Origin of the sequence: Spartinivicinus marinus, from assembly GCF_026309355.1 — a bacterium.
GTDB lineage: Bacteria > Pseudomonadota > Gammaproteobacteria > Pseudomonadales > Zooshikellaceae > Spartinivicinus > Spartinivicinus marinus.
Genome location: NZ_JAPJZK010000001.1, coordinates 6,317,210 through 6,374,880, shown reverse-complemented (window position 1 = coordinate 6,374,880; position 57,671 = coordinate 6,317,210). Strand labels below are relative to the sequence as shown.

47 protein-coding genes and 1 pseudogene (1 of these 48 cut by a window edge) are annotated in these 57,671 nt (G+C 41.2%); 24 read left to right on the top strand and 24 right to left on the bottom strand.

What is annotated here, in order from left to right:
* The first annotated feature begins 669 nt into the window (after window positions 1-669).
* From OQE68_RS27990 to OQE68_RS27970, 6 genes are all read left to right on the top strand, one after another.
* Window positions 670-885 (top strand): hypothetical protein, encoded by a 216-nt coding sequence (locus OQE68_RS27990; RefSeq protein WP_266195854.1) that lies wholly within the window; start codon window positions 670-672, stop codon window positions 883-885.
* 46 nt (window positions 886-931) lie between these two features.
* Complete coding sequence (locus tag OQE68_RS27985) at window positions 932-2,329, top strand: glycosyltransferase family 4 protein (RefSeq protein WP_180566751.1); 1,398 nt, start codon at window positions 932-934, stop codon at window positions 2,327-2,329.
* A 212-nt stretch (window positions 2,330-2,541) separates the two neighbouring features.
* Complete coding sequence (locus OQE68_RS31055; protein WP_219339903.1) at window positions 2,542-2,943, top strand: GtrA family protein; 402 nt, start codon at window positions 2,542-2,544, stop codon at window positions 2,941-2,943.
* Between the two features lie 35 nt (window positions 2,944-2,978).
* On the top strand, window positions 2,979-3,932 hold the full coding sequence (locus OQE68_RS27980; protein WP_180566753.1) for a glycosyltransferase family 2 protein: 954 nt from the start codon (window positions 2,979-2,981) through the stop codon (window positions 3,930-3,932).
* Window position 3,933: 1 nt separating this feature from the next.
* The gene (locus tag OQE68_RS27975) at window positions 3,934-5,364 is read left to right on the top strand and encodes an ArnT family glycosyltransferase (RefSeq protein ID WP_266195853.1); all 1,431 of its coding nucleotides are present in this window, start codon (window positions 3,934-3,936) and stop codon (window positions 5,362-5,364) included.
* 186 nt (window positions 5,365-5,550) lie between these two features.
* Window positions 5,551-6,639, top strand: coding sequence for a hypothetical protein (locus OQE68_RS27970; protein WP_180566755.1), 1,089 nt, complete (start codon window positions 5,551-5,553; stop codon window positions 6,637-6,639).
* A 250-nt stretch (window positions 6,640-6,889) separates the two neighbouring features.
* Here OQE68_RS27970 and OQE68_RS27965 read toward each other — a convergent pair whose 3' ends face one another.
* The 6 genes from OQE68_RS27965 to OQE68_RS27940 form a co-directional block, all read right to left on the bottom strand.
* Window positions 6,890-7,999 (bottom strand): acyltransferase family protein, encoded by a 1,110-nt coding sequence (locus OQE68_RS27965; protein ID WP_180566756.1) that lies wholly within the window; start codon window positions 7,997-7,999, stop codon window positions 6,890-6,892.
* Between the two features lie 4 nt (window positions 8,000-8,003).
* Window positions 8,004-9,143: a carboxylate--amine ligase gene (locus tag OQE68_RS27960; protein WP_180566757.1), complete on the bottom strand. Its 1,140-nt coding sequence runs from the start codon at window positions 9,141-9,143 to the stop codon at window positions 8,004-8,006.
* Window positions 9,144-9,352: 209 nt separating this feature from the next.
* Complete coding sequence (locus OQE68_RS27955; RefSeq protein WP_180566758.1) at window positions 9,353-10,795, bottom strand: lipopolysaccharide biosynthesis protein; 1,443 nt, start codon at window positions 10,793-10,795, stop codon at window positions 9,353-9,355.
* A gap of 756 nt (window positions 10,796-11,551) precedes the next feature.
* Window positions 11,552-15,280: a Kelch repeat-containing protein gene (locus tag OQE68_RS27950; protein WP_180566759.1), complete on the bottom strand. Its 3,729-nt coding sequence runs from the start codon at window positions 15,278-15,280 to the stop codon at window positions 11,552-11,554.
* A 539-nt stretch (window positions 15,281-15,819) separates the two neighbouring features.
* On the bottom strand, window positions 15,820-16,308 hold the full coding sequence (locus tag OQE68_RS27945; protein WP_180566760.1) for a SprT family zinc-dependent metalloprotease: 489 nt from the start codon (window positions 16,306-16,308) through the stop codon (window positions 15,820-15,822).
* Between the two features lie 62 nt (window positions 16,309-16,370).
* Entirely contained in the window at window positions 16,371-16,976 is a 606-nt protein-coding gene (locus OQE68_RS27940) for a Yip1 family protein (protein WP_266195851.1), read from the bottom strand.
* Between the two features lie 473 nt (window positions 16,977-17,449).
* Here OQE68_RS27940 and OQE68_RS27935 point away from each other — a divergent pair, with 473 nt between their 5' ends.
* On the top strand, window positions 17,450-18,274 hold the full coding sequence (locus OQE68_RS27935; RefSeq protein WP_180566761.1) for a DUF547 domain-containing protein: 825 nt from the start codon (window positions 17,450-17,452) through the stop codon (window positions 18,272-18,274).
* A 70-nt stretch (window positions 18,275-18,344) separates the two neighbouring features.
* On the opposite strand, the gene ttcA is transcribed toward OQE68_RS27935, so the two are convergent.
* On the bottom strand, window positions 18,345-19,265 hold the full coding sequence (ttcA, locus tag OQE68_RS27930; RefSeq protein ID WP_180566762.1) for a tRNA 2-thiocytidine(32) synthetase TtcA: 921 nt from the start codon (window positions 19,263-19,265) through the stop codon (window positions 18,345-18,347).
* Window positions 19,266-19,479: 214 nt separating this feature from the next.
* Here ttcA and OQE68_RS27925 point away from each other — a divergent pair, with 214 nt between their 5' ends.
* Window positions 19,480-19,809 (top strand): TraR/DksA family transcriptional regulator, encoded by a 330-nt coding sequence (locus OQE68_RS27925; RefSeq protein WP_180566763.1) that lies wholly within the window; start codon window positions 19,480-19,482, stop codon window positions 19,807-19,809.
* 134 nt (window positions 19,810-19,943) lie between these two features.
* Here the strand turns inward: OQE68_RS27925 and OQE68_RS27920 are convergent, their stop codons facing one another.
* From OQE68_RS27920 to ccoN, 13 genes are all read right to left on the bottom strand, one after another.
* A complete protein-coding gene (locus tag OQE68_RS27920; RefSeq protein WP_180566764.1) occupies window positions 19,944-20,441 on the bottom strand; it encodes a hypothetical protein in 498 nt (165 codons plus the stop codon).
* Between the two features lie 418 nt (window positions 20,442-20,859).
* Complete coding sequence (locus tag OQE68_RS27915; protein WP_180566765.1) at window positions 20,860-21,402, bottom strand: adenine phosphoribosyltransferase; 543 nt, start codon at window positions 21,400-21,402, stop codon at window positions 20,860-20,862.
* A 52-nt stretch (window positions 21,403-21,454) separates the two neighbouring features.
* A complete protein-coding gene (gene fnr / locus OQE68_RS27910) occupies window positions 21,455-22,207 on the bottom strand; it encodes a fumarate/nitrate reduction transcriptional regulator Fnr (protein WP_180566766.1) in 753 nt (250 codons plus the stop codon).
* A gap of 106 nt (window positions 22,208-22,313) precedes the next feature.
* A complete protein-coding gene (gene hemN, locus OQE68_RS27905) occupies window positions 22,314-23,702 on the bottom strand; it encodes an oxygen-independent coproporphyrinogen III oxidase (RefSeq protein WP_180566767.1) in 1,389 nt (462 codons plus the stop codon).
* Window positions 23,703-23,772: 70 nt separating this feature from the next.
* Window positions 23,773-24,477 (bottom strand): sulfite exporter TauE/SafE family protein, encoded by a 705-nt coding sequence (locus OQE68_RS27900; protein WP_180566768.1) that lies wholly within the window; start codon window positions 24,475-24,477, stop codon window positions 23,773-23,775.
* Window positions 24,474-24,707, bottom strand: a complete 234-nt coding sequence (gene ccoS, locus OQE68_RS27895) for a cbb3-type cytochrome oxidase assembly protein CcoS (protein ID WP_434801415.1) — start codon at window positions 24,705-24,707, stop codon at window positions 24,474-24,476. Before ccoS ends, OQE68_RS27900 begins: the two co-directional genes overlap by 4 nt.
* Window positions 24,707-27,172: a heavy metal translocating P-type ATPase gene (locus OQE68_RS27890; protein WP_266195849.1), complete on the bottom strand. Its 2,466-nt coding sequence runs from the start codon at window positions 27,170-27,172 to the stop codon at window positions 24,707-24,709. Before OQE68_RS27890 ends, ccoS begins: the two co-directional genes overlap by 1 nt.
* A 17-nt stretch (window positions 27,173-27,189) precedes the next feature.
* The gene (locus tag OQE68_RS27885) at window positions 27,190-27,762 is read right to left on the bottom strand and encodes a FixH family protein (protein WP_180566769.1); all 573 of its coding nucleotides are present in this window, start codon (window positions 27,760-27,762) and stop codon (window positions 27,190-27,192) included.
* Window positions 27,763-27,767: 5 nt separating this feature from the next.
* Window positions 27,768-29,195 carry a cytochrome c oxidase accessory protein CcoG gene (ccoG, locus tag OQE68_RS27880; RefSeq protein WP_180566770.1) on the bottom strand — a complete coding sequence of 476 codons (1,428 nt, stop codon included), beginning with the start codon at window positions 29,193-29,195 and terminating at the stop codon, window positions 27,768-27,770.
* Between the two features lie 191 nt (window positions 29,196-29,386).
* Entirely contained in the window at window positions 29,387-30,361 is a 975-nt protein-coding gene (gene ccoP / locus OQE68_RS27875; RefSeq protein WP_353618515.1) for a cytochrome-c oxidase, cbb3-type subunit III, read from the bottom strand.
* Window positions 30,348-30,533 carry a cbb3-type cytochrome oxidase subunit 3 gene (locus OQE68_RS27870; RefSeq protein WP_180566771.1) on the bottom strand — a complete coding sequence of 62 codons (186 nt, stop codon included), beginning with the start codon at window positions 30,531-30,533 and terminating at the stop codon, window positions 30,348-30,350. The genes ccoP and OQE68_RS27870 overlap by 14 nt, the downstream gene beginning before the upstream one ends.
* Before the next feature lie 2 nt (window positions 30,534-30,535).
* A complete protein-coding gene (gene ccoO / locus OQE68_RS27865; RefSeq protein WP_180566772.1) occupies window positions 30,536-31,216 on the bottom strand; it encodes a cytochrome-c oxidase, cbb3-type subunit II in 681 nt (226 codons plus the stop codon).
* Window positions 31,217-31,235: 19 nt separating this feature from the next.
* The gene (gene ccoN / locus OQE68_RS27860) at window positions 31,236-32,666 is read right to left on the bottom strand and encodes a cytochrome-c oxidase, cbb3-type subunit I (protein WP_180566773.1); all 1,431 of its coding nucleotides are present in this window, start codon (window positions 32,664-32,666) and stop codon (window positions 31,236-31,238) included.
* 394 nt (window positions 32,667-33,060) lie between these two features.
* Between ccoN and OQE68_RS27855 the strand changes: the two genes are divergently transcribed.
* Complete coding sequence (locus OQE68_RS27855; protein WP_180566774.1) at window positions 33,061-33,741, top strand: alpha/beta family hydrolase; 681 nt, start codon at window positions 33,061-33,063, stop codon at window positions 33,739-33,741.
* 80 nt (window positions 33,742-33,821) lie between these two features.
* On the top strand, window positions 33,822-34,898 hold the full coding sequence (rlmM, locus tag OQE68_RS27850) for a 23S rRNA (cytidine(2498)-2'-O)-methyltransferase RlmM (protein ID WP_255490747.1): 1,077 nt from the start codon (window positions 33,822-33,824) through the stop codon (window positions 34,896-34,898).
* A 24-nt stretch (window positions 34,899-34,922) separates the two neighbouring features.
* Here rlmM and OQE68_RS27845 read toward each other — a convergent pair whose 3' ends face one another.
* Window positions 34,923-35,204, bottom strand: coding sequence for an antibiotic biosynthesis monooxygenase family protein (locus OQE68_RS27845; RefSeq protein ID WP_180566775.1), 282 nt, complete (start codon window positions 35,202-35,204; stop codon window positions 34,923-34,925).
* Between the two features lie 226 nt (window positions 35,205-35,430).
* On the opposite strand from OQE68_RS27845, the gene OQE68_RS27840 reads away from it, so the two are divergent.
* Window positions 35,431-36,372 (top strand): hotdog family protein, encoded by a 942-nt coding sequence (locus OQE68_RS27840; RefSeq protein ID WP_180566776.1) that lies wholly within the window; start codon window positions 35,431-35,433, stop codon window positions 36,370-36,372.
* 83 nt (window positions 36,373-36,455) lie between these two features.
* The gene (tusA, locus tag OQE68_RS27835; protein WP_180566777.1) at window positions 36,456-36,689 is read left to right on the top strand and encodes a sulfurtransferase TusA; all 234 of its coding nucleotides are present in this window, start codon (window positions 36,456-36,458) and stop codon (window positions 36,687-36,689) included.
* 72 nt (window positions 36,690-36,761) lie between these two features.
* Here tusA and OQE68_RS27830 read toward each other — a convergent pair whose 3' ends face one another.
* The 3 genes from OQE68_RS27830 to OQE68_RS27820 form a co-directional block, all read right to left on the bottom strand.
* Entirely contained in the window at window positions 36,762-37,457 is a 696-nt protein-coding gene (locus OQE68_RS27830; RefSeq protein WP_180566778.1) for a hypothetical protein, read from the bottom strand.
* 256 nt (window positions 37,458-37,713) lie between these two features.
* A complete protein-coding gene (locus OQE68_RS27825) occupies window positions 37,714-38,772 on the bottom strand; it encodes a DUF3080 family protein (protein WP_180566779.1) in 1,059 nt (352 codons plus the stop codon).
* Window positions 38,773-38,888: 116 nt separating this feature from the next.
* Window positions 38,889-39,476, bottom strand: coding sequence for an elongation factor P hydroxylase (locus OQE68_RS27820; RefSeq protein WP_180566780.1), 588 nt, complete (start codon window positions 39,474-39,476; stop codon window positions 38,889-38,891).
* Window positions 39,477-39,672: 196 nt separating this feature from the next.
* On the opposite strand from OQE68_RS27820, the gene OQE68_RS27815 reads away from it, so the two are divergent.
* From OQE68_RS27815 to gspE, 12 genes and pseudogenes are all read left to right on the top strand, one after another.
* The gene (locus OQE68_RS27815) at window positions 39,673-39,846 is read left to right on the top strand and encodes a hypothetical protein (protein WP_180566781.1); all 174 of its coding nucleotides are present in this window, start codon (window positions 39,673-39,675) and stop codon (window positions 39,844-39,846) included.
* 231 nt (window positions 39,847-40,077) lie between these two features.
* Entirely contained in the window at window positions 40,078-40,365 is a 288-nt protein-coding gene (locus OQE68_RS27810) for a type 2 periplasmic-binding domain-containing protein (RefSeq protein WP_219339906.1), read from the top strand.
* Between the two features lie 194 nt (window positions 40,366-40,559).
* On the top strand, window positions 40,560-41,303 hold the full coding sequence (locus OQE68_RS27805) for a hypothetical protein (RefSeq protein ID WP_180566783.1): 744 nt from the start codon (window positions 40,560-40,562) through the stop codon (window positions 41,301-41,303).
* 107 nt (window positions 41,304-41,410) lie between these two features.
* On the top strand, window positions 41,411-49,819 hold the full coding sequence (locus tag OQE68_RS27800; RefSeq protein WP_180566784.1) for a putative Ig domain-containing protein: 8,409 nt from the start codon (window positions 41,411-41,413) through the stop codon (window positions 49,817-49,819).
* Window positions 49,820-49,852: 33 nt separating this feature from the next.
* Window positions 49,853-50,293 carry an ankyrin repeat domain-containing protein gene (locus OQE68_RS27795; RefSeq protein WP_180566785.1) on the top strand — a complete coding sequence of 147 codons (441 nt, stop codon included), beginning with the start codon at window positions 49,853-49,855 and terminating at the stop codon, window positions 50,291-50,293.
* A gap of 169 nt (window positions 50,294-50,462) precedes the next feature.
* Window positions 50,463-51,185, top strand: a complete 723-nt coding sequence (locus OQE68_RS27790) for a hypothetical protein (protein ID WP_180566786.1) — start codon at window positions 50,463-50,465, stop codon at window positions 51,183-51,185.
* Between the two features lie 68 nt (window positions 51,186-51,253).
* Window positions 51,254-51,925, top strand: coding sequence for a hypothetical protein (locus OQE68_RS27785; RefSeq protein ID WP_180566787.1), 672 nt, complete (start codon window positions 51,254-51,256; stop codon window positions 51,923-51,925).
* 25 nt (window positions 51,926-51,950) lie between these two features.
* A pseudogene (locus tag OQE68_RS31050) lies at window positions 51,951-52,720 on the top strand (hypothetical protein).
* A 470-nt stretch (window positions 52,721-53,190) separates the two neighbouring features.
* Complete coding sequence (locus tag OQE68_RS27770; RefSeq protein ID WP_180566790.1) at window positions 53,191-54,315, top strand: beta-ketoacyl-ACP synthase III; 1,125 nt, start codon at window positions 53,191-53,193, stop codon at window positions 54,313-54,315.
* Between the two features lie 299 nt (window positions 54,316-54,614).
* Window positions 54,615-55,238 (top strand): type II secretion system protein N, encoded by a 624-nt coding sequence (locus OQE68_RS27765; protein ID WP_180566791.1) that lies wholly within the window; start codon window positions 54,615-54,617, stop codon window positions 55,236-55,238.
* Between the two features lie 6 nt (window positions 55,239-55,244).
* On the top strand, window positions 55,245-57,149 hold the full coding sequence (gene gspD, locus OQE68_RS27760) for a type II secretion system secretin GspD (protein ID WP_180566792.1): 1,905 nt from the start codon (window positions 55,245-55,247) through the stop codon (window positions 57,147-57,149).
* Between the two features lie 59 nt (window positions 57,150-57,208).
* Window positions 57,209-57,671: the beginning of a type II secretion system ATPase GspE gene (gene gspE, locus OQE68_RS27755; protein WP_180566793.1), read on the top strand. 1,022 nt of this gene lie beyond the right edge of the window; the window shows 463 of its 1,485 coding nt (coding positions 1-463); its start codon is at window positions 57,209-57,211; its stop codon lies off the right edge, out of view.

Genomic DNA, 57,671 nt, shown 5'->3' with positions numbered 1-57,671 from the left:
AAGTAAACAGGTATCAAGACTGATGCATCTGATATATGGCAACTCATTAATCATATTTATCAAGTATGGTAATTGCGATCGCATTAAACAGCTGTATTAAAAATACTAAATAAAATAGGTTTAATAGCGAAAAAGCATGCTATAGGGTTAAAAACGACCCGTCAACGCCAAAGTGTAGTTTTAGGGATATTGGTTAACAAAATATTTAATTAAAGATTTGAATAAGAGAAGTTTTACCGATTTGTTTTAGTGATTGCCATGCTTACTCGTTACTTTTGAGAACAAAATAATCCGACTTTATAGAACTAATGAAGATGTGATTTATGTCTCGAATTAGTAAATAGAATAAGTGTAGGAAGTGATAATTGAGCATGGTCACATTATTAGAACCTAGCCTAAAGAAATGTAGTCTGTCTTATTCAAACACACTATAATCTTGCACCATTAATTATTTGTATCTAGTAGGAAAATATAAGCATTGTTAATGTAGCTTAACTGATCAGTAAATAAGTCTGTGAACTAGGCTGAAAATAAAGAGGTCAGCTATCCAGTTAACAACTAAAATCAACTTATCCAGGAAAACTTGCTTAACATTCCCACAAAATGCCAGTCATAGGTAGATCTGCATTAACTGTCTTGCGAGAAAAGCCGAGACGTGAGTAACCATTGGTGGTAGATATGATAAATAATAGCCTGAAGATTCATACCAACATAAATGATAGTGAGTTGTTTGTTGAATTTTCGAAGAGAAATGTCACCGATGAAGCCAATAAATACTGTATAAATATTCAATTGCCTGTTGTTGGATATGGAACAATTAATCAGTCGATACCTTTAGCAGATGATGATGTTAATAAACTATTTGAGTTTTTATCACCAAGATGAGCCTTAAGCAACAGAGGTACCAAGCTGTCGAGCAGAGAATAAACGCGTGAAAATATTAATTACTGCAGGTTATTTTCCTCCTTATTGTCCAGCGTCGGCAAGCCGGGTTAATAAGCTTGCGAAATATTTAGTAGATCAAGGTCATGATGTCAGGGTTTTATCGCCTAAAGATTCTCGCTTTCCAGAAACGTTAAAGGCAGAGATTCCCCAGGATCAAATATTTTATACTCACTATACAGATATCAATGACATTCCTGTTCGTTTTAAAAAAGCTTTTCGGTCAATAGTTTCCCAAAAAAATAAGTCGACAAATAAAGAGGTAAAACAAGAGCAGCCAGCAACCCCTTTAAAAACCACATCACAACCAGCAGTAATCAAAAAAGAATCTTTTATTAGCTGGCTTTATCGTGCCCTGACGAATATTCCGGATAACTCTGTAGGGTGGTATTACCATGCCATTAAAGCTGGGAGAACGCTTTTTAAACAATGGCGTCCAGATATTATTTTTGCAACAGCTCCACCATTTACTTCCTTATTAGTTGGATCTCGTCTTGCGCGTATAGCTGGCATACCCTGGGTGGCAGACTATCGTGACCTGTGGTCAGATCATGGTTATTATGATAGCGGCTATTTGCGTAGAATGGTCGACATACTACTCGAGAAGTATATGTTAAGTAACTGTAAAGGCCTGGTTACAGTTACAGAGAGTTGGACTGATCTTTTAAGGAAGAAAAGAAATAAACCTGTTATTTGTGTGATGAATGGATTTGATCCAGAAGACTTTTATTTGAATGATGAAAAGTCTGATGGAAATGAAAACTTATTAGTAGAAGAAAAAATTACAATTCTATATGCAGGCCATTTATATGGTCAAAAACGAGATCCTTCTTTGTTGTTTGAAGCGATAGGGGGCTTAGCAGACAAGGCAAAAAATTTTAAGATTATCTTTTATACTGAAAATGGTTTGGATGATTTTAACGCAAGTCAGAAGAAACTTGTTGCAAAATACCAACTTGAAAATGTAATAGAATTTAACACCTATATTCCTCAAAAAGAGTTGCATAAAGTTCAGCAACAGGTCGATATTTTACTGTTGCTACGCTGGAATGACCCTCGAGAAGATAGTGTAATTGCAGGTAAGCTGTTTGAATATATAGGTGCAAATAAGCCAATTCTATCGGTGGGGAGTATCACAGGTGAAGCAGCAGATATTATTAGAGATAATGACTTTGGTTGTGTATCTTGTGATCCTGATGAAATAGGACACTTTTTGTTACAAAAATTTCAGGAAAAGCAGAGTAAAATCCCTCTAAAGCTAAATGATAACAGTCGTAATAATTTTAAAAGAGTTGAACAGTTTTCTAAACTGGAAAAGTTTTTGAGTGATATTTCACAAAATAAGAACATGCCTTTTAAAAGTAGTGTGAATATTAGTAGCCAGTAACGTTTCTATTATTTACTCCTCATCAGGAATTGAATCACAAAAAATAAAGTTCATTCTGTTGATGCTTGAAGTAAACGCTATAATTGGGAGTTTCTTGAGAAAGGAAGCCAGAGTCATATCTTCTTGATATTAATTGTTCTGGGAGTTTAGTCACTAAGATATACTAGTATGTCTCTTCTGATTGTTAATTTCCTTTCCGATAGATACACACCATGAATGGATATGCTATGACAGATAGTGCAGTCCTAATTAAGACTTTTTCAAAATTTATTGGCATTGGGGTAATCGCGACCTTAATCCAATATATTGGAATGATTTTTTTTATAGAGTTTGGGGAGTTTAGTCAAACTCTTTCATCAGCATTATCTTTTGCTATCAGTGCTATATTCAATTACTTACTAAGCTATAGTTTTACATTTAGAGCTAGCTCCCGACACTCAACTTCACTCATTAAGTTTTCAATCGTAGCACTATCAGGTTTGGTGTTAAATACGGCGATATTTTACTTGGTGAAAAATAATATTGCTATCCACTACATTTTTTCGCAGTGTATAGCTACTGCTGCTGTGTTATTATGGAATTTCTATTTTAATCTGAAGTGGACCTTTAAATAAGTGCTCAATCTCAATAAAGCAATGTAAAAATTATTATGGACTTGATAAATAATTCTGCACCAACTCTTGCTGTGGTTGTACCCTGCTATAATGAAGAGGAAGTGCTATGTGAAACTAGCAAACGATTATCAACTATTCTCTTATCATTGATAAATGATAAATTGATTGACAGCAATAGCAAAATATATTTTGTTGATGATGGGAGTAGAGATAATACTTGGAAGCTGATTGAGAAAGAAAGTCAGAATTCTAGCATTCGAGGTATTAAACTCTCGCGCAACCACGGCCATCAAAAAGCGCTGTTAGCCGGTCTCATGACTGTCACTGAAGACATTATTATTAGTATCGACGCTGATCTTCAAGATGATACTAATGCTATTCGAGAGATGATTATAAAATATCAGGAAGGCTGTGAAGTTGTCTATGGTGTGCGTGACAAAAGAGAAACGGATACTGCCTTCAAAAAATTGACAGCTCAAGGCTATTACAAACTACTAGAAAAAATGGGCGTAGATCTTATATATAATCATGCTGATTATCGACTACTAAGCCGAAAAGCTTTAGATACTCTTAAAGAATTTAATGAAATAAATGTCTTTCTAAGAGGAATTGTTCCACTCATTGGCTATCAGTCTGGGATTGTTCATTATGAAAGAAAAGAGCGATTCGCAGGAGAATCAAAATATCCCCTTAAAAAAATGTTAGCCTTTGCCGCTGAAGGTATTACTTCATTTTCAAATGTTCCTCTCAGAATTATTACTATATTTGGTTTATGTGTTTCAGTGGTTTCTTTTTTCATGATCTTTTGGGTTTTTGCCGTGAGAGTATTCACCGAGGAAGCTGTACCAGGGTGGGCTTCTACCATGATACCAATGTTTTTTCTGAGTGGTGTACAGCTATTATCATTGGGTATTGTTGGAGAATATATATCAAAAATATATATGGAAACGAAGCGCAGGCCTAAATATATAATTGAGAAAATAATTTAAAATGTTAATAAAATTATTTGACAACATTAATACCAAGATTTGGTATATACTGCCATTGCTAGTAGTATACTCTTTCTTTTCAATGATTTTTATTCAGTCTGGAACTGAGTCGGATTATACCTATTTTTATTCCTTTCTATTAAGTCTTTTGAGCTTGCTACTTTTTTATAAAGCGAGTGAATATATAAAATTCAGTTTTCAAAATCAAACTACATTTGTGGTGATACCATTATATTATCTATTTTGGGTAGGACTACTTTTAAGGTTAGCTATTGTTTACTTTTTGCCTATTGAGCAAGCTTCAGATTCAGCTACTTATGTATCACTAGCACAGAATTTGATAGAGAATAATGTATATGGGGGGGAGGGGACTGGTCATGCATACTGGCCGCCAGGCTACCCGCTTGTATTGTATGCTTTGCACTTAGGGATATTTGATATTACACCATTTAGTATTTCGCTATTAAATATTATTATCTATATTTTTAGCTTCTACTTAATATATAAAACTACCAAGCGAATTGGTGGTGAAAAATCAGCATTTTTAGCTTGCTTGATTTTCATATTTTGGCCTCAGCAGATAATGATTACAAATGTTGCAGGAAAAGAAAATGTAGTTTTTTTGTTGCTTCTCTTATCTTTTTATATGTCGCTGGCAATTGAGTCAAAATATAAATTTGTTATTGTAGGAGCCTTGCTAGGCTTCTGTACTTTAATACAGCCAGGAACAATTTTTTTCTTTACGACAATATTGGTTTGGAAAATACATAAAAGAGAGAAGGTTAGGAATATTGTATCAACAGGTCTTTTCGTCGTCTTAGGCGGAGCACTTATTATTTCACCATGGACATATAGAAATTATAATATATTCAACGAATTTGTGTTGGTTAGCACTAATGGTGGGTCAAACTTCTATCGAGCAAATAATGAGCTCGCAACAGGTGGTTATACAGATCAAGGAAAGATTGTAATCACTAATCTATCAGAGGTAGAGGAAGGTAAGGCATACAAGCAATTGGCTATCGACTGGATAACCTCAAATCCAGCAGACTTTTTGTTGCTGATGGGTAGGAAGCTTATTTTGAACTTGGGTGATGATAGTGGTGGAGTTTACGCAACATTTAAATTATCAGAAAGTAGTCCTATGAAGTCTGATAGTGTTTATTATGCTCTAAAATTAATGTCAACTTTGTTTTGGGTGCTTTTGTGGTTGATTTTATGGGTTGGGCGGCGACATCTCATAAGGCAGCTAACAGAAAATCATAGTTATGTTTTTATTAGCCTTTGCTTCCTCTATTTTATAGTTGTGCATATGGTGTTTGAAAGTAACTCAAAATACCACTACCCGGGAGGGTGGGCACTTATTATATTAGTTGGGCTTGTAAGTTTAAAATTATTAAATCCGGAAAAGTTGGCTAAAGTGGAAAAATAATTTTAAAGCTGTTGCGAGTGATGCATAAGGAAGTATTTTTGTGGGATTTTATGTGCTACTAAAACAATAGCAAAGTTATTGAAGTTGCTTAGAGTAATGACTTGTCACCTCATAGGTCTAAAAATTGAAATTAAATTTTATATACAAATAGTATTAGTGAAATAAGTCTGTCGAGGAACAAGAGTTATGAAAATTATTATTCGTCCTATCAGAAAAAGAATGATGGTGCATCATTCAACAGAAGAATATTGTTTATGTAGTCAAGACCACTTTGTATATAAATATTATTATAAAGCTAAAAAATTTGAAGAGTTGTGTCGTATTCCACCACGAGATCAGACAATAAAAGGACGTTTGAAAGATACATTGGCTAGAAGTTGGATAATGCAGCAGCTGTCATCCTCTATCGGCATTGGTCATATAACTGAACTTCCTGATGGTACTTTGTTGATTTTATATGATCGAGTTTATCTATACCGACCAGGGGAAGGGAAAAAATATGCCATGCCAACGGATGAGTTGATGCAGAATAACATTTACCCTCCTTTGAGAAATGGAGTAGCTGTGCATGCTGTATCGGGACATGCTTATTTTGGGGAGTACAAAAACTCTGCTCCATCTGAAATTAGAATTATTAAAGTTGATGGTGCTACTGGTCAATTATCAGTCTGCTATACATTTTCTACCAATCAAGTAAAGCATGTACATAGTATTGTTTATGATCATTTTCGAAATCGACTGTGGGTAACCTCTGGTGATAGTGATGAACAATGTGGGATATTCTATAGCGATGATGAATTTAGTAGTCTTAAAAAACTAGGTGGTGGTGATCAAAGTTGGCGAGCTGTAAACCTGTTTCCTTTAGAGCGAACTATTTACTGGGGCATGGATGCAGGGAGAGATGCTCCAGCAGAAGCGATCAATAAATTATATCGTTATGATGTCACATCAAAAGATAAACAAGAAATTGCAGTCATAGGTAATCCAGCCTATCACGGCACGTTAACTACCAATCAACAAATGTTTTTAGGTGTTAACTATGAACCAGGTAGAAAGCAGAATACACAGGAAGAAGCATCACTCTGGTTCTCTGATGATGGGGACGAGTGGGATTCCATAGTAAATTTTCCATATCACTATTCTGGTAGAAAAAGTGGAAGTAGCTACGGTTACCTCTATTTACCCACAGGTATTTCACCTGAAAACAAGATTGTACTGACTGCTTCCAATACCCAAAAATATGACTTTACATTACTACAAATTGATATTATATAAAAAAGCCATTCGCTTTGGCTATATACTCTTCGCAAATGGTTTTTTATGCTTTGTTACCGTAGCTCTTAACCCCAGTTATTTAGCTTATCTAAACTTTTGATATTTCATCGCTCGGTAACCTCGCGTAAATAACCCTTCGCTATGAGTATAGTATATACCACTTTTTACACCTGGAAATGATTTATGATGGCTATAATAAATCCGTAAATTTACTTGCTAGAAATATAACGCTATTTTTTTGAGGTTTTTATTAATGATTCTGTTTAGGTGAAAAAAGTATAGTAACATTTGTAAGGGTATTAACTGCTTTTGCAAATAATGGTTTTAAACGATGTCTTTGATGTTCAGTAATGAATCCAATAAAAAAAGTTATAACTCCTATTAAAAGTAAAATGCCAAGTAAATTTAACCAGCTGTTTTTATTGTAGTTAATATGATACTCCACAGTTTTAATAATGGGAGCATGTACCAAGTAGAGCGTAAAAGTATAAGCAGCTAACTTAGTGATGACTTGGGAAAGGTAATGCTTAAATGGCAATTTATAAAATTGAGCTGCATATAAGTGAATTAATGTCAGAATGCCTACAAAATAGTCTGACAAGTATTTAGCTGCACTACCAAGGGGGAAGTTCTCATTGAAGGGCCAAATTTCGTTACCTATTTTGACTAATACATTGTCTAGTTCAAGAGCCTTAAATATAAAATAAGTTAATACTGGTAGCCAGAAGAGCAGTTTGCTTTGGACATTCGATAGCAGCCAACGGGACCGGTTTTTGTACAACAAAACACCAGCGAGCCAAAGTGGAAATAAAAGCCATAATTTGTAGCCCACGAATACAAGTAATAATATTAAAGTAAAGATTCTTTTTCTTCCTCTCAAGAAGAATATGGGAATGTATAAGATATAATACCAAACTTCGTATCCTAACGACCAGTAAGGTGGTATCGTAAATGGTTGTTCAGATAAGGTCCATATTTCGCCAAGAAATAATAAATGAAAAGGGATGTATAGGTGCAGTTTTTCATATTGGTAGAGCCCAGAGTAGGCTTCTTTATTATGTTGGATACCAATCAAGTCGATAGTGACTACTAGTAATAAGATGGGAAGAGCACAAGAATATATTCGAGTTGCACGGTCGGTTAAATATTCACTGATCGTAGGTTGTTTTCGATCTGTCGTATAAGCAATTACAAAACCTGATAAAACAAAAAAAATAATTACGGCATCACGACCTGCAGAAGGTAAATATTGGGATATTTCAGGGCTCAAAAATTGATATTGCTTTATATGCGATAGTACAACGGCTAATGCTGCAAGAAAGCGACATAAATCAAGATATATTGAGTATTCTCTTTTCAAGGCATTATCCCTTAAGTCCTAATTTGTTCTTGATTCTGGTGAATAATTGATGAATATACGGCATAGGGTCATTCCATCGCTTTATTGCTTGGTAAACTTTAGCATTCTCTGGGAAACCGGTTTTTCCAGATGTTTTCATAGAAAGAGAATCAGAGATAAACTCTTGCCATACGATGGGAGATGATGAATTTTTTGATTGGGGTATTGGATGTTTTATAAAATGATATAGCATCGACTTCAATATATTGACGCCTGATAAAGTAGCGATTTCATGTTGAAAGTCGGTGCGTCCAACAGTTGGCTCGACCATGATAAATTCACCTGAGATTTTATCTTTTTTAAATTCCATTCCAACCAAGCCTTTATAATGAATAGCCTTAAAAAACTTGTGGCAGATAGGCTCAAGAACATGAGCTGTCTCTGGAGCATTGATGCAACTAGCTGTTCCTCCAACATTAACTGGCCAGGAGCGTAATTTACGACCAGTAAATGAGGATACTGGGTTAGAATTCTGGTCATAATAAATGATAGAGAAATAAATATCACTATCATCACCTTCTATCCATTGCTGTAAGATCATGTCATTTAGAATAGGTTTTATTCTTTTGTATAATTGTTTTACTTCTTCAACAGACTGAACTTTGTACGCTTTCTTAAAATTTCTTCCGTATTCTGCATTTTGTTCTAAAGGTTTAAAAACACAAGGAAAATGCATCTTGTATGCTTTAAGAATATCGTCTTCACAACTAATCGTCATTGTAACTGGTACTGGTGCTTTATGTTTACATGAAATCTGATAAAAATCTGCTTTGTTTTGTAAATGGCAGACTAGCTCAATGCTTGGTAAATTAATAAGATAGTGTTTTGCTAATATTTTCTGTGCTTTAGCAATTTGATAGACAGCTTTTTCTTCAGTAATAATCAGTAATGGTTGTTGTTTGAATGATCTAGCTAATACTAATAAATCATCAACTAGTGAGGGAAGAGAAGTAGAGGCAACTGGGTGTGGCTTTACATATCTTGAATGTGATGCAGGTGAATTTTTACCGCTGAATACAAGTGTACAAAGAGCATATGGACCAAGTGAACGAGCAACACCCAGGGCATTTATTCCACCTCCAACAATAACGACAGGATATTTCATATGGCTTATACTCATTTTAATTGAAGATTGTATATAGTGATCATTATACTAAACGCTTTTCTAGATATTATAGGAAGCTGGTTGTCAGTTATAACATACTATACCCGTAGCAAATAATTTTATGGTTTCCACTCTAACTGCTAGTTTTGGCCTTGGTATACTTTTAGTAAGGTATTCAATGGGGGTATGCAATTGGATCTTTTATAGAGCTAACTTGTTCTTATAAAGGATGTTAACTCTTTTAATGTTTCTTTAAAAAATAGTGATAACAGAGTCAGATATGTTATAGCGCCGATGATGATGGCAGCCATAAATATCTGAAAATCTGATAACCATCCATATGTTTTAAAGTAAAATAATAAGACTAAAATGGCCATGATTGTGCTAGCCAAAAAGCCAGGTAATAAGTTTTGTAGAAACTCTTTAAAACTGATATTTAGGGCTTTACATGATATATTGGTGCAAAAGATAAATTGTATGGGCGTGACTACTAGCCAAGCTAACACTAAACCTAAAATGCCATAGTCTATAAATACTATTACTCCTATTGATAAACTAGTTATCATAATTATTGTATTAAGCAGATTAACTTTGGGTTTGCCAATGCCTTTAGTTGCGGGAGAGAAGAGGTTCATTGAGAATCTGAGTGGCACTACAAGGCAAAGTAATGTGAAGGGCAGAGCAGTATCTGACCATTTGTCACCAAGAATTAAAGGTAATGTATAATAACCGGTAGCAGCCATTCCGAAAAAAATAGGGAATGAAATAATCCCTCCTAAACGTTGACTCTTAAGAAAATAGTATTTAATTTCATGTTGATTTTGTTGTTTTTTTGAGTAAAGCGGGAAAGCAACTTGTCCAATAATAGGGATTAGTTTGGTCATAGGCAACATTGCCAGGCTAGCGGCAACAGCAAAGATTCCAATCTGTTCTGTTGTGAGGAACCGGCCAGCAATTAGCAGGTCAACTTTAGTGTAAAGTGACCAGATGATTGATGTAAGTGTAATAATGCTACCAAAAGCAATAAAATGTTTTATGTTAGTGAATTGGAAGCTAGGGACCACGATAAATTTTGCGATTACACAATAGCTGACAGCTTGATAAACAAACATAAATATCATAGACGTTACTAAGGCCCAATGTTGGAAGTTATTGATGGCCATAGTCAACGCAATGGCTGCTGATAGTATAGAGGCTATCAGATCAGCAATGGACTTCTTTTTAAAGTCCATTTCCCTTGAAAGCAGGGCTGAAGGTAAAGCAATCCAGGGTATTAATAGAAATGTAAAGGATAAAGCTATTAGCACCTCAAACAGTGCAGGTTCTGAAAAATATTCGGTCAATGGTCGTGCAATTGATATGTGAACCATAAAAAGAATTGCACATATAAGGATATAAAATCCCAATAAATTACGTATTTGATTTTTTGATAATTCTTTGGCTTGGATAAGGCTTTCAGCTAAGCCGTTACTGCTAATGAGTACGAATAATGAAAATGAAATTTCAGCTAAACTAATAATGCCATAAGCAGTTGAATTGATATAGCGAATAACTAAAAATGTTGATGCCCAAGAGAATAGTTGCGCTCCAAACCTTGCGGTTGCAGTCCAGAATAACGCAGTCTTGGCTTTCTGTGTAAACGTTTTATCCATAAGTTGAGTGCAAACAAAAAGCTTATATTAGATTTTTATTTGACTTCCAAAAGTCTATAGTAAAAAGTAGATGATCATATTTATGTAAAGATTGCGCTGTATTATGACTTAGTTAACCACTATTTTAACATTGCTAGTTTTAAAACCCTTCGCATTGGGTATATAACGTGCTCATAAATAAAATAACAGAAAACTTAAGTTCATATGAAACCAACGGTTACACTGGGGGCTTACTCTACTAAGTTTAGCTTTACAAATCAATATATTATAAGTGCTCTTCTGTTCTAGTCGATATTTTAAGTTCACACCAATACTACTCGTTAAACTTTGTGGGCTTTAATGCAGGGTGTACTCATCATCAGTCATTATTAGGTGTAAAAATAATAGAGGTATACACTTACAGTGTAGGATTATTTAGGGCAAGTTTTACAGTAGCAACTTGCTCTAGGGGCTTATATGGGCTAAACAGATGGAGTGATGACAGCTTATTGCTCCTGTATTTTCTTAATGAAATAGGGCTAATTACCCCATTTCATGGATTTATTTTTATGTGGGTTTATAGTAATTCACAGTATATTCTTTGCTAGCTTGACAAAACAAACCTCCTGTTTTTTATGCATCCTTTACTTTTCTAAGTAAAATCTAAAATAACAGGAGGCTGTGTTTTAGATTCAGGAACTTATCTTGTAAGCTATAGATATTATCTCACTTGTAAGGTTGTAGTATCAGATAACCGATAAGCTAAGACATATAACACTACTTCTGTATTGCTGCAGTGTTATATGTCTGGTAAGGCAGTTGGTATAGCCACAGACCTTGGTTTTGATCATTATAGCCAATAAAGCTGCTCCACTCAGGCACATATCTCCATCGACCAAAAATGCCTCGATCTTTTCGCTTTCCCCGGTGATTATATTGGCTGGGGATATTTCCTGTTAGTGCTGGTTGATGCTCTGTGAGTGTCCAAGTTTCAGGGTCCAAGGTGATGGTATTACTGCTACCATTCCATAATACAAATACTCTGTTAACGGTATCGTAATCAATCCCATAGTGGCGAAGTGAGGTAGGTTCCTCTCTCAGTTGGCCTTGTCCTAACTGAAAGCGCTCTCGTTTACCATTTTGGATGATATACAAGGGTGCGGCTTTAACTTTTGGTAGTTTACTACTTGAGTTATTCCAGTTCATGTTAGACAGGTCATAATAACTGACTTGTGAATCAAGTAGTTGAATAAATAATCGACGGTCTGTTGCAAAGCCTGATGGTGAAGCACCACCAAAGTCAGGGCCTGTAGGGGACTTGTGCTTTATCTGGTTGGTGACAGGGTCATAAGCAATCATTTTTTTACCGTTAGCTACTAATATATACCCTGTTTGTTTATCGTAAGCTGAGCTTAGTTTACCAGGTAAAGGGATGGTTTGTTGTTGAGCCCATTGTCTGGATTGAGGGTCAAAAAAATATGACTGCTGCTGTGATGTGGCTTTGCCCCGGCCATATAATGTTCCGGGTCCCATCCAGAACTTCCCCAGGTTAGGCAGATATTGAACAGCATCATAGGAGTGAGCAGAAGTAGGGGCTTGGTCCATGGTCAGGCAGTTGTCAACTGGCTGATTGTTAGGGTTAACACAATTACCTTGTGTGTCACGATAGTAAAGACTTGGTTCTGTTAGTTGGTGCCACTGTAAGGTTGTTAAATCTAGGCTGTATACTTCATTGCCTCCGTAGCTGTATCGACCTCCACCCCATAGTAGCAGCTGGCCATTACCAATTGCTCCACCAGACCAAGCTGATAACACGGCAGTTGGGCCTGTGTTTCCCCAGCTGTCGTGGGTTTTTTTAGGAAATACGTCAGCTAAGGTGTTATGGGTATTGACATAATACCATTGGCCAGGCTTCATATTGTTAACAATTTCGGTAATAGCTGTAACCTTGTTAGTGAGTTTGTCACTACTTACAGTTTTTGGCTCACTTTTATCTTTTGAGAAATTGGTGGTCTGGGCTGTGTTTAGACCAGGATTATGAAAGGCTGCTTCAACTTGGTCGTCGGGGTCTTCAATGATAATAACGTCGTCACCATTGTTGTTGTCATCATCATTTGTATCATCTTTGGATGGCGGTAAATTAACAGGATTGACCACTAGGGTTTGACTGGGGGTTTCAGGATGGTAACTTGACCCTTGTGTGTCGATGACATCATCAGTTTGAGTGTATTGGCTGCGAGGAACCAATGCTAGCTGAGGCCTTATATTGTAATTAGGCTTCATTGTACGATTAACAAAAGTTTCCCAGGCTTGCATTGCATTGGGGTAGTTTGAATCGGCAACAACAGCTAATGCAATCTGAAGATGAGAAGGGAAGCCCTCTGTTGATGTAGCATAACCAACCATTTCCCCAAGTTTTAATGTTTTTTGATTTTTTTGATTATAGTAATCAAACATTCCTTTGGAATTGCAAGGTAATTTTGCTAAATCAATACTGGTTGTTTTTGAAAATGCTTCAGCAAATGAACGATAGGTTTTGAATTGCTTGTTACCTAAATTGTCCCTGACTTTAAGGCTATAGTTGCTAGCAAAAATCCAGCAAAATCCGGGGTTAAGCATTCTTTCGACACTGAATTTAGCCCGAATGTCTAGAATGTTTTTGGCTTTAGTAAAGCCCAGTTCGTTTAAAAAGCCAAGCGACCAGGTATGAAGATCATCCATCCAAGGGGCGAGGCCTGTTTGGTTATCATAAGCTAACGGGTTGGTACCAGTGCGGACAGCAAAGTTGTCAATTAACGCTTCATTATCTTTACGGTCGCTATCTGTTTTATTGATATACATATCTTCTAAATAAGATAAGTTACTATCAAGCACTTGCTTGAAGTATGACTTAAGCGAACGTTGGTGGTCTGGAGTAATGTATGCTGCTTGCCCTAAGGTACGTAATGACCAAGCTTCTCCACGAATCTGTAGGTTTCTAAAAATACCTTTTCCTTTACGTCGATACCAAGGATTAGTATTGAGTAAGTTGTAAGTTACCCAAAACTGGAGTTCTTCTAAATAATAATAGTCACCTGTTAAAGTATAAGGTAGATAGGCTAAGGATGGCTGATGAGCACTGTCAGGTTTGTAAGGGATCTTACACGACGAACAGTTTGGAAATGCTTCAGACTTACCTGTTTCGGGGTTTTTAAAGTCATGCGGGGTTCCTTTTAAACCTGCATAAGGTTTTTTATCAATCCTAACGACTTGACCAGTTTGCTTATTTCGATAGTGGATAGACCAGGAGCCAGCTTGGCTGGCATTGCCCAAGGTGACATTTTTGAGTCGTTTATCCTGGCTAATTAAATAACTGGCAGTCCAGCCTGGGAGTGGCCCAATATCCGCACGTCCTCCCGTAGTAGGCATGTATGCTGTTACAGTGCCTATATTCATTAGTTGACTGTTTTTTTGGTAGTTCTGGTAGTAGTTATTAGCGGTGGATTCATCCACTTGAATAGATGGGTCATATAAAGGAAATGCTTTGGTATTTATTAAATAGTTTTTGTTAAAGACAATATGAAGAGGGTCATTGCCTTTTAAAATGACATCCCGTTTCCAGCGGGCATGATGATAGTGCTCAACGGCATTTTGCTGTAAAAGGGTTTTACCTTGGCTAGTCAGTGTAACATTATAGGTATAGTTGCGTGGGTTGGGTTGGTAAGCATAGGTATTCTCAACAACCACTGAAACTTTGGCTTTTTCATTATTACTGCCATACGTTCTTAGGTAGAAGCGAGCATGTAAGTGAGGGTGAGGTTGGCCCTGACTATTTTTAATTGGACTACTAAAAATAAACTCATTAGCAATACCACCCGCAAGCCACTGTTTTTCTAAGGTGCCATTTGTAATCACATCTGCCAGTTTGAGCTGATAAGCGGTGCCTTCAACATCAAGTAATAGGGTTAAGTCAAAGTTATATTGTTGTAACTGAGTGCGGGTAATGGGTGAGCCAGGGTTGGCACCAGTTCCTTTAAATAGCGAGAAGGTTTCTTGTGAGCTGTGAAGGTTGACTTTAGCGCTGATGATGGCGTGCCTCAATGAACCATCAGAGTGAGTCGCTTTTTTATCAACTTGAGTACGAATTAAATTGCCCTTAGCATTTTTTAACAGCACAGTTTCGTTGGCGCTGATTTCACCAGGTTTAAATACATGACCAAAGGTGATGTAGTCTGCCAGTGGTTTGTCTTCTGCATGGGTAATAATGATTTCAGTAATTTTTTTCCCAGCCTTCACAGGTGTATCAGGTGCTGGTTGGCTTGGTGCCGGAGGGTCGTTATTAACAACAGGGTCATCAGGCTCAGTGTCATTATTATCATTATCTCCAGCAGGTGATGATGGAGGAGGAGCATCAGGTTTTGTTGTAGTTGTATCTGGTGTTGGCTTGGAGCTACTTGAATCTGGACAGCCAGTCAGGCAGAGAGACAAAATGCTGGCTAGAGCAATATATATCGCTGGCGATTTCATTAGCACTTATCCTTTAATTTAACAATATAGGTTGTTGGCGCCAATGTGTTTAAGGCATGACTTATTGTTCAGAATATAGCTTAGGTATATAAGCCAAGAGCGAATAAAAAACCAACAACTCAGTTAATAAACTTAATGAGTCAATTAATAAAACCTGTGCGAACTTACCAATTAGATTCCCTGTTCAGTACTTGATCAACTCTCAGAGCTAAATCAACCGCTACATTCCTGGCGCTATTGTTCCCTGTGTAGGCCAATAATGACACCCTTAGTTCAATGAAATGGCATTATTTGAGAATAAATACATAGGTTTTTTTATAAAGGATGAGCCGATTAAAAAATTAGTTGTTAAATAGAAAGAATATTCAAATAGATTTTTCAGCGATAAAAAAATAGACATTAAAAAATAATGTGCAGTGTATTGGTTGTTTGTTGAGATATGCTTTTTACTTCTTGGGATTACCTATTTAATTAGTAATGCCTTATTGAAGTGTAGTTATCACTTGTCTTAAAGAGAGGAGTGTAATTGAATGTTGCGGTCACACTGCTGCTGTTAGCGGCTGTCGACATTGTTTGCAAATATAGCGTATCCCTTGCTGAGCCCGTTTATGTTGAATTGGCCCTAGCCAAATAGGTTGAGCACAATGACAGTGATAACGGCGCTGGTTATTGAGGGTAGCTAAGTCATATTGATGACAGCGCTCAGCTGGACAGTGAAATACTTGTTCCATCACAAATTGCCACTCTTTACCATGAGGCTTAATGCGACTGCCGTAGATGAGAGGGGCAACTAGATGTGCCACTTCATGGGCAACGGTATGCGTGATAAAGTGTTGTTGATGGTGAGATAGAAATAAGGTATTGAAACGCACTTCATTGTTGACCCAGTCAGCAGTACCTGCGCAAGTACCTGTTAGATCAAAACGAATGCTGGGCATTTGAAACATTCTACCAAAGCGGGTTTCAGCTAGACAGATTAATACTCTTACTCGCTTAACCACTGCATCTTCAAGCATTTTAACTAACACATCAATTGCCGAATAGATTATTCGGCAATTGTAGGCTGTTGACTTGTGACTGCCAAGAGAAATCAGAATACTACTTGTGAGGGGCCAATACCAATGCCCCAAAATAATACGGTGATAGTCATCATGGAAACTAGAACGACGAGCCCAACACAAAGCACACTGCTAGCAAATAGAAAGCCGACTTCTTTAGGGATTTTCATCATGACAGGAATACCGGTATAGAGAAGGTAAGTTGCATAGCTGGCTCCGGCAATGACAAGAAATAGATTTAGCCATACATTGGGTAATAAGGCCCCCAGACCAGTTAGAAATAAAGGAGTGGCAGTATAAGCAGCAAAGACAATGGTCTGACTTAAGGTTGTGTTGGCATGATAGGTTTTTGCCATCCACTGAATAAAACAGCCCATTACAAAAATACCTGCTAACATCGCCATATAGCCCAGTAGAGCCATCCCTGCAGCATTGGCTTCAGTGAGTTTGACCAGCTTGTCGGTGCCGACTGACCAACCCACTTGAGTGAAGCCAATATACCCGCAAATAGCAGGGATCGCTGCAAGTAATAGAACATGAGTTAAATAAATTTTACTAACGGAATTGGATTCATTACGGATGAGTTGCCATTCTTGTTGAGGGGTGGTAAATAGACCCCAAATGTGATTTAACAGCACTGTGTTACCTCCTTGGCTTTTTTAGTATCAATCAAAGTAGGCATTAGTCAGTTAGAAGATGTCCTACTTGTTGACTCTCGAAAGCAGCTTACGGAAAACAAAAAATTTGTTTCGCCGCATTTAGATTACTCTGAAAACTTAAGGGAGTAGTGTAAATGGCTGCTTTGCGTACCTGTTATTGTTAGTTTATGGCTTGTTTTTTATGAGTTTTTATTTCTTTAATTAGTTTGTGTTAAATCCAGTTAACAGGCTCAGTATAAATAAATCAGCTTATTGGGTCACTTGGTTTGTTATAGTTTTCAGTGCTTACAAAGCGTTTTTTAAACATTATTAACCTTTTTCCTTATTTATATGACTAATAGTTATGAATAAAACATATCTTTAGTGTGAAAATGAAAGAGTTATCACTTCGTACCTTTCTTTTACTAATGTAAAGAAGGCTGAATTTATTGGGAGGTTGATAAGTGATTGCAATGAAACGTAAATTATGGTGTTTGTTATGGGGCTGGGCTGTATTGATCGCTTATCTGCCTACTCTTTCTGTTGCTGCACCAAAAGCCAATTTATGGCATTTTTGGCAAGCCAGTAATGAACAGAGCAGCCACCAGATTAACCACCAACCATGGCAGCAGTTGTTAAAGCAGTATTTGGTGGTTAAGCCAGAGGGCCATTTGTTTAATTACAAGAAAGTGAGTGCTACCGATACACAGAAGCTGGCTCGCTATATCGAGCAGTTGAGCCATATTGATCCGCGCCAATATAAAAAACAAGAGCAGTTTGCTTATTGGGTTAATTTATATAATGCGTTAACTGTACAATTGGTGTTGAATAGCTATCCTGTCAGTTCCATTAAAAAACTGGGTAAAGGTTTCTTTAGTTTTGGCCCTTGGGATGATGAAATTATTCGTATTGCTGGTCAGGCAATTACTTTGAATGATATTGAACACCGTATTCTCAGGCCTATTTGGCAAGATCAACGGATTCACTATGTGGTTAATTGTGCCAGTTTGGGATGTCCTGATTTAGCTACTCAAGCGTTAACAGCCGCTAATCAAGAGCAAATATTAGAAGCTGCCGCCAAACGGTTTATTAATCAGGCTAAAGGCGTTTCGCTCTCGAAACAAGGACTTGCGTTATCAAAAATATACGACTGGTATCAAGTTGATTTTGGTGATAACGAACCAGCTTTAATAAAGCACTTACAACAATATGCTCAGCCAGTTTTGCGTAAACAATTAGCGCAGTTTCAAGGAAATATCAGCTATCAATATGATTGGAATTTAAATGAAGTGAAGTAAAAAGAGGTGACATGGTCGGCTGGTTAAGCATTTTGCTACCAGCCTGGACAATTGGTTGCTCGCAAGTCAGCTACAGGGAAATAAGTTTCACCATTGATGGCTGTTCTTCTGTATCGGTGTTTTCATCAGTAGCTGCTTGGTAGTCTAAGCTGGGTGGATCAAAGGCCTGATCTCCATCAGGAAATGGTTGGTCTTGTGTCGTTAGTGATTGAAAGTCAAATAGGCTTGTGTCTACCATATGCGATGGGACGATATTTTGCGTCGCGCGAAACATACTTTCAATACGCCCAGGGAATTGACGATCCCATTGGTTTAGCAGGGCTTTCATCTGTTTTCGTTGCAGGTTTTCCTGAGAGCCACACAGGTTGCAAGGAATAATAGGAAAATTCTTCAAGCCTGCGTATTTTATAATATCTTTTTCACGGCTATAGGCCAGTGGGCGAATAACCATATGTTGACCATCGTCAGAAACCAGCTTGGCTGGCATAGCTTTCATTTTGCCGCCATAAAACATATTTAATAACAGGGTTTCGATGATATCGTCACGATGATGGCCCAAGGCAATTTTAGTGGCGCCCAGCTTTTTTGCGGTGCTGTATAAGATACCCCGTCTCAGTCTTGAGCATAAAGCACAAGTCGTTTTTCCTTCGGGTATTTTGTCTTTGACAATACTGTAAGTGTCTTCTTCAACAATTAAGTAGTCAATATTTAATGAGTTTAAATAGTTAGGTAGTACTTCCTCAGGAAAGCCTGGCTGCTTCTGGTCAAGGTTTACCGCCACAATAGAAAAGCTGATTGGGGCATGTTGCTGTAGATTTAGCAAGATATCCAGCAGGGTATAACTGTCTTTACCACCTGACAAGCAACACATGATTTTGTCACCATCTTCGATCATATTGAAGTCGGCGATAGCTCGGCCTACTTCGCGACGTAAGCGCTTTTGTAGCTTGTTAAGGGTGAGTTTGTCAGATTTTGGCTTTTGCATAGACATCGTTACTGCTAAGTAAAGGCAACCAGATAATGGGGGGCTGATTATACCTGAGCCTGCTGTTAATGAGAACAAAGTATGTGAGTAAGGGGAGGGCAAGCAAACTTTTTGTCTGTATTGCTTGCCCAAACAATAGGAACGTTAGAAAACGCTATAGTTAGATAGAGTAAATCAATAACAATTGTTAATAACGAATGTGAAAGTGGTGAGGCACTGCATGACATTATATGAAGACATAAAACGTCAACTACAGGCTAAACAGATGGAGTTGGAACAGCGATTGTCTCGATTGAAGCGTGATGCAGTAAAGCCCACCAGCCGAGACTGGTCAGAGCAGGCACAAGAGCGTGAAAATGATGAGGTGGTTGATGCACTAGGTAATGAGACTTTGTCAGAACTGATCAAGGTCCAGCGTGCATTGACACGTATTGATAATGAAGAGTATTTGTTTTGTAGTCATTGTGGGCAGGAGATTGCACCTGCTCGATTAAAGGTGATGCCTTATACGGACTTATGTATTCAATGTGCGGAGCAGTTGTCAGGTTAAGCAAAGCGGTAATATAACAACATCTACTTTTGCTTAGAGAGTTAAGTAGTAAGCAAATACATATAAATCAAAACAACAGACTCTATTGTTAGCCTGTTGCAATATTTAACATAAGCAAGTGCTATATTGAACTATCAGGCGGCTTGAGGTCTACCCAGAATATATTGATGGTAATTATGGATAAAGTCGTCTAGTGAGGCCTGGGGTTTACCATGGTAATAACGGCGCCAGCATTTTCCCAATAGCCCTAAATTGGCAGGATCACCTTTAGTCGGAAAATTCGGGACACGCTGGTAAACCATCCAAGCAATAGCTGTTGCATAACTGAGATTAGTAGCTAATTCTTGGTGGGGATTTTCCAAAAATTCATGTTGGCTAGCTAATCCCCTGACCTGACTTGCCAGTTCTGGTAGTTGAACCAAATATTTATCCCATATATTTCTATGCATCAGGGGAGTAATGCAATAAATGCCATAGGAGTGGTGTTTTTTAGGGCGTAGGTAGAAGCCAAGCCCACTTTCCTGAGCAGCTGTCCCCATTAGCAAGTTTTCTGCTAAGCAATGCTTGATTTGCAATTGCTTTAAAGTGGGTTGAACGACATAATGTCTTAGCTCTTCTGCACAAATGCCCATTATTCAACTCTCATTTTCCCTACGTTTATTGTTTTTAATGCATTTTTTTGACCAGTATGGGCCTTTACTGCTATTGGCATTCCTTTTATTCGTTGCAAAAAAATGACTTATCTTGAATACAATCCTATTTTATGGTTAGTGTAGACTGAAATACGCAACTTAACGGCTTGCTTTACTTGGAAAAAGTTAAAAAGTATTTAGTAAGGAAAATGCTGTGAAGTATGGAGTTAGCAGTAGTGGAAAAAGCACTTTTGCTTGTTAACCTGTCCGATGTTTGTTGAGTAAGATGAAAAAGATAGTTGGGAAGTGATCAAATAGCTGACAGTGTTGTCATTTAAATGACGGTGAAACTAGCGGGTTTATTCTTAGATGACTGGCGCACCCTTTGAGGGGTGCGATCAGAAGTAGTTAACACTGACTAATCTTTAGCAAAGGCACAAAGTGTATAAACGGGAATATCTGAGTCTTGAAGCTTTTGGCTACCACCTAAATCTGGCAAGTCAATAATAGCCGCTGCTTCATAAATACTACCCCCTAACTGTCGGGTTAAAGTTGCTGCAGCAAGTAAAGTGCCTCCTGTGGCAATCAAGTCATCCACGAGTAGGATGCTTGCACCACTTTCAAAGGCATCATGTTGTATTTCTAGTACTGCTTTTCCGTATTCGATGTCATATTCTTCTGCAATGGTTTTCGCCGGTAGTTTGCCTTGTTTTCGAAATAACACTAGTGGTTTATTCAACTCATAGGAAATGACTGAGCCAAGTAAAAAACCTCGGGCTTCCATGGCGCCAATATGGGTAAAGTCGGCATCTACATAACGTTGAATGAAGCTATCAACTACCATGCGTTGGGCTTTTGGTGATTTAAATAAGGGCGTAATATCACGAAACATTACACCAGGGCTGGGCCAGTCAGGAACATTACGAATTAATGACTTTATATAATATTCGTCAAATATCATTATTAGTTTTCCAAATAATGGTTTATCGATGCTCTCCCCAGCTAGGGAAGGGCTAGCCTGTTAATGAGTCGTTGGCTTGGTTAACAGGTTTGCCTCCAGCTAAAGAGCAAATAGTCATGGAATCTTTGATCAGGACTTCCTTGCCATTCGCGTCGATTAAGCCATTTTTTTGGAAGCGCGTGAAGACACGGCTAACCGTTTCTACCGCAAGTCCCAAATAATTACCCATCTCATTGCGAGACATGGGGAGTCTGAAAGCCTGAGAAGAAAAGCCACGGCGACGGAAGCGGGCAGCTAAATTTAAGAGAAAGGTTGCAATACGTTCATCGGCATTTTTCTTACTGAGCAACAACATCATTTGCTGATCTTCGCGAATTTCTTTGCTCATGATTTGCATTAATTTACGACGGAGCTCGGGCAGGGTACTGGCAAGTTCATCCAGTCGTTCGAAGGGGATTTCACAAACCATAGTGGTTTCTACCGCTTGGGCTGATACGGGGTAATGCTCGTCATCAATACCACTTAACCCAACTAATTCACTTGGCAGTTGGAAGCCAGTAATTTGTTCAACACCATCATCAGTGGTGGTGTAGGTTTTTAAGGCACCCGAACGAACGGCATAGATAGAGCTGAATGTGTCACCTTGGAAAAATAGGTGCTCGCCTTTGCGTAATGGTTTGCCTCGTTTAATGATGCTGTCTAGCGTATCAATATCTTCTACTTTTAAGGCAATAGGCAGACAAAGGGTGCTTAGAATGCAATCTTTGCAAGCGACTTGGTTGATAGGTTTTACTTTGGCAATCATTGTTACGCTGAGGCCTCGAACGCAAAAATTGTTAATTTAGGCTAACGGGTACATTGTGATTATTGTAGGGGGTGACCCAGTTAGCAACAAGCGAAAGTTTTTAGTATTAAATAACTTTAGAAAATAAATTCTCTGATGATTGTTTGCTTGCTAGATATCGATCAAACACCATACAGATATTTCTGGCTAACAGCCTTCCATTATTGGTGATGATTAACTTGCTATCAGTTAGGGTGATGAGCTTATCTTCAACCATTGGCATGAGTTGCATAATTTCTTTCTGGAAATAAACGTGCCAGTTTATACCGAAAGGTTGGCAATACTTGGCTAAATCTACCTGAAAGTGACAGATTAGCTGTTGAATAATACCTCGTCTAAGTAAATCATCCTGATTTAATTGAATACCACGTTTAATGGGTAGCTGATTATTTTCGATTGACTGAATATAGTCATCAAGTGCAGTGTGGTTTTGGCAATAAATATCATTAATCTGGCTAATTGAAGAGACGCCAAACCCAATTAAGTCACAATGGCCATGGGTGGTATAGCCTTGGAAATTACGATGTAATTCGCCTTTTGCTTGAGCGGTAGCCAGTTTGTCATCAGGTAAAGCAAAGTGATCCATGCCAATATAGTGGTAGCCAGCTGCCTGTAGCCGATCAATACTGTGTTGTAAAATACTGAGCTTTTCTGGAGCAGAAGGTAAGTCGCTGGCTTTAATCCTTCTTTGAGGCTTAAACCGATGGGGTAAATGAGCGTAATTGAAAATAGATAGCCGGTCGGGTGAGAGCGCAATGACTTTATCAAGGGTTTCTAAAAAACTGGCAGTGGTTTGAAAAGGTAATCCATAAATTAAATCCACATTAATGGATTTAAATAATAATGCCCTGGCTGCTTCAAAAATAGCTTCTGTTTCAGCTTCTGATTGAACGCGATTAACCGCTTTTTGTACAACTGGATTAAAATCCTGAATACCTAAGCTAATACGATTAAACCCCAAGGAGCGTAATAATCCCATGGTTGGCCAGTCAGCTTCTCGTGGGTCTATTTCAATTGAATAGTCTCCGTCAATATCATCCACCAATTGAAAGTGCTGCTCCAGCAGCGTAAACAATTGGGTAGTTTGCTCATGGGTCAAAAAGGTAGGGGTACCACCTCCCCAGTGTAGTTGTTCAACCACAGGCTTACAGTCTAACTGTTGAGAGACAAGCTGGATTTCTTTTTCCAATACCGTTAGATAAGGCAGGGCTTTTTGCCGATTTTTGGTAATTATTTTATTGCAGCCACAGTAATAACAAACACTAGCGCAAAACGGGATGTGTACATAAAGTGACAGCGGTGTTTGCTGCTGTTTGAGTTTTGTTAAAGCTTGTTGATAGTGGTCAGGCTCAAACGATTCTGAAAACTCAACGGCAGTAGGGTATGAGGTATAACGTGGGCCTTGCTGATTATATCGTTCGATAAGCGAGGACTGCCACTTCAAAGGTCCTAACATAAACTTGGCCTGTCACTGTTGATACAGATTAACAGTGTAAAGCGGTGGTCTGGAAAAGAATTGACATGGGTCAATGATGATGAGCATGATTCTCATGGTTTGGCATTAACAGCGCTTGGTGAGGGCCAGGAATCGTCCATATACCGAAACCAATCATAATGATCGCTGCCACTGTGCGGGTGAGGTGGTGGGCAACAAATTGCTTTAGCGTATCAGCGAAAAAGCCAGTGGCTAATACCGTAGGCAGTGTTCCTAAACCAAATCCCAGCATCAGCAGTCCGCCATCAAGTGTATTGCCACTGGCAGCAGACCAGGTTAGGGCGCTGTAAATAAGCCCACAAGGCAGCCAGCCCCATAAAATGCCTAAACAAAAGCCTTGTTTACTGTTAGTTGCGGGTAAAAAAGGTTTGGTTAATGGTTGAATATAGCGCCACAGATGCTGTCCCGCTTTTTCTAGCCACGTCAGTGCTTTCCACCAGTTAGCGATATAGCAGGCCATTAAAATCAATAAAATGCCAGCTAACCAGCGGAGCCCTTGGTTTGCTGCAGGCCCCAGCTGCTGAATTGACCAGCCTAAACTGCCTACTAACATGCCTGCTAGGGTATAGCTGGTAATGCGGCCGGTATTATAACTGAGTAGTACAGGTAGTTTTTTTTGCTCAGGCAAGTGAAGGCTGATTGCTGCCATGATTCCACCACACATCCCCAAGCAGTGAGCACCACCCAGTAAGCCCAATAAAAAAGCACTGATTAGTTGACTTAGTTCAATGCTCATTGTGGTTTATCAGTATCAGGAACAGATGAGTTTTGTTTATCAGTAGGTGCTGACTGGTTTTTCGTTTGTTTTTGAGGAGATGGTTTGGATTCATCATCAAATAAAATACTGTGAGCGGGACTTTCTAAATCATCAAATTGGCCACTATCCACCGCCCAGAAAAAAATCCACACCCCAATAGCAACAAAAATCAGGGCAATGGGAATTAGTAGGTAAATTGACTCCATCATCAGACGCCTGTGGTATTTTGGTGGGGTTGCTGACTATTCCATGTGAACTTAGCTGTTGTATCAGGCTGAGCTTGATTGACTTGCTGGGCATTCAGTCTAAGCGCATTCAGTACCACAACTAGAGAGCTGCTGGTCATTCCAATAGCAGCCGCCCAGGGGGGAATCATGCCTAGTGCTGCCAAGGGCAGTGCTACCACATTATAAGTTAGCGACCAGATTAAATTACCCCGAATAATTTGCCGGGTTTTTTGTGCTTTAGTTAAGGCAGTCAGTAATGTGGCAAGTTTACCATTTAGCAAAATCCCATCAGCATGGGTTTTTGCTAAGTCGGTGGCAGAACCCATAGCAACCGAAACATCCGCAGCGGCTAATACGGGAGCATCGTTTACACCATCGCCCACCATGAGCACTTTATCCCCTTGGTCTTGTAAGGCCTTGATGTAAGCCAGTTTATCTTCAGGAGAAGCCCCTTGCTTAAGGTTGTGGATAGTTAAAGCCTGGGCAGTAATGCTGGCCTGTGCTGAGCGATCACCTGTCAACAAAGAGAGCTTGAAACCATGTCGCTGTAAAGCTGTGACAGTATCAATAACCTCTTCTCGCAAACTATCATTGACTTCAAACCAGGCAATAGGCTGCTGATCATCTGCCAGTAGTAGCCAATGGCCATGGCTGGAAGGAGGAGTAACTTTCTCTGTAGGCCAGGCATAACTAGCAATACCCATTCGATAGTCAGTACCATCAATTGTGCCACTGATGCCTTGGCCTGGCGTGTTTGTAATATCGACTGCTTGGTAGGCAGAAGAGGCTGGAAAGGCCTTTGCTATAGGGTGTTCTGAGTGTATTTCTAACGCAGCAGCTAAGGCCATGGCTTGATCAGTCTTGATTGCTGCTATGGGTACCATCTGGGTGAGACTGAACTGTCCAGTGGTGAGTGTACCGGTTTTATCAAACACAATATGGCTGATGGTGGTTAAGCCTTCTAGCAAGTGCCCTTTGGTGATTAGAAAGCCTTGTTGTTGTAAAGCATAGGTCGCAGCAGTTAATGCTGTGGGGGTTGCCAATGACAAAGCGCAAGGGCAGGTAACGACTAACACTGATAAGGTAACCCATAACGCATCTTCTGGTGCTAGCCACCACCAGCTAAAAAATACCAGAGTTGCAATAACCAGTACGCTTGCCACAAAATAATGGGCAACTTTATTTGCCAGTAAGGCAATGGGTGGTTTGTCTTGTTGGGCCTGGTTTAGCAATTGCTCGATACAGGCCAGTTGAGTATCGAGACCCGTATGAGTGACTTGCACTTGAACGGGCTGGTCAACATTGATGCTGCCAGCAATCACCTGATCACCAGCCTGGCGTGGTTCAGGTAAAAACTCGCCGGTGAGGGCTGCTTCATTAATCGTGGTTTGCCCAGCCAAAATAGTGCCATCAGCCGGTATTGTCGCACCAGGCTTGACCAGGATAATGTCAGCGGGCTTGAGAAGGGTTAAGGGGATAACAGCTTCTTTGCCCTTAGAGAGAATAGTCACCTGATCAGGCAATAGCTGATTCAGCCGAGAGCTACTCAGGTGAGCGCGTTGGCGAGTGTTAAATTCTACAAACCGGCCCAACAGCAAGAAGAAGGTAAACATACAGACTGAGTCAAAGTAGACTTCTCCGCTATTGGTCAGCATGGCCCAACTACTGGCTGAATAAGCACCGCCAATGGCTAGGGCAATGGGAACATCCATACTCAGCTGGCGAATACGGATATCTCGCCAGGCTGTTTGAAAAAACGGCTTAGCAGCATAAAACACCACTGGTGTGGCTACAATGAAACTAACCCAGCGCAAAAACCACTGATGCTGTTCCGCAATGCCTTGCAAGGCACCAGCATAGAGGGCAACTGCATACATCATCACTTGCATAGCGCCAATCCCAGCTACAGCTAGCTGGCGTACCATTTTATGGCGCTGTTTGGCCATCAGGTTTTGCTGTTGATTCGGGTGAAAAGGGAGCGGTGGGTAGCCAATCTGCTGGAGTGCTGCCATCAACTCACTTAATGGCATAATGTTAGCGTCCCAGCAGAGCTGGAGTTGATGTTGGGTAAAGTTGACGGCTGCCTGCTTAACCGCTGGGAATTGTTGCAAGTGCTGCTCAATTAACCAAATGCAGGCAGCACAATGGATATTTTCTAACAGTAGTAATGCTGTTTTATCCCCATTTGACTGGGTTTTAACAAAGGTATCCTGCAAGGCAGGTTCATCATACACTTGAAATTGCTGGGAAGCTGCCTCGGCTTTTGCCGCTTTGTTGGTGCGATATTGGTAATACTGATTTAGGCCGCCTTGATCAATGGCTTCTGCCACGGTTTGGCAGGCAGGGCAACACATAGGCTGTTGCTCACCAGCAACAGTCGCAAAAAAGGTGGCAGAGCCTGCAGGAATAGGCGTACCACAATGAAAGCAGCCAGTGAGTTGGGTCACAGCAAGATACCAGCCCGTTAACTAGCTTCAGTGGTGGCGGAGGCAGTATTGTTGCCTAAGCTGATGGACTCCTGTTCATTACTTAGGTACCAATCAGAAATCAACCGCCAGTCATTATCTGTATATTTATCCCGTTCAGCAGGAATGGTTTCCAGTTGAATGTAGCGTTTCCCTTTTACCTGCTGTTTTAGCTGCCCAACATAATGACCTTTAGCAATATGCTGCATCAGCAGGGATTGGTCATCATCAGGAATAGTGGGTGATATCAAGCTTAAACTGAGCCTGGTAGGGAATTGAGCTAAATTACCAGCGAGTTTAACCGTGATATCCCCGGTTAAATTATCAACCTTAATAGTGGCAACCAGCTGTAAATCTTTGGCTTTATAATCACGGGATAAGTCATTACGGATGGCCAGGCCATCTTTGTAATAATTATCCCGCACTAAGGTGTCTGCCCCATTGATTGAAACCGTAATCATCGCAATACCTGAGGCAATTGCCAGCATAGGAATTGCCATGACAAACCAAAACCAAAACTCTTTATACCAAGGGTTTACTGTCTGTTTTACGGTTTGCTCTGAGGTCTGCATAGTCATTACTTCAATCTAACGGGGTCAGTGGGGGCGATAAAACGACTTTCCTGAGTGGCAGCCAAATGTTCTCCATCTTGTGAAACCACTTTAAAGTGAAAAGTCATATTCCGGCTGGTAATTTTATCAGGGCTTAACTCCAGTCGTACAGGTACCATTTTTACTTCACCAGTAGGTACAACGACTTCTGTGTCTTCCGTGAGCTTCATTCCAGGTACACCACTGATAGTGATTTTAAATGGATGGTCATGCTGGTCCATATTGCCAATCTTGAGCATATAGACATTTTCAATAGTACCGCGGCTGGTCTCATTATAAAGCGTGTTACGGTCGCGGGAAATTTCCAGCGTGACAGGTACTCGGGTTAGAAGGGTATAGCTGAAAAAACCACTAACAATTAATAAAGCAGATAAATAGCCTATTAAACTGGGGCGGAGGATTTTGGTAGCTTTTCCTGCCAGGCTATTTTCTGTGGTATAGCGAATTAACCCTTTAGGGTAATTCATTTTTTCCATAATGTTGTCACAGGCATCAATACAAGCTGCACAACCTATACATTCATATTGCAAACCGTCACGAATATCGATTCCGGTAGGACAAACCTGGACACACATTTGGCAATCAATACAGTCACCCAACCCTTTGGCTTGATAGTCGCTGCCGCGTTTTCTTGGCCCACGGCTTTCGCCTCGATGAGGATCATAGGAAACAATTAAGGTGTTTTCATCAAACATCACACTCTGAAAGCGAGCATAAGGGCACATATAGATACACACTTGCTCACGTAACCAGCCTGCGTTGCCATAGGTCGCTAAGGCAAAAAAGGCTACCCAAAAATAAGCCCAGGGGTTTGCAGCACCATAGGCAAGGTCTGCTACCAGCTCATTAATGGGGGTGAAATAGCCAACAAAAGTAATGCCAGTGGCTAAGGAGACGAAAAGCCAGATAGTGTGTTTCAGAAACTTGCGTCGAAACTTATTAAAACCCATCTCAGTTTTGTCGAGTTTCATCCGCTTATTGCGGTCACCTTCAGTGATTTTTTCAGCCCACATAAATACCCAGGTAAATACACTTTGTGGGCAGGTGTAGCCACACCAGATCCGGCCAGCAAGTACAGTGATAAAAAATAAACCAAAGGCACAGATAATCAGTAAGGCAGACAGAAGCATCAAGTCTTGGGGCCAGAAGGTGATCCCAAAGATATGAAACTGACGAGCAGGCAAATCAAATAAAATGGCTTGTCGGTCTCCCCAGGGTAGCCATACAGTACCAAAATAGAGAATAAATAAAACAGCTCCGCCAATTATACGGAAGTTGCGGTATATACCCTTAAAGGCCCGAGTATAAATTTTGTCGCGCTTTTGGTAGAGATCGATAACTTCGATTAATTCTGGATCGTCCGGTTTGACTTCTTTTATAGGAGAGGTGCTCATCAGGTATTACCGGTAACTAATTAGAGGTTGTAGCAAAGCTAAAACGACTGAATTCATGAACTTTTGCAACACCCTCATTAATTATAGAGAGACTATAGTAATGGCAGAGAACGGCTAAACAATGTCAATTGCAATTAATGAGTAGATTAAAGCAAATGACCAGCTATATGGCTGGTCATTCAAAGGGTTTATTATTTGTGTGATAGGCTATATATATAGGCCGACACTACATGAACCTTATCAGGGCCAAGTATTTTTTCCCAAGCAGGCATTACACCGTTCCGACCATTTCGTAAGGTATATTCTACTTGAATTTGGCGTGAACCATACAACCAAACATCGTCTGTTAAGTTAGGTGCACCTACTTCAGCTTTACCTTTGCCATCATTACCATGACAAACGGCGCACTGAGCTTGGAAGGTTTTTTCGCCTTGGGCAAGTTCTTCTGAACTGGCTGATACGTTTAAGCTTGCTAAGCTACGTACATAACTGGCCGTATGCTTGATTTGATCTGGTGTTAATAATGCTCCCCAAGCAGGCATAAGACCGTTTTTACCACCCAGGATAGTGGTTTTGATTTGCTCAGGGTTACCACCATGAATCCAATCATTATCGGTTAAGTTAGGGTATCCATAAGCCCCTTTGGCATCTGAGCCATGACATATAGCGCAGTTGCTGGCAAAAATCCGCTGTCCAGTGGCAACTGCCTTAGGGATTTTCGCTACTTCTTCAATGGGCAGCTTGGCGTAGTCTTCAAATAACTTGCCATACTGGGCATCCGCTTTTGCTTCTTCGCGTTTTAGCTGTCCGCGTGCTGTCCAGCCATAGTCACCTTCCTCAAGACGATCTGATCTAAACTCAAAGCCGTCTTCTTTAGAGTAGGTCACTAACCCCCAAGCACCTTTCCATAATCCTGGGTAAAGGATTAAATATAAGGCAGCAAATACGATGGTGGCAATAAATAGATTAAACCACCAGCTAGGTAAGGGGTTGTCGTATTCTTCGATACCATCATAAGCATGGCCGGTGGTTTCTTCCGTTAAACTGGAACGGTGTTTACGACGGGTAGCAAATAATACAAACATAATTAACCCTAAACAGGTTAATGTCAGTACAGCTATCCAGCCTTCCCAAAAGTCACTCAAATACTGATTAATCTCGATCACGGCTTATCTCCTGAGTGTTGCCCTGGCTTTTTTCAGGCTCATCAGCAAAGGGTAAGTTTGCAGCTTCATCAAAATCTTTTTTGCGGCGGTGGCTATAGGCCCAAATACAAATGGCGATAAAGGCCACCATCGCAAATATTGTGGCTAAACCACGAAAAGAGTTGATATCCATAATTAATCAACACTAATAGGTTTGGGCTTTATTCCCGTTACACCCTTAGGTATAGCGGTGCCTAGCCCTTGTAAATAAGCCACTAATGCATCCATTTCGGTTTTACCCTTAACTTCTTCTTTCGCATTAGCAATTTCTTCATCGCTGTATGGCACGCCCACTTTCTTTAACGCGCGCATTTTGTCTGCAGTATGCTCACCTGTCAGGACGTTGTCATATAACCAGGGATAAGCTGGCATCACTGACTCTGGGACTACCTCACGTGGGTTATTCAAATGCTGGCGATGCCAGTCATCAGAGTAACGACCACCAACACGGGCTAAGTCAGGTCCTGTCCGTTTAGAGCCCCATAGGAATGGATGGTCATAAACGCTTTCAGCGGCTAGCGAGTAGTGGCCATAACGTTCAGTTTCAGCACGGAATGGACGAATCATTTGTGAGTGACAGCCCACACAACCTTCACGGATATAAATATCCCGCCCTTCTAAGCGCAGAGCGCTATAAGGTTTGATTTCAACCGTTTGAATACTGCCTTTACTATCGGTATAGCTGATCAAGTTAGTGTTCAGTTCTTTGGAGAAGAACAGCGGTACAATTTCAACCAGTCCACCAAAGCTAATCGCTACCACCGTTAGGATCAGCATCAGGCCTAGGTTCTTTTCTACAATCTCATGGCTTTTCATTCGTTTGCTGCTCCTCTACTTAAGCCAGTTGTGCTTCAGCTTTTGCTTTTGCAGGACTCTCATCAGCAATGGTTTTCCAGGTGTTATAAGCCATCAGGAACATACCCACGAGGAAGAATGCACCACCAATTGCTCGAACAATATAGCCAATTTCGCTGTTTTCTACTGACTCAACAAAGCTAAAGGCGAGGGTGCCATCAGTTTGGTTTGCAGCACGCCACATTAATCCCTGCGAAATACCGTTGACCCACATGGAAGCGATATAAAGCACGGTACCAATTGTGGCTAACCAGAAGTGACCATGGATTAGCTCAACACTGTACATTTGGGCTTTGCCCCAAAGCTTTGGAATCAAGTGATAGATAGCACCAATAGAGATCATCGCAACCCAGCCTAGGGCACCAGAGTGAACATGGCCGATGGTCCAATCAGTGTAGTGGGACAGGGCATTCACAGTTTTGATCGACATCATGGGGCCTTCAAATGTGGACATCCCATAGAAAGATAAAGATACCACTAGGAAGCGCAGCACTGGGTCAGTACGCAGTTTGTCCCAAGCGCCAGATAAGGTCATCATGCCGTTGATCATTCCCCCCCAGGAAGGTGCTAGCAGGATGAGTGACATGACCATCCCTAAGCTTTGAGCCCAGTCAGGTAGTGCGGTGTAATGTAAGTGGTGAGGACCTGCCCAAATATATAGGGATATCAGTGCCCAGAAATGCACGACAGATAAGCGATAAGAGTAAACTGGGCGACCAGCCTGCTTGGGTACGAAGTAGTACATCATGCCCAGAAAGCCTGCTGTTAAGAAAAAGCCGACTGCATTGTGGCCATACCACCACTGGATCATCGCATCTTGCGCGCCAGAGTATGCAGAATAAGACTTAAATAAATTAACCGGTACTTCCATACTATTAACCACATGTAGAATGGCAACAGTGAGGATAAAGCCACCATAAAACCAGTTGGCTACATAAATATGCTTGGCCTTTCGCTTCATGATGGTGCCAAAAAAGACAATCGCGTAGGTCACCCAAACGACAGTTATAGCAATATCAATCGGCCATTCCAGTTCGGCGTATTCTTTAGATGTTGTATAACCTAACGGTAAGGTAATAGCGGCGGCGACGATAATGGCTTGCCAACCCCAAAAGGTAAAAGCGGCTAGGCCATCGGAAATTAGCCGGGTTTGACAGGTTCTTTGCACCACATAGTATGAGGTTGCAAATAAGGCGCAGCCACCAAAAGCAAAAATGACGGCATTGGTATGTAATGGGCGCAAGCGACCAAAACTAAACCAAGGTGTGTTTAAGTTTAATTCAGGGAAGACGAGTTGGGTGGCAATTAATACGCCAACGCCCATCCCGACGATGCCCCAAACCACCGTCATGATGGCAAACTGGCGTACCACCTTATAATTATACTCTGAGTTGTTCGTTGCTGAGCTCATGTTACAGGTTCCATCACTAAACGCGGAGTAGGGGTGGAAATACCACTGAGGCGGTAGGAAGTATGGCGTCGTCTACTTGCTGTAAAGCAAGCAAACCTAAATAATAGTGTTGGCCATAACAAGCTGGTCAGACAACCCATACAACACCGACCTAATACCAGGCTAATACTGTGTATATAGTTTAGTGGCTGATTATTAAATGTGCTGCTTATGTCGAACATAGGCAGCGTGCCGCGAGGATACGTGCATGCCATATTAGCTGTCAACATGCAATGGCCTTCGTTCGGGTTTTAATTAGTGTATTCAGTGAGTAAATTTGACTTAAATCAAGACAACTTTTGTCGGATAAATCATTGAGCTGCTTTGTTAGTAAGTCTTATTGGAAGTAAAGCAAATGAAACTAAAATTTGCCTGTGGTGACGTTATATTTAATCAGCCAGACTCACCTGTTGCCTTATGTTTTTTAGCGCATGGGGCAGGAGCAGGGATGCAGAGTGAGTTTATGGAGACATTAGCTGCAGCGTTGCAAGCGCATGCTGTTTTTGTTGTGCGATTTGAATTTCCCTATATGCAAAAAATGACAGATGATGGTAAGCGTCGACCACCAGATCGAGCAGATCGACTGGTTGCTCATTGGCAAACGGTGGTAGCAGAAATAACCCAGCATCCTAAATTACTGCAATTACCGTGTTTTTTGGCAGGTAAGTCGATGGGGGGCCGAATGGCGATGATGGCAGTGAATCAGATTAAGCAAGCAGTGGCGGCTATTGGGTTTGGTTACCCTTTTTATGGGCGAGGTAAAAATCAGCAGCCTCGTGTTGAACCATTGTTAGGTTTAGAAAAACCAGCCGTACTCATTCAAGGAACCCGAGATCCAATGGGTACTGCTCAGCAAGTAGCTGAGCTGCCACATTTTGCAAAGGTGCAATTGGCGTGGTTGGAAGATGGTGATCATGATTTTAAACCGCGAAAAGCGTCTGGCTTTACCCAAGCGCAGCATATAGCTACTGCAGCAAAGCTGACGAGGTATTTTATCCAACAGCAACTGGAGGCTGAAACTAAATTTATGGAGTGACGGGCGTTGGCGGCAAAGCAAAGTCGCTTGCGTAATACGTCATAATCAGTACACTCGGCAGCTTTTTTCTAACCTTATTAATGAACTGGCCAACCATGCTTAATCAATTGTTGTTGTATTGCCGCTCAGGCTTTGAAAATGAATGTGCTGCAGAAGCTATGGCCAAAGCAGAAGCAGTTGGTTTGGCAGGCTTTGTTAAAGCAAAGCCGCGTCAAGGTTGGGTATTACTCAACCTCTATCAGCCTGATGGTGCCCTGTTATTACAGCAGCAACCTTTTAAGCAATGGATTTTTGCCAGGCAGTGGGTGGCTTGTTTGCCATTACTCAATCAATTACCAGTGACTGATCGGGTTACCCCCATTGTTGAGGCTGTTAAGCAACTACCTCAATGTGGCATCGTTCAGATAGAAATGCCTGATACTAATGATGGGAAGTCTTTGCAGTCTTTGACTCGAAAAATCACTTCGCCTTTAATTCAAGCATTGAAAAAAGCGAGCTGTTTGACAGCGAAAGACAATCTTAAAATGCCTACACTACATGTCTTCTTTATCTCAGGTACCAGTGTGTTGGTCGGTATTTCACCTGCAAACAATCACAGCCCCTGGCGTATGGGGATACCGCGTTTAAAGCTACCAAAGCAGGCACCCAGCCGAGCAACCCTCAAGCTAGAAGAAGCTTGGCATACCTTTATACCCAAAGCGAAATGGGATCAGCAATTAGCTGCAGATATGACTGCAGTAGACTTAGGGGCAGCACCTGGTGGCTGGACCTGGCAGTTAGTTCGCCGTGGTATGCGCGTGTATGCCATTGATAATGGCCCAATGGCGGAAGACATTATGGCAACCGGGCTGGTTGAACATGTTCGGGCTGACGGTTTTACTTATCAACCCAAACAAGTGGTTGATTGGCTAGTCTGCGATATTGTTGATAAGCCTGCCCGGGTGACGGCTATGATAGCTCAGTGGCTAATCAATGGTTGGTGTAAGGCCACTGTTTTTAATTTGAAGCTACCGATGAAACAACGTTGGCAGGCAGTGGTAAATGCAAAAACGGTACTCACCGAAGCGTTGCACCAAGCAAACCTAAAGAGACATCAAATCCAAATACGGCAGCTGTATCATGACCGGGAAGAAGTGACAGTCTATATAGGTCCTTAATAGAGATGGCTATGGAGAGTTGCACTAGTCACTCAGGATAACCACTTTTTCTTCATGTAATAACATGGGCTGAATGTTAGCAACCAAAGACTGTCGAGTTTCCGAATGCTGCCAGTTTTGCCAGGATTGTACATTGTCCCATTGCGTAATGATAAAGCGGTGGTTAGGCTGCTGTAGGTTTTTTAAAGCTTCACAGCCTACAAAACCAGGCGCTTGAACCACTGCTTGAAAGGTTTGTTTCACGAAAGTTTCATAATGACCAACTAAGTCGTTGTCTACCACCCGTTCAATAATGACTTTAATCATGGATTATTATCTTTGCTGTTTTTTTAGACTATTACAAAACGACTGCGCTCATAAATATTGCAATGGCCTATTTTTGTAGTGTGGATAAATTAATAAGAGCTGACAATAACACTTACCGCCAGTGTAGTATTTCATTATGAAAAATGCTTGAAGAATTATGACATAAATACAGTCAATAGTTGGTAATCAATAGGAGGCTGTGCTAATTGTATAGATAAGGTATTTTTTGCAGTTATTTGAGTTAGTGTTAATGCCGCAGTATTCGCAATCTATTCATATTGCCTCTTCCTCTTTAGAACCCTTATATCCTTGGACATACGCCAAACTGCATTGGCAGCACTGGATCCCTGACTCAAAAGAAGCCAACATTCCTGGGATACGAGCTAGTTGGGCAAATGTGCAGCTTGATCAGCAAAACCTAACGGCATATGCCGACATTTGTGGGGTTAACCTGGTGACCGATGTTGCGTTTTTAGGTGATAGAGGTTGGTATAGTCATGAAATTCCGCCTTTGTATTGGTTGTCACTAACAGCCCCGATACAGATGCAACTGTTACAAGGGGATAACCTGCCTTTATCCTTATTGACCACCCGGCTGGCGTGGATTCGGGTTTTAGCGAAAAAATATTTGCATAAGCAAACAGCGATTGATTTTAAGTTTTTTTTAACAGCAGTAGAGCCATCTGCGTTAGGCTGCCAGGTAACTTTGTTAATAAATGCCATGATCCAAGAGGAAATTATTTGGCAAGCTGAAGTAGGGTTTGTGAGTCTGGGACGACAAAAACTGACAGAAGCCTTTCGTCAGCAACAGTGTCATCAAAACTCCCAATTGTTGAAAGTTGGCTACTGGTATGTACCTGTGGATATGGGCAGGCAGTTTGCGCGTATTTCAGGTGATTACCATCCCCTTTATGTCTCTTCTTTATTGGCACGGATGATGGGTTATCGGCGGGATGTTGTGCAAGAGCTATGGTTGTTGGCCGCAGCTATTGCCCATTTTCCTTTACCTCCTCAGCCTTTTTTGCTGGAAGCACAGTTTGGTGGGCCGGTTTACAATGGTAGTAAAGTTGACTTGTTTGGCCTGCAAAACCCTAGAGGCTATAGCTTTCAGTTAACAACACCTTGCCAACAGGTGCCGGTTATAAGTGCAAAAGTTGTATCCTGCTAACGCCTGCCTATTTCTCGTGTTCCTTAACTCAATTATTGTTACACTATGAGTCCACGATTATTGACGCTGAAGATAGAGTGACTATGGCTATTAAAGCAGACTTTCAATTGGACACCTCTGGGCTGTGTTGTCCTGAGCCAGTGATGTTACTGCATAATAAAATTCGTGATATTAATGCAGGTGATGTACTGGAAGTGGTTGCAACAGACCCTTCAACTACACGTGATATTCCTAAATTCTGTGCGTTCTTAAATCATGACTTAGTGGCCCAGGATGAGCGGGAACAAAAGTATTATTACTATATTAAAAAAGGCTAAATACTATTTATTTAGCCTTTGTCGTTCCTGAAAGTGACGTGATTATTCGATAGTATTAAAATTTTAATACGCTTATGTGTCTACCAATAATGAAAAGGCAGCCATGGCTTCTGGGTCATTCGATTTAATTTTATTGGCAATGCGGTGATGAAAAAAGTACTTAAATCCTGGGTGATTTTGCGCTGCAAATAAGCAAGGATCACCTGGTAAGACGGGGGTTGACTCCACTTTATTATCATCAATTATCATCGCGTGAATGCGACCGTTGTGTAAAAGACGCCAACTGATGACTTCTACCAAAGAAAAGCTGGCAAAGTTATTGTAGGTAATAATGGCATGGGTACCAATATTATCCGGAAGTTCATGCACGACATCGTCAGCTTTTTCGAATGAGGCCTCATAATATTCGGCAGAACTTTCCAGCTCAACAATTTTATGTAGAGGTGCCTCAAAAAATATTTCGTCAATCCCTGCATCGTAATAGCCCTCCCAATGGCCGTTAAGGGGGTCATTTAATTCGTCACAACTGACAATATCATTAAGCCAGGGGACCATGGCCACTACTTCGCCATTTGCCCGTAATGCCCAGCAGAGAATTTTCATGCTGAACAGCTTATTAGGATTGGAGTCATTGCTGTACAGCATTTCAAGACCATCTAATTCAGGTGCAAGGCGAATGACTTTTCGGGAATCCTGATTAGCGACAGGTTGGCGGGTGAAGATATCAATGACATTTTCGCTGGGCTTTTTGGCTTGGAAGGTACGCATAAAAGACCTCATCCTGCTGCAAAGAGTGACTGACTGGCCTAATACTGCTTCCCTGCAGGTTAGCTACAACCTCACTCTGGCTTGCTACTACAGTTTCAGTATAGTTAGTGACTGACTGCCCTAGCAAATCACTGCGAGTTGCGCCACTAGTACTGTAAGCAAAGACAATACCAGTTGACTTATGGCTAAATGCAAGCCTATCTTTTAATAGTAATAATTACGTTACAATTTGGATCATAAAAAAGCAATCAAAGTTTCAAACACTTAGCTGTGGCATTAATCGACATTGTTGTAATAGTTGCTCCCAGGCTCTGGCATGGCGTTTTGTTGCTTGTTTAAACAAAATAAATTGTAACGCGGGCTGGTTTGGCTGCCCTATCAGTTGGCGTTCAAACTGAAGCCAGGTTGGATGAATCGATTGAGTTGAAAGCTGTTGCAATAATCGTTGCATAACTTGCTGCCATTCAATTTGTAACTGGTTTAGGTGAGCCAAGTAAGGCTGAACTTCTCCAATGTAAAATTTTTTGAAAACGGTGTGTAAAATTCTTGCTCTGGGTGTTGGCGTGTTTTGGGGGCAAAGTGGTCGTGTTTTTTGTTGTTGCTCCAGCCAATGGCTGACGGTGGTTAAACTGGCGATAGCCAACTGAGTCGCTTGGCTGAGTTCACCTACATAACGGCGTTGATACAGCTGCTGAAAGTGCTGATCCCAGGTAGGTTGCGGTGCAAGGTGTGCTAGTTTATCTGGCATGTGCTTAGCTTGAGCTGTAAAAAAGGTTAACGCTGCAATAGTTCCTTCGGCACGAGGCTCATTGGGTGCTAATGGTAGGGTACTGAAGCTGAGTGACAACAGCATCTCATCTGTAGCAAATAGGTTGTTCCATAGGGTGGCGGGTAGAGCGGCGTTTTTTTGTTGTTGCCAGAGTAGAAGTTGCTTAACCAATTGATTGTCACTTTGGGTTTCGGGGTGGGCTAGGCATTGATTGATAGCTTCAAGTAGTGTTACCTCAAATATAAACCGATGGGTGGTAGCCATCACTTTGCCCAAAGCGCTATTGCGTTCTGCTAGCTTTTGGGTGAGTGGCTGGCAGTGGGTAATAGCGAGTACATCAAACAGGTCTAATCGAACATCAGGTAGAGGAAGCCTCAGGATTCGTTTATCCAGATTTAGCTTAAGTGGAGCTGGTTGAGGCGATTTATTATCAATATCTAGGGTTCTGGCAACACGACTAAGGTAGTTTTCCATCATAGATTGGGTGCTGGGCTGCTGGTTACAGCTGGATACAAACAATGTGACGAGCAATAACCCAACTGTCATTAATAATCTGTTGCACAAATTACAGAACCACTGTGTATTGTTGTGGACTATTGGTATTTCCAGCATAGACACTGGTAGTCGCCTTAGAGCATGCTGCTACTCAATAAGTCACAGGTTTAAATCAGCTCAGCCAGAGAAAACTGACAGTTATTTAGCGTTAGACCAGGTTGATAGTGACTTAATAATTGCTCAGTAAATAATAGGGCACGTTTGGGCAACCCCGTTTCTAAATAATTGATAGTTTCCTGGAAAATAGCCTGCTTAAAGGTGCTTGTATCGATAGGAGGACCAGAAAGGTTATCGGCACTAATAAAAAAGCGGATGCCAGCTGCTTTTGAAAAAATCCATTCCAAGGCTTGGGGCTTACTTTCCACTTGTTCAAAGGCTTTTTGTTGCTGCTGGGTGCGACCATCTGGCTGATACCAATAGCCATAATCTAGCAATAAACGGCGCTGTGGGCCTGCAATACACCAGTGGGCAATTTCATGAAGAGCACTGGAAAAAAAACCATGGGCAAAAATCACTTGGTGATAGGGGCTGGTTTCAGACTGAGGAAGATATAGAGGCTCATTATTACCTTTCACTAATACTGTGTTTTCACTTTGCTGAAAGCATTGGTTGAACAGTCTGACTAAATCATCACTCTGGTGTTGAGCTAACGTAGAGAATGTGTTGGTTGTTAATTGTTCAATACAGTTGTTCATGATGATTGCAATAATGGAGTTGGTACAACAGTAAAATGGCCGGGAATTATAGCACATGCATTGGCAGTGAGTATATTTTGTAAAAATGGTTAATTATTTAACTATTGCAAAATTGCCTGAATAAAAACAGTGAGCACATCGATATTGTCAGGGAGTGTACTATAGTTGTCTAAAACCTATTCTGAAGGTTGCAGGTATGAGCAAGCAAACAGTAAAAGCGATGTGCTTTTTGGTTTTATTTTATTTTGCGCTGGGGCTTGTATTACTTGCTTTTTTATTGGTTTATCTTGATGGCGTAGATGGGATTTTTCCGGGTTTAATTAGCGGTATTGTGGGTTATAATCTTTTAGAATACCTTGAAGAAATTTAATTAATATCTGCAAGACTCCTGTAAAAAATATTTTTGTTAATAATCTTTAAGTAGTAGCCAATATCCAACAACAATATCCTAATTTAGTCATGGCACCAGAGTCTGTTTATTTTATTGAGCAGGTTGCCTTTAGTAAAAAAATTATCCACCCCATTAAAGACTGGTTAAGTTTAAAGCCTTTTCAATAGATTAATGCGAGGAATGAAAGTGGTTGAGGATGGAACCAAAGGAATGAAAACCACAGCAGTCATAAGAATGGAGCAGGTCATCAGGCTAGTCAATGAAGATCGAGTTGAAATTGGGGTATTACCACGTATTGACTTAATCAACTTATCAGAACGGTTGGGGATCAAAGTGAATATCTTTGAACCTCCATTGGCTAATATTCCGTTGTATCATTATCTGCATAAAAAACATCAGAGCTTAGTGCCCAAAGTGGCAGAAGCATTGAAGCAGCTGCGTGCAGAACAGCAAATTACCCCCTTGGTTTTGAAGTATTATAAAGAAGCATCGCTTTAGCTGATTAGCCAGTTAATAGTAAGCGTACTTTAAATTATTGTCTTTTGTGAACGCTTGCTCCATTTTGCGTAGATCTACTTTTTGTATCACTTGTTTCTACTCTATAATCCCCTCCTTTGCTGATACTACACTCAAAGCGGTTTTGCTGATCAATTGACAGTAGATACCTGACTTTTGGAAGGGAATTTCCCATTATGAAAAAACTCAGTGCTTTATTCACTACATTATTGGCGTTAGTGACTTATCCTGCCTATGCGCTTGTTATTCAAGACTATAGCGTGTTTTTACATTCTTCCTCATTAAATGCTCAATCACTACAGTACAACCATATTGGCGCCGGTGATAATGATTTCATTGGCACAGGCATTACGGTTGATGTGACTGACCAATTGAATAATGATGGGATAGGTAATATTACCTGGAATTTTGCCAATAATACGGGCGCTGCACTTAAAGACACGAAGCTATTTGTTTTTCTTGATGCTGAAATTGATCAAGCCCTGAATACTTTTTTTAATGAGTCAGGTGCGTTAGTCAGTGTTAATGGCGTAGGTGCTACCGATAATTTGCCAGATAGTTGGGAAATTGACGAACCTGGTTATTCTTTTGGGGATATTTTTGACAATTTACTGGCTGGTGTACTCGATAATACCAACACCGTGGCAGCAGGTGCAGAGGACGATGTATCGCTGGCATTAGGCTTTGATTTAGGAGATTTAGTAGCCGGAGCCAAATGGACAGGTACTTTTATTACTAGCTTGTTGGATGTTGGTGGATTAAGTCAAACGAGCACAGATGCTAATACCACTTTTTACTTTAACGGTACGGTTGATGTGAGTAACCCCATTAGTGTCTCTGAGCCTGGTATTTTAAGTTTATTTATTTTATTCAGTCTCTTTCTTATGATTTTTTCGCGCATTATTAGAGCAATTGATTAGTGCTTTAATTAGCGTATAAATCACTCAGTATTTTTAATACCCTTGAGGATAAGGGTATATCTCTAATTTTAAAAAAGGCTTTAAGAGCCTAGGGAGACGAGAGCGGTATGCGTTTTCTTATTACTTTAGCTGTTGCAATGACTTGTGGTTTTCAGGTTAGTACTGTAAGTGCATCAACTTTATCTCCATCAGCTTCTGCTTGTAAAAGTACATTGCAAGCGCGTGCCAAACGACAAAAAATACAATTAACTTGGCAACATACCGGTGCAAATCAATACCGTATTTATCGTGCTAGCTCTCCCTCTGGCCCGTTTACAGCAATAGCAACGACCAGTAGTAGCTATTCGACTTATTTGGATGATAGATTACCTCTGGAACAGATTTTTTATTATCAAGTCGCAGATATAAATACACAACAGGTTGAGTCTAGCCGATCAACCATTGCTTTTGCTAAAACCACTCGCTCAAGACCCAATCGTCGTAATAAAAGCCCCGTTATTCAAACAACTGCTCCAGCCCAAGCCGCAGTCAATACGGCTTATGTCTACGATGTTAATGCCACAGATCCAAATGCTGGTGATCAAGTCAGCTACATGCTAAGCCAGTTTCCGGATGGCATGACAATTAACCTAACAACCGGTGTAATTAACTGGCTACCGGGTAAAAATCAAGTGGGTAAACATTGTGTTATTGTGCGTGCCTACGATGCAGCTGCAAAATATACTGAGCAGAACTTCGTAGTTGAAGTAAAAGATCCTTCAGTTAATCACCCACCTATTATTACCAGCACACCACCCTTATCAACCAATGAAAACGAGCCTTTTATTTACGATGTTGATGCAACCGATCCTGATCAAGGTGATGTGATTAACTATAAAAATAGAGGTTTTCTTGATAATGTAGCTTTAAATTCAAAAACAGGTGAGTTTCGTTGGAGTGGTTCCGATCATTTGCCTGTTTACTCAAAAGCAACCAATCCTTTTTGTTCAGTACCCCAATCAACCAATGAGCCCTTTATTGATGCATCAAAATGGACAGTATTAAGAGATAAAGGCAGCCATGGTGGGTCACAAAGCTGGGGGTTTGAAGATAATGGGACAGTAGCAATTACCTATGGAAATGGAGCACCTTCCATTTTGCTATCTGATATTGAGCTATCTGATGGAGTGATGGAAATTAGTTTGCGTAATGAGGGTGGTGATAACGATCATTTTGGTTTTGTTTGGGGCTTCCAAGATAAAAGCCACTATTATCGATTCCGTTGGGATCATGGAAATGGTGTGGGAATGGATGTGACAAAAATTGCTACGCCAGAACCTCGATTTGAAGGAGAGCACCCAACGGATGTCAAGTTGTTTGCAAACCCAAAACTTCGTTGGGAATACCATGTTGATTACAAAATAATTTTAGATGTTAGACCCGGTTTAACCCATATTTATGTGGCTCAAGGCAATCGGTTACTTCAAGCGTTCTCTATACCAGATGATACCTATTTAAAAGGACGCTTTGGTTTTTATGTGCATTCTCAAAGTGAAGTATTTTACCGAGCACGCTTATTACCCAGGGAAAAATCAGCCGATTTAATCGTTGACTCTGTTGAGCTGATACCGGGTAAAACAGAAGACACTTATCGTGTTTCTGTGTTAAATCGCGGTAGTGGGCCTAGCAAAAAGGAAACAAGTGTAAATCTAAAGTCAGCGTTTTTTCATCAAGTGGGAGGAGCATCTTTTAAGCTGCCAATTGGTACAGCTAAAGTACCTCCTTTGGCAGCTGGTGAGATCGCTCAGCTAACATTTAAAGGGCCTGTACTGAATTCAGATCGTACTTTATTGGAAGCGGTTATTGACGAAGAAAGTCAGGATCTTTTAGAGTGCAACGAAAACAACAACACTATCCGTTTACCTCTGGTGTGGATAGACGCTGAAGATAAGGCAGGTGCAAAGGATACCCAGCGCTTTGCTATCCAATTAAATGATATTAATGAGGTGCCTAAATTTACTAGTAAAGCAGCACAATATGCCGTATTAGATAAATCATTTTCATACAATGTTATTGCGACGGATAGCGATGTTGGTGACCAGGTGCGTTACGAGCTAGTGGAAGGCCCAGCGGGTATGTCATTTTATGTTGGCACTGGGTTATTGGTATGGACACCAGATAACAGCAACCTGCATAAATCCTATCCGGTAAAAATTCGCGCAATTGATCTTCAGGGCGCCAATATTGAGCAAAGTTTTACCGTGACTGTTCAACGCTCACCAATAATTACTTCAACGCCTAATATTGTTGCTCGTTCAGGTGAAAACTATCAGTACCTGGTAACTGCAACAGACCCTGATAATGATCCGTTAAAATTCTCGTTAAAAAATGCCCCCAATGGAATGACCATTGATGAGCAGTCCGGTGTGATCAGCTGGGTGCCAAATGCTCATGGGAAATTTCATGAGATTATTGTTGAGGTCACTGATAATAAAGCGGGCATTGATCAACAGCAGTATACCCTTGCGGTGCTAGCCCCAGGTGAAATAAATACACCACCAGTGATTACAAGTACGCCAGGACGATCGGCTCCTTTATTAACAACCTATACCTATGATGTTGAAGCTACGGATGTGGATAACGATAAGCTGCGTTATCGCTTACTCGAAGCACCGGCGGCCATGCTCATCAATGAGGACAATGGGCTGATTACCTGGGTGCCTGCGGTTACACAACGGGGTGACTATACGGTGAGTATCGAAGTCACTGACCTGCGTGGCGGGGTGACCAAGCAGACATTCACGATTGCCGCTGGCGGTGGGGCCAATAATAACAACCCACCTACGATCACTTCCTCGCCAGCAACTCAAGCCCAAGTGGCACAGGCTTATTCGTATGCTGTCACAGCCACGGATGCGAATGGTGACACGCTGACTTACCGCTTGGAAGTTGCACCCACTGGCATGACTATTAATCCGACTTCAGGCTTGATCAACTGGACGCCCACTCAACAGCAGATTGGTGTCAACAGTGTCAGTGTCCGCGTGACTGACAGTAAAGGTGGCGTTACCAGTCAACAATTTACGGTGACCGTCAATGCGGTGGTCAATAAGTCACCGGTTATTACCAGTTCCCCCGGTACCGCTGCAAATGCTGGACAAGCTTATCGTTATACCGTCACAGCGACGGATGCTGATGGAGACTCATTGACGTATCAGCTGGAGGCAGCCCCCAAGGGCATGACGATCAATGCCAATAGTGGCCTGATTAGCTGGACCCCTGCCAATAACCAGCAAGGCGCTAATGAAGTCGTCGTCCGGGCTGAAGACGGTAATGGGGGGATTGCCACGCAGACCTTTACCATCCATGTCACGGCTGGTGCTCAAAATACCCCACCCACCATTACCTCTACACCGCTGGCCAATGGCGCGGTTGATACCGCTTATCAATATGCAGTGATTGCTAGCGATGCAGATGGTGATGCGATTTCTTATAGCTTGACCACAGCACCGGCTGGAATGCAAATTGACCGTGCATCTGGCGCAATTAATTGGACACCAACCGCTGGCCAAGCGGGTGTTCATAATGTTGTGGTAAGAGCCGCCGATGCCCAAGCTTATATTGAGCAAAGCTTTACCATCAACGTCGCGAAACAAGCGCTGCCCTTAACAGTATCTGTAGTAGCGACTCCGGCTGTCATTGATAAAGGTCAAACCACGACAGTTTCTGTGATAACCACTGGTGGGGTAGGTGCTATTAACCTAACGCTAACAGTGAATGGAAATGCGGTTGCTTTAGATAATAATGGTCGTGCCATTGTTACGGGCGACACAGTTGGTAATTATTCTTTAGCTGCCACTGCTAAAGATACCAAACAATTGGTATCTACAACTGGTCAGTTTAGTGTTCGTGATCCGAATGATGCAACTAAGCCCACAGTAGAAATTAAAACACCAGCAACTGATAGTGAAATTTTAGCGCCTGTTGAAATAGTGGGTACGGCGACGGATGATAATTTTGTCGATTATCGGTTATTAATTTCCCCTGCTGGTAAAAATCAATTCACAGAAATAACTAAAAGTACGACACCTGTAGTGGATGGGGTATTAGGTCAATTTGATCCTACCCAGTTAGTCAATGGTTTATATAATATTGCGTTAATTGCTCGCGATGTCAGTGGTAATGAGCAGTCTCAGCAGGTGACTTATCGTGTAAACGGCGATATGAAAGTAGGTAATTTCTCTTTCACCGTAGAAGATTTAACTATTCCAGTGGCTGGTATTCCGATTCGAGTCACTCGTACTTACGACAGTCGTCGCCGCCATGAAAAACTGGATTTTGGTTATGGCTGGAGTGTGGGTTATCAGGACGTAAAAATTGAAGAAACCCGGGTGCCTGGCAAATATTGGTCCCTTAACAGCTATAAATATGGGCCATTCAATGTCTTGACCCGTTATTGTGTAGAGCCTAATGGCGCACCCCAGGTGATTGTGACTTTACCTGATGGTGACCAGGAAGTGTTTGAAGTTAAAGCCACGCCGCAGTGTAATAACCTCAGTGCACAACTGGATGTCACTTTATCCCTTGAGCCTGTGGGTGATACCCAGTCGACACTGAAAATTATGGGGGACAACACGGCGCGCTTAGTGAACGGTAACCTAGTAGAAACAGGTACTTTCACTAACCCTATCAACCCTAATCGTTATCAATTAACGACCCGTGCCGGCTATGTTTATGAGCTGGATCAGAATTTTGGTATCACTAAAGTCACCGTTCCTACGGGACACACCCTGACGTATAGCGATGCGGGTATTGTTCACTCTAGCGGTAAAAGTGTGCTGTTTAATCGTGATGGGGATGGCAAGATTACCAGCATTACTGACCCTAAGGGTAATACCCTACAATACTCGTATAGTGCTCAGCAGGACTTAGTGAAGGCCACTGATCAACTTAATGCCACCACCACTTATACCTATAATCAGCAGCACGGTTTGTTGGATATTAAAGATCCGCTGGGCCGCAAGCTGGTAAAAAATATCTATGACGATAAAGGGAAGTTGATAGCTCAGGAAGACAGTGATGGTAACCGTACCGAGTTTAATCATGATTTAGCAGGCCGTTTTTCACTGGTCACTGATCGTAACGGCAATATCACCCAACTGTTTTATGATGAGCAAGGTAATGTCCTCACCCGTATTGATGCGTTAGGCAATACCACCTCTTATACCTATGACGCACGGGGTAATCAATTAACCCAGGTGGATGCTTTGGGCTTTACCCAAATTGCTACCTATAACGATAAAAATGATCAGCTAACTCAAGTGGATGCCTTAGGCAATACCACTACTTATAGCTATAACACTCGCGGTCAGGAAACCCAGATTACCGATGCTCGGGGTAATACCTTCCACAATACCTATGACAGTTTAGGTAATTTATTAACGGTGACAGACCCTAACGGCAAGGTGGCAGGTAATACGATTAATGCCCAAGGACTTGTCACCCGAACCGTTGATGTGTTGGGTAATGCAACACAATACACCTATGACAAGGATGGCAACAAGCTCACCGAAACCGATGCTGAAGGTCATGTCACTCGCTATAGCTACGATGCTAATGGCAATGTGCTAACCGAGACGCGTACCCGTAATGGTGCAGCCGAAACCACACGTTATGTTTACGATGCGCGCAACCGGGTGATTAAAACCACCGATCCGCTGGGCAATGTGACCACGACTGTTTATGACTTAGCCGGCCGTGAGGTGGGGACTGTCGATGCCTTAGGTCAGCGGACTGAAATGGCTTATGACGCCTATGGTCGTCTAATTAGCACCCGTTACTCCGATGGATCAGTAGCGACCAAGACCTATGACAGGGAAGGTAACCTGCTGAGTGAAACGGACAAAGCGGGTCGTACCACGCAATACAGTTATGATGCGCTGAACCGGCAAACCAAAGTTACTTATCCTGATGGTTCTAGCACCCAAACTGTCTATGATGCTATCGGCCGAGTGACTGCAGAGATTGATGCCAATGGTAATCGTACCGAGTATGAGTACGATGCAGCTGGGCGCCGTACTTTAAGCCGTGATGCAGCCGGTAATGAGCACCGCTTTGAATACGATGCAGAAGGCAATCTGATTGCAGAGGTGGATGCCAAAGGCCACCGCAGGAGCTATGTGTACAATAAGTTGGATCAGCGTATAGAAACGCGCTATCACAATGGCTCCAAGCAAACCTCAACCTTAGATGCCTTATCTCGTCGTACCAGCCAGGCCGATCAGGCCAGTGTGAAAACCACCTACGAGTACGACAAGTTAGGTCGGTTAACCAAAGTAACTGATGCGTTAGGTGGCACGACCACATTTAGCTATGACTCGGCGGGTAATAAGCTCACTCAAACCGATGCGGAAGGTCGCACCACTCGCTGGGCCTATGATGCGTTGGGCCGAGTCACATCCCGTACCTTACCAATGGGGCAAACGGAAGGCTTTAGTTACGATGGCAATGGCAACCTGACTGAACAGACTGACTTTAATGGTCAGGTTACTCGCCATCAATACGACAGTATGAACCGCTTGATCCAAAGTGAATATGCCGATGGCCGGGTAGAAGCTTTTCAATACGATGCCATGGGTAACCGCACTCAAGTGCAGGTAACGCCAGTGAATGGCCCGTTACAAACCACAACCTACAACTATGATCAGCAGGATCGATTGACCAGTGAAACCAAGCCCGATGGCTCTGTTATCCACTATCAATATGATCCGGTGGGTAACCGTACTCAGGTGCAAGTGGCTCAGGCTAGTGGTCAGGTGCTTACCACTGACTACAACTATGACAAACTGAATCGTCTGCAAAGTGTCACCGATGCTAAGGGCACAACCACTTATGGCTATGATGCCGTGGGTAACCGCACCAGTGTTAGCTACCCCAACGGTACCAGTCAGGTCTATAGCTATGACAGTTTAAATCGCCTAACCAAGCTGGAAACCTTTAGCCAGGGCGGTGGGTTAATACAGTCCTATAGCTATACCCTGCACCCAACCGGCCGGCGGACCCAAATTGATGAGAGTAATGGTAGAACCACCGCCTATAGCTACGACCAGCTGTATCGGTTAACCAGCGAAACCATTACCGATGCCGTCAATGGTAACTACAGTGCCAGCTATCAATACGATAAAGTGGGCAACCGCACCCAAAGCGTGGCTGATGGCGTCACGACACGTTATACCTATGACTCCAACGATAGGCTGACCCAACAAGGGGGTAGCCGTTATACCTACGACAATAATGGCAGTACCCTGACTGAAACCTTAGATAACAAGGTCACCACTTATACCTACGATGCCAAAAACAAACTGGCATCAGCCGAAAAGGAAGGGAAAACCACAAGCTATCGTTACAACCACAACGGTATTCGTACTGGTAAAACGGAAAATGGTGTCACCACTCAGTTTATCGTCGATGAAAACCGCGATTATGCTCAGGTGCTGGTCGAGAGTGATGGGGCAAACCAAGTCAACTACACCTATGGCGATGACCTAATCAGTCAGGACCGTAATGGTGCTTCAAGCTACTACCATTACGACGGACTCGGTAGCACCCGAGCCTTAACGGACGCCGCAGGTGCTACTACTGATACCTATAACTATGAAGCCTTCGGGGTATTGCTGAACTCAATGGGCAATACCAAGAACAACTACCTATTTACTGGTGAGCAGTTTGATTCAGGGTTGGATCAGTACTATCTCAGGGCGCGTTATTACAACCAAAAAGCTGCCCGCTTTACCCAGATGGATACCTGGATGGGGGTTAATCATGATCCAGTTACGCTGCATAAATACCTTTATGCCAATGTAGACCCCGTTAATTACACCGACCCAACTGGGAACTTTGGTTTACCATCATTTGGCGTCGGTTTTAATGTGGCGGGCATTCTTACCACTCTAAATATTGCAAGCTCTGCCTATGACCTGTTTGGGGTGGTGTCAAATGGTGAAAGTATCACAGCAGCTCAAGCTGGAATGTTTGCACTTGCTAGTTTAGGTGGAATTAAATTATTCAAAATACTAGGAAAAAAATTCTTAAAGAAATTTAATTGTGAGAAGCCAGGTAAAGAGCATAAGATTTGTAGAATATTTAAGTCCGATAGTGAAAGAATAAGCTTCATTCGACGAACTTTGGGATTAAGGGCCGGCCAACGTAATGTTGCATTTGCAGATTATATTACCACTTCAGGAGTTGATAGCATTATTGGCGTAAGTGGTAGAACCCTGCCAGGTACTGAAGGAATACCCGTTTCCTTGCAAACTGGGTGGGATGGTCATAATAGGTCGTTTGATGCTGAGGTAAAACTGTATTCTACTATGACAAGCCGTTTTACTACGTCTACTACTGGTTTGGTAAGGGTTGTTTCGGAGTTGAATTTTTGTGGCTCTTGTACGAGGGTTGGTACAGCCTTTAAGTTAAGGCACCCTAAGCTTTTTGTGATGAAAAGTTCTGTTTTGTCATCAACAACTCACAAAAAGCGTTGATAGGTTTTAAATTAATATTTTTCGGGGTACTGCATGAGTGTTGATGAACTTGTGGATTCACTATTTAATCATGACGGTGAGTATTCCAAGGTTGAAGAGGCCTGGCTTTCTCAAATTAAAGAGTATTTTAATCTTGGTGGCAGTATAACTAAGCGAACTAGTCGTAATGGTTGGCAGCTTATTCACATTGCTGCGCTGAATGGTTTAGACAGAGTGGTTGAGTGGCTTATTGAAAATGGTGCCGATGTTAATGCACAAGATAAACAAGGGTGTACACCCTTGTTACTCGCATTTGATTTAGATATCGACGGAGCCATTCAAAGCGGCAAAGAAATAAATTTTTCTCATACTAAGAAGTTAATTGATTTGGGGGCAGATCAAAGTATAGAGAATAATGATGGAGAAAGCTTAGAAAGTACCGCCTCTGCATATGGCAAAAAAGTGTATTTGATTTATAAGGAAGAACTAGGATAGATAATCACAAAAGCCTTACTAATAACAATAACTAGGATATTTGTAGTACACCAAACTAATATTGCAGTTAATTGCTCTTAGTATTAACTGCTCTTTTTTCACCCTTTGCTAATCGTAGCAAAAAATCGATTAGCAAATAAAAATTTTACATTTACCAAGTAGTAGTAAAATGAAGTTATTAAAAAAGCCATTAACCTGGTTAGCATCGGTTGCCTTATGCTTGCCAACTCTAGCCATAGCAGGATTAATAAATCCAGCCCCTTACCAATGTTTTGATGGTTCTGTTACACCTGGTTGTGTAGCAGACAGCCCTTTTGCAGGGAAGAATTTTAATTATTTTTATCTGGAAAATTTTGAAGATCACCAGTTAAACACCCCTGGTATTAGTGCTTCAGCAGGTGGGGTAACCAGTGTGGTGTATGGGCCTAGAATCCATGACTCGGTGGATGCAGATGACGGTGTGTTAGATGGTAATGGATTAGCAGGTGATTCCTATTTTAGCTGGAGTGGCAAAGATGGTATCACCTTTAGCTTTGATGCCAATGAATTAGGAGCCTTACCTACTCATGTAGGAATTGTTTGGACGGATGGCTTAGGGGCTACTTTTTTCGAAGCATTTGATTCAGCCGATGTTAGTCTGGGAAGTATTGGTCCAGTCAACATCGCGACCAGAGGCCATGCTGGGCAAACTGATGAAGACCGCTTTTTCGGTATTACCAATCCAAACGGCATATCCAGCATTTTTATCAGCAATGCGGTAGGTGGAATTGAAGTTGACCACTTACAATATGGTTATGTAGCTCAACCGGTAGTGCCAGTCTCTGAGCCAAGTTTTATTTTCTTATTTGGAATTGGGCTTATTTGCTTGTTCAGGTTGGTTAAGCGTTTTTAATTAGGCCCTTATTTATCTACTTTGAATAAATTTAGCAGTAAAAATATTATTGAATTAGCAGGAATATAATGAGCAGTACATCCGTTTGGAAAAACAACTTTACTTTGTCCAGAATAATTATTTCAATCATCGTTTCATTAGCAGCAATCAATAGTGCTAATGCAACATTGATTGATTTTGAAGATAGAGCAACTGGCGAAATCCTTTCTGATCAATATCATGATAGAGGTTTACTGTTTTCAGGTGCAGGTAATGCGTCTGGATTGATAGTGACAATTCCACAGTATTCAACCGGCTTTTTTGGTAATACTGGGCCAAATATTTTGCATATGGGTGCCCGTAATGAACCTACGACTATCACCTTTGTTGAGCCAAACACTAATAAACAAACGTATGCCAATAATATCAGTTTATTAGCCGGTGATGGCGATATTGATTTAGAAACCTTTACGATAAGTTTGTTTGGCCTTAATGGTGATAATTTATTTTCTCAAACTTATACAACAACCAATGAGGGTTTTTTATTTGAGTATGCAGGTAATGCTGCCAGCATTCAATTTACGCTAGCAGCAAATTCCAGCTCAGGAGCCAGTTTTGATAATTTTAATTATTCGTTAGTTACTGTGGTGCCGGAGCCTGCAACTGTACTGTTATTTTTGGTTTTTGCAGGATTATTAATGATACGGTTTCGTTATAGTGCCTCAACTTATAATCATCGTTTTTACTCAATTATTTTTTAGATAACTCAATATTGATAGGTATTTTATGTTTAAAAATAAACTAATTGCATTATTTATTGCAGCGTTGCCATTATGCCAGGTACAAGCGAAACTTTTAGATTTATCATCATGGACACCTAATGCTTATAATTTAGGTGGGCAGCCGGTAGCAAACTGGTCGCTTTCTGCGGATAAAACATCTGTCACCCAAACCATTAACGCAGACCCTTCCATGTACCTGAATAACCTCAATCAAACCAATTATCAGTTGAGGGGCAGTTGGCGGACGGATGATCGTAATGATGATGATTTTATGGGGTTTGTTTTTGGTTATCAGGATGCCCGCATTTTTATATTATGGACTGGAAATCCCGCTCTCAAGGGTATCGAGGTACCGCAAAAGAAGGTTTTACTATAAGAAAGATCTCAGCGCCTTCAGCCGTCGATTTAACTTTAGAAGATTTTTGGTCATCAGCAGGCACTAATCGGGCAACCATTTTAGACTCGTTGTATGGCAGCCAACAGGGCTGGAATAACGGGACTGACTATCAATTTCTGCTTGATTTTAAACCAGGGGAGTTCAGTGTAACGGTTAGCCAAGGTAATACTGAACTGTGGAATACAACGGTTGCCGATGGCTCATACCGCTACGGTCAGTATGGCTTTTATAATTTTTCTCAGAAAAATGTTACCTATTCTGGCTTTACTCAAACGGGAGGACAGGTTGTTAATAATATCCCTGAGCCCGTACCAATGTTGCTGGTTGGTTTGGGATTGCTGAATTGTTTGTTATTTAGGCGCCGGAAAAGCCAATAGTCACTACCTGTTATTCATCAAGCTAAACCTACTTTGTTTGGCTTGGTGCATACCACTGGTTACACTTTCCTAAAGTTTTTCATCTTAACTTTATCGTTACCAATGCTGTCAATGGCAACTACAGGCCTGCTATCAATATGACAAAGTGGGTAACCGCATCCAAAGCGTGGTTGGTGGGGTAACGACACGTTTTACCTATGACTCAAACGATAGGCTGGGGGTATTCGTCGTTACACTTACGCTAAAAACAAACTAGCATCAGCTGAAAAGGAAGGGAAATCCACCCGCTATCGCTTGTAGTGGTCTAATGGAACTGCTCAGCAGGTTCAAACGATCGTTTCTTTGGCTAGGTAAAACCTGCTACCATTGGCTGAAATAACTAAGGCTTAAGTCCAGTACTGCCTTCTTGTGAGGGACATACTGACATATAGAATGGGGTTTAAGCCAACCATTATTGAGGGTAGATAATAATGACAGATGTGTTGATTACAGGAACTGGGCTTTATACGCCAACTGAAGGTGTATCAAATGAAGAACTGGTTGCCTCGTTTAATGCTTATGTCGCAGCCTATAACCAGGCCCATCAAGTTCAAATTAAAGCGGGTGAGCTAGAGCCATTATTAGAATCCAGCGCTGAGTTTATTGAAAAAGCTTCTGGTATAAAGCACCGTTATGTCATGAATAAAGCAGGTGTTTTAGATGTGGATAGAATGTATCCACGCTTACCTGAGCGCTCGAATGATGAGCCTTCCATTCAGTGTGAAATGGGGATTGCTGCGGCTAAGCAGGCGCTAGAACAGGCAGGTAAAACGGCTGCTGATGTTGATGCGATTATTGTTGCTTGTTCAAATATGCAACGTGCGTATCCTGCCATGGCTGTGGAAATTCAGCATTATTTAGATGCCGGTGGTTTTGCCTATGATATGAATGTGGCTTGCTCATCTGCCACGTTTGGTATTCAGGCTGGGTATAACGCGATTACTGCAGGCAGTGCCAAAACGGTGTTAGTCATTAGCCCGGAAATTTGCTCCGGCCATCTGAATTTTCGAGACCGCGATAGCCACTTTATTTTTGGTGATGCTTGTACTGCCGTCTTGTTGGAGCAAGCGTCTAACAGCCATAAACAGGCAGAAAGCTTTAAAGTGCTAGGGACCAAGCTTGCTACTCAGTTTTCAAATAATATTCGTAATAACTTTGGCTTTCTTAATCGCTGTGATGAAGCAGGAGAGGGCAAGTCAGATAAGCTATTTGTACAAAATGGGCGCAAAGTATTTAAAGAAGTTTGTCCCATGGTGGCAGAGCATATTAGTCATCACTTAGAAACACTGACCCTGGATGCACAACAGTTAAAGCGTTTATGGCTGCATCAGGCAAACCTGGGCATGAATCATTTAGTGGCCAAAAAAGTGCTAGGGCGTGAGCCATTAGCTGAGGAAGCTCCTGTGATTTTAGATCAATATGCCAACACTAGTTCTGCGGGGTCAATTATTGCCTTTCACCAACATAGTCGAGATTTACAAATAGGTGATCTGGGTGTTATTTGTTCGTTTGGGGCTGGTTATTCTGTAGGCAGTATAGTCGTTGAAAAATGTTGAACTTGAGTCAGTGGTGAGCAGAGATGAAGCACCGTAAACAATCATTATGGGGTATCTTTAATACATCCTGATGACAATTTGCTTATAAACCGTCAGGTAAATAAGTAATTTTCCTTACTCATAAGGTAAAAAATAATTTTATCCTAACTGGCCAGGCCTTTAGCTGTCTTATTTTATAGGACTGATTAGAAAATGAACGGCAGAGTATTTCATTTTTGTCATGTGACAAACTTCAATATTCCCCGTCATTTGTGTATAGTTGACAACCTAGTGTTGGATAGATAATAGGTTAGCAAAGCTTGGCCCAGATAAATAGACGACGCTTGTTGGACACCAGCCTGGCGGTTGTGATTTTGGCAGGAGTATCGGGTTATGCCTACACCCAATACCGTCAAGTCAATCAAACCCTCGCGGTCGGGTCAACAACAAGCATGACTGTCAAAAGTACACAAGGAAGCGGAGTAGACGCGGATTCTGCCCTGTCTACAGGACAGGTAAGTCAGCTTGCTGAACAGCTGTTTGGCAAAGTGGTGGAAATTAAAGAGTCTGAACCTGTTGTAGAAGATATCCCTGAAACCACTCTCAACCTGTCGCTACAGGCTGTATTTTTTTCCTCTGATCCAAGTAGCGCTGCAGCATCCGTTGCATTAAACAGCCAACCTGCCAAGTATTATCGGGTAGGTGATAAAATCCAGAATAATGTAGTCGTTAAAGGAATCAAGCCTACCTCCATTACCTTATTGAGAAATGGAGAACTTGAGGTTTTATCAATTGCTCGAAATAAGAGTGATGGGGTGTCTTCGCCTCAGCACTATGATACTCATTCACCCAGTCGCTTTTCTGCTATGGGGGTTAATCCTCGAGAAGCAGAGATTAGAAAAAAATTACAAGCACTGCGTTCAAGGTTTAATCAGCGAAATTAAAGTTGTATGAAACGTTATATCGGTAGTTGTGCCGTATGGCTGTTAATCGTGACAGCCGTGCCAGTAGGATGGTCAGCCCAAAATCCGCCCAATCCTTCCACTGAAATGAAAATAAACATGCAGGATGGTGATATCCGCAGTTTTATCCAGTGGATTGCAGAGCGAACAGGGAAAAATTTTGTTATTGACCCACGGGTAAAAGGAAGAGTCAGTGTTATTTCTCAAGAGGTGTTATCCCCTGAAGAAGCCTACCAGGTATTTTTATCTGTGTTACAGGTGCATGGATTTACTGCATTAAACACAGGACAAGTCACTAAAATCATACCTGATGCTACGGCTCGCCATAGTGGTGTACCTGTTATGGGGAAACAAAAGCCTGAGCCAAATGATGAGATGGTGGTACAGGTAATTAAACCCAAAAATATTTCTGCACAGAAATTAGTCAGTACTTTGAGGCCATTAGTACCACAAACCGGTCATCTGGTTGCACACCCAGACAGTAATGCCTTAATCGTCTCCGACCGGGCTAGAAATATTGATCAATTAGTAAAGATTATTCAAGAAGTCGATTTAGCGGGGGGAATTGATGTTGAGTTTATTCCACTAGAACATGCCAGTGCCAAAGATTTGGTTAATGTATTAAAAGGGTTAGTGCCACCCATTAAATCCGGCACCATGTTAAACCGTGGGATTAGTTTTGTTGCGGATGAGCGTAGTAATAGTATTTTAATGGCAGGCGACCCCGTTAAACGAAAAGTGTTGGCTAGTTTAGTTCGCCGCCTGGATAAATCTGAGCGTTCAGATGGTGGTGCTGAAGTGATTTATTTGCATTATCAAAAAGCTAAAGACTTAGCCGAAACCCTACAAAAACTGGCAGGTAATATCCAAAAAGGCGCTAAAGATGCCAAAGTTGCGGATCGGGAAGTAGCCATTGAAGCCAATGAGGCGACCAATGCACTGGTTATTTCTGGGCCACCAAAAATTATGAAAACCGTTAAAGAAACGGTGAGAAAGTTGGATATTCGTCGGGCTCAGGTTTTAGTTGAAGCGGTGATAGTTGAATTAAATGATACACGCTTAGATGAAATAGGAGTTCAGTGGGGAACATCTGGTGGTTCTATTGGTGGGGATGGGTTGTTTGCTGGAACGCGTCATTCGTTGAGTGATAGTAAGCTTTCTGGATTTGATGGATATCCCTCTAAAAATGATAAAGGAGTAATTAGTATAGGAAGTGGGCTTAGTTTAGGATTTTACCGTAATGGCTCATTACGTGCTTTAGTACAAGCCTTCGATACAGACTCTACAGCTAATATTTTATCTACTCCTTCTCTAGTAACATTGGATAATGAAGAAGCCAAAATTCATGTAGGTGAGAATATAGGCATTTTAACTTCAACAACCACTAGCTCTTCAACTCCTGCCAGTAACCCTTATCAAAATTTTGAGCGAAAAGATATTGGTATTACCCTTAAAGTTACTCCTTTGGTTAATCAAAGTGAATCAGTAACTCTAAAAATTGAACAAGAGATATCTGATGTAATACCCTCTACAACTGGTAATGACCAAGTGACTTACAGTAAAAGGGAAATACAAACATCAGTTTTGCTAGATGATGGTTCTATGCTGGTGCTGGGTGGGCTAGTAAAGGATAATTTGCAAATTGCTGAAGACAAAGTGCCTTTTTTTGGCGATTTACCTGTTATTGGTTGGTTATTTCGAGCAGAAAAGGAAAAAAAGGTTAAAACTAATTTAATGGTTTTTTTAAGACCAACGATTATCCGTACCCGTGAAGTGGCAGATAAAGTATCGAAAAAAGAATATTATAAAGTTCAGCTTCAACAACAGGCATATAGAAAATTACTTAAAGAGTTAGGAAAAGATGTTGAAGTACCAACACTACCCAAATTGTAATACAAAAGCAGTATTTAAAATTTCAATTAAGCGTTTAATAAGCCGTTAGATTATTATTTATGGATTTGGCTCAGCCAGTTGTTAACAATTTGCCCTATAGTTTCGCTAAGCGTTATGGGGTATTAATTGCTCCTTCGGAACAAGGGGTAACGCTATTTTATACTTCACCGGTTACGCCGGTGGTGTTTTCAGAAATTGTCCGTTATGTGGGACAGCCTACCGCAGTTGAAGTATTATCTTCAGATGCCTTTGAGCAAAAAATGGGAGAGCTGTATCAGGGCAAAACCTCTGAAACCATGGAGGCCATGGAAGATTTAGGCGACGATATGGATTTGGCCAGCCTGGCTGATGCGATTCCTGAAACCGAAGATTTAATGGAGCAGGAAGATGATGCGCCCATAATTCGCTTGATTAATGCGGTGCTGTCTGAAGCCATACGAGAACAGGCGTCGGATATTCATATCGAAACCTTTGAAAAACGTTTGGTGGTTCGGTTTCGTGTCGATGGGGTGATGCGTAAAG

Excerpts from the sequence above, each read along its gene's own strand:
- OQE68_RS31055 (WP_219339903.1), top strand. The coding sequence starts at position 2,542 with ATGAATGGATATGCTATGACAGATAGTGCAGTCCTAATTAAGACTTTT.
- OQE68_RS27980 (WP_180566753.1), top strand. The coding sequence starts at position 2,979 with ATGGACTTGATAAATAATTCTGCACCAACTCTTGCTGTGGTTGTACCC.
- OQE68_RS27975 (WP_266195853.1), top strand. The coding sequence starts at position 3,934 with ATGTTAATAAAATTATTTGACAACATTAATACCAAGATTTGGTATATA.
- OQE68_RS27970 (WP_180566755.1), top strand. The coding sequence starts at position 5,551 with ATGAAAATTATTATTCGTCCTATCAGAAAAAGAATGATGGTGCATCAT.
- OQE68_RS27960 (WP_180566757.1), bottom strand. The coding sequence starts at position 9,143 with ATGAAATATCCTGTCGTTATTGTTGGAGGTGGAATAAATGCCCTGGGT.
- OQE68_RS27955 (WP_180566758.1), bottom strand. The coding sequence starts at position 10,795 with ATGGATAAAACGTTTACACAGAAAGCCAAGACTGCGTTATTCTGGACT.
- OQE68_RS27950 (WP_180566759.1), bottom strand. The coding sequence starts at position 15,280 with ATGAAATCGCCAGCGATATATATTGCTCTAGCCAGCATTTTGTCTCTC.
- OQE68_RS27935 (WP_180566761.1), top strand. The coding sequence starts at position 17,450 with ATGAAACGTAAATTATGGTGTTTGTTATGGGGCTGGGCTGTATTGATC.
- ttcA (WP_180566762.1), bottom strand. The coding sequence starts at position 19,265 with ATGTCTATGCAAAAGCCAAAATCTGACAAACTCACCCTTAACAAGCTA.
- OQE68_RS27925 (WP_180566763.1), top strand. The coding sequence starts at position 19,480 with ATGACATTATATGAAGACATAAAACGTCAACTACAGGCTAAACAGATG.
- OQE68_RS27920 (WP_180566764.1), bottom strand. The coding sequence starts at position 20,441 with ATGGGCATTTGTGCAGAAGAGCTAAGACATTATGTCGTTCAACCCACT.
- OQE68_RS27915 (WP_180566765.1), bottom strand. The coding sequence starts at position 21,402 with ATGATATTTGACGAATATTATATAAAGTCATTAATTCGTAATGTTCCT.
- fnr (WP_180566766.1), bottom strand. The coding sequence starts at position 22,207 with ATGATTGCCAAAGTAAAACCTATCAACCAAGTCGCTTGCAAAGATTGC.
- hemN (WP_180566767.1), bottom strand. The coding sequence starts at position 23,702 with ATGTTAGGACCTTTGAAGTGGCAGTCCTCGCTTATCGAACGATATAAT.
- OQE68_RS27900 (WP_180566768.1), bottom strand. The coding sequence starts at position 24,477 with ATGAGCATTGAACTAAGTCAACTAATCAGTGCTTTTTTATTGGGCTTA.
- ccoS (WP_434801415.1), bottom strand. The coding sequence starts at position 24,707 with ATGATGGAGTCAATTTACCTACTAATTCCCATTGCCCTGATTTTTGTT.
- OQE68_RS27885 (WP_180566769.1), bottom strand. The coding sequence starts at position 27,762 with ATGCAGACCTCAGAGCAAACCGTAAAACAGACAGTAAACCCTTGGTAT.
- ccoG (WP_180566770.1), bottom strand. The coding sequence starts at position 29,195 with ATGAGCACCTCTCCTATAAAAGAAGTCAAACCGGACGATCCAGAATTA.
- OQE68_RS27870 (WP_180566771.1), bottom strand. The coding sequence starts at position 30,533 with ATGGATATCAACTCTTTTCGTGGTTTAGCCACAATATTTGCGATGGTG.
- ccoO (WP_180566772.1), bottom strand. The coding sequence starts at position 31,216 with ATGAAAAGCCATGAGATTGTAGAAAAGAACCTAGGCCTGATGCTGATC.
- ccoN (WP_180566773.1), bottom strand. The coding sequence starts at position 32,666 with ATGAGCTCAGCAACGAACAACTCAGAGTATAATTATAAGGTGGTACGC.
- OQE68_RS27855 (WP_180566774.1), top strand. The coding sequence starts at position 33,061 with ATGAAACTAAAATTTGCCTGTGGTGACGTTATATTTAATCAGCCAGAC.
- rlmM (WP_255490747.1), top strand. The coding sequence starts at position 33,822 with ATGAACTGGCCAACCATGCTTAATCAATTGTTGTTGTATTGCCGCTCA.
- OQE68_RS27845 (WP_180566775.1), bottom strand. The coding sequence starts at position 35,204 with ATGATTAAAGTCATTATTGAACGGGTGGTAGACAACGACTTAGTTGGT.
- tusA (WP_180566777.1), top strand. The coding sequence starts at position 36,456 with ATGGCTATTAAAGCAGACTTTCAATTGGACACCTCTGGGCTGTGTTGT.
- OQE68_RS27830 (WP_180566778.1), bottom strand. The coding sequence starts at position 37,457 with ATGCGTACCTTCCAAGCCAAAAAGCCCAGCGAAAATGTCATTGATATC.
- OQE68_RS27825 (WP_180566779.1), bottom strand. The coding sequence starts at position 38,772 with ATGACAGTTGGGTTATTGCTCGTCACATTGTTTGTATCCAGCTGTAAC.
- OQE68_RS27820 (WP_180566780.1), bottom strand. The coding sequence starts at position 39,476 with ATGAACAACTGTATTGAACAATTAACAACCAACACATTCTCTACGTTA.
- OQE68_RS27815 (WP_180566781.1), top strand. The coding sequence starts at position 39,673 with ATGAGCAAGCAAACAGTAAAAGCGATGTGCTTTTTGGTTTTATTTTAT.
- OQE68_RS27810 (WP_219339906.1), top strand. The coding sequence starts at position 40,078 with ATGAAAACCACAGCAGTCATAAGAATGGAGCAGGTCATCAGGCTAGTC.
- OQE68_RS27805 (WP_180566783.1), top strand. The coding sequence starts at position 40,560 with ATGAAAAAACTCAGTGCTTTATTCACTACATTATTGGCGTTAGTGACT.
- OQE68_RS27800 (WP_180566784.1), top strand. The coding sequence starts at position 41,411 with ATGCGTTTTCTTATTACTTTAGCTGTTGCAATGACTTGTGGTTTTCAG.
- OQE68_RS27795 (WP_180566785.1), top strand. The coding sequence starts at position 49,853 with ATGAGTGTTGATGAACTTGTGGATTCACTATTTAATCATGACGGTGAG.
- OQE68_RS27790 (WP_180566786.1), top strand. The coding sequence starts at position 50,463 with ATGAAGTTATTAAAAAAGCCATTAACCTGGTTAGCATCGGTTGCCTTA.
- OQE68_RS27785 (WP_180566787.1), top strand. The coding sequence starts at position 51,254 with ATGAGCAGTACATCCGTTTGGAAAAACAACTTTACTTTGTCCAGAATA.
- OQE68_RS27770 (WP_180566790.1), top strand. The coding sequence starts at position 53,191 with ATGACAGATGTGTTGATTACAGGAACTGGGCTTTATACGCCAACTGAA.
- gspD (WP_180566792.1), top strand. The coding sequence starts at position 55,245 with ATGAAACGTTATATCGGTAGTTGTGCCGTATGGCTGTTAATCGTGACA.